This window comes from Mycobacterium ahvazicum, from assembly GCF_900176255.2.
In the GTDB taxonomy this organism is placed as follows: domain Bacteria; phylum Actinomycetota; class Actinomycetes; order Mycobacteriales; family Mycobacteriaceae; genus Mycobacterium; species Mycobacterium ahvazicum.
On record NZ_FXEG02000002.1, the window covers coordinates 1,524,591 to 1,579,541 of the forward strand.

The 54,951-nt window shown below is 67.4% G+C and carries 58 protein-coding genes and 1 riboswitch (2 of these 59 running past the window's edge); of the genes, 31 read left to right on the plus strand and 27 right to left on the minus strand.

Annotated elements, in window-relative coordinates; genetic code table 11:
- Positions 1 to 149 carry the 3' portion of a DUF3046 domain-containing protein gene (locus MAAFP003_RS09400; RefSeq protein WP_423790868.1) on the plus strand. The gene continues 46 nt to the left of window position 1, outside the view, so 149 of the gene's 195 nt are visible here — the last part of the coding sequence; its start codon lies off the left edge, out of view; it ends in the stop codon at positions 147 to 149.
- A gap of 78 nt (positions 150 to 227) precedes the next feature.
- Here MAAFP003_RS09400 and MAAFP003_RS09405 read toward each other — a convergent pair whose 3' ends face one another.
- On the minus strand, positions 228 to 902 hold the full coding sequence (locus MAAFP003_RS09405) for a (2Fe-2S)-binding protein (RefSeq protein WP_096286346.1): 675 nt from the start codon (positions 900 to 902) through the stop codon (positions 228 to 230).
- 43 nt (positions 903 to 945) lie between these two features.
- A riboswitch (cobalamin riboswitch) is annotated at positions 946 to 1,081 on the minus strand.
- Positions 1,082 to 1,236: 155 nt separating this feature from the next.
- Here MAAFP003_RS09405 and recA point away from each other — a divergent pair.
- The 4 genes from recA to MAAFP003_RS09425 are packed head-to-tail and all read left to right on the plus strand — an operon-like array spanning position 1,237 to position 4,925.
- The gene (gene recA, locus MAAFP003_RS09410) at positions 1,237 to 2,277 is read left to right on the plus strand and encodes a recombinase RecA (RefSeq protein ID WP_096286348.1); all 1,041 of its coding nucleotides are present in this window, start codon (positions 1,237 to 1,239) and stop codon (positions 2,275 to 2,277) included.
- Positions 2,243 to 2,764, plus strand: a complete 522-nt coding sequence (gene recX / locus MAAFP003_RS09415) for a recombination regulator RecX (protein ID WP_096286350.1) — start codon at positions 2,243 to 2,245, stop codon at positions 2,762 to 2,764. Before recA ends, recX begins: the two co-directional genes overlap by 35 nt.
- Positions 2,765 to 2,808: 44 nt before the next feature.
- Positions 2,809 to 4,308 carry a tRNA (N6-isopentenyl adenosine(37)-C2)-methylthiotransferase MiaB gene (miaB, locus tag MAAFP003_RS09420; protein WP_096286352.1) on the plus strand — a complete coding sequence of 500 codons (1,500 nt, stop codon included), beginning with the start codon at positions 2,809 to 2,811 and terminating at the stop codon, positions 4,306 to 4,308.
- A complete protein-coding gene (locus tag MAAFP003_RS09425) occupies positions 4,305 to 4,925 on the plus strand; it encodes an Rv2732c family membrane protein (protein WP_423790869.1) in 621 nt (206 codons plus the stop codon). Before miaB ends, MAAFP003_RS09425 begins: the two co-directional genes overlap by 4 nt.
- On the opposite strand, the gene MAAFP003_RS09430 is transcribed toward MAAFP003_RS09425, so the two are convergent.
- The gene (locus MAAFP003_RS09430) at positions 4,922 to 6,256 is read right to left on the minus strand and encodes a DUF349 domain-containing protein (protein ID WP_096286356.1); all 1,335 of its coding nucleotides are present in this window, start codon (positions 6,254 to 6,256) and stop codon (positions 4,922 to 4,924) included. The genes MAAFP003_RS09425 and MAAFP003_RS09430 overlap by 4 nt on opposite strands.
- Positions 6,257 to 7,025: 769 nt before the next feature.
- On the opposite strand from MAAFP003_RS09430, the gene MAAFP003_RS09435 reads away from it, so the two are divergent.
- The 7 genes from MAAFP003_RS09435 (at position 7,026) to MAAFP003_RS09465 (ending at position 16,274) form a co-directional block, all read left to right on the plus strand.
- Positions 7,026 to 7,964: a DMT family transporter gene (locus tag MAAFP003_RS09435; protein ID WP_165796339.1), complete on the plus strand. Its 939-nt coding sequence runs from the start codon at positions 7,026 to 7,028 to the stop codon at positions 7,962 to 7,964.
- A gap of 35 nt (positions 7,965 to 7,999) precedes the next feature.
- The gene (locus MAAFP003_RS09440; RefSeq protein ID WP_096286358.1) at positions 8,000 to 8,695 is read left to right on the plus strand and encodes a class III extradiol ring-cleavage dioxygenase family protein; all 696 of its coding nucleotides are present in this window, start codon (positions 8,000 to 8,002) and stop codon (positions 8,693 to 8,695) included.
- Between the two features lie 76 nt (positions 8,696 to 8,771).
- The gene (gene miaA / locus MAAFP003_RS09445; protein ID WP_096286360.1) at positions 8,772 to 9,713 is read left to right on the plus strand and encodes a tRNA (adenosine(37)-N6)-dimethylallyltransferase MiaA; all 942 of its coding nucleotides are present in this window, start codon (positions 8,772 to 8,774) and stop codon (positions 9,711 to 9,713) included.
- A gap of 4 nt (positions 9,714 to 9,717) precedes the next feature.
- Positions 9,718 to 10,596 carry a diaminopimelate epimerase gene (gene dapF / locus MAAFP003_RS09450; RefSeq protein WP_096286362.1) on the plus strand — a complete coding sequence of 293 codons (879 nt, stop codon included), beginning with the start codon at positions 9,718 to 9,720 and terminating at the stop codon, positions 10,594 to 10,596.
- A gap of 46 nt (positions 10,597 to 10,642) precedes the next feature.
- Positions 10,643 to 12,103, plus strand: a complete 1,461-nt coding sequence (gene hflX / locus MAAFP003_RS09455) for a GTPase HflX (protein WP_096286364.1) — start codon at positions 10,643 to 10,645, stop codon at positions 12,101 to 12,103.
- Positions 12,104 to 12,178: 75 nt separating this feature from the next.
- Positions 12,179 to 13,339 (plus strand): acyl-CoA dehydrogenase family protein, encoded by a 1,161-nt coding sequence (locus tag MAAFP003_RS09460; protein ID WP_096286366.1) that lies wholly within the window; start codon positions 12,179 to 12,181, stop codon positions 13,337 to 13,339.
- A gap of 526 nt (positions 13,340 to 13,865) precedes the next feature.
- Positions 13,866 to 16,274, plus strand: coding sequence for a sunset domain-containing protein (locus tag MAAFP003_RS09465; protein ID WP_431732433.1), 2,409 nt, complete (start codon positions 13,866 to 13,868; stop codon positions 16,272 to 16,274).
- Positions 16,275 to 16,291: 17 nt separating this feature from the next.
- Here the strand turns inward: MAAFP003_RS09465 and lexA are convergent, their stop codons facing one another.
- Positions 16,292 to 16,993 carry a transcriptional repressor LexA gene (gene lexA / locus MAAFP003_RS09470; protein WP_096286370.1) on the minus strand — a complete coding sequence of 234 codons (702 nt, stop codon included), beginning with the start codon at positions 16,991 to 16,993 and terminating at the stop codon, positions 16,292 to 16,294.
- 292 nt (positions 16,994 to 17,285) lie between these two features.
- On the opposite strand from lexA, the gene MAAFP003_RS09475 reads away from it, so the two are divergent.
- The 3 genes from MAAFP003_RS09475 to MAAFP003_RS09485 all read left to right on the plus strand — a co-directional run bounded on the left by MAAFP003_RS09475 (position 17,286) and on the right by MAAFP003_RS09485 (position 18,907).
- Entirely contained in the window at positions 17,286 to 17,795 is a 510-nt protein-coding gene (locus MAAFP003_RS09475) for a LysM peptidoglycan-binding domain-containing protein (protein ID WP_096286372.1), read from the plus strand.
- A 156-nt stretch (positions 17,796 to 17,951) separates the two neighbouring features.
- Entirely contained in the window at positions 17,952 to 18,416 is a 465-nt protein-coding gene (gene nrdR, locus MAAFP003_RS09480; RefSeq protein WP_096286374.1) for a transcriptional regulator NrdR, read from the plus strand.
- Positions 18,417 to 18,421: 5 nt separating this feature from the next.
- Positions 18,422 to 18,907, plus strand: coding sequence for a peroxynitrite isomerase (locus MAAFP003_RS09485; RefSeq protein WP_096286376.1), 486 nt, complete (start codon positions 18,422 to 18,424; stop codon positions 18,905 to 18,907).
- A gap of 3 nt (positions 18,908 to 18,910) precedes the next feature.
- Here MAAFP003_RS09485 and MAAFP003_RS09490 read toward each other — a convergent pair whose 3' ends face one another.
- The 3 genes from MAAFP003_RS09490 to MAAFP003_RS09500 are packed head-to-tail and all read right to left on the minus strand — an operon-like array spanning position 18,911 to position 21,673.
- The gene (locus MAAFP003_RS09490; RefSeq protein WP_096286378.1) at positions 18,911 to 19,597 is read right to left on the minus strand and encodes a PhzF family phenazine biosynthesis protein; all 687 of its coding nucleotides are present in this window, start codon (positions 19,595 to 19,597) and stop codon (positions 18,911 to 18,913) included.
- Positions 19,598 to 19,631: 34 nt separating this feature from the next.
- On the minus strand, positions 19,632 to 20,663 hold the full coding sequence (locus MAAFP003_RS09495; RefSeq protein WP_096291011.1) for an alpha/beta fold hydrolase: 1,032 nt from the start codon (positions 20,661 to 20,663) through the stop codon (positions 19,632 to 19,634).
- Between the two features lie 35 nt (positions 20,664 to 20,698).
- Entirely contained in the window at positions 20,699 to 21,673 is a 975-nt protein-coding gene (locus tag MAAFP003_RS09500) for a proteasome assembly chaperone family protein (protein WP_096286380.1), read from the minus strand.
- A gap of 205 nt (positions 21,674 to 21,878) precedes the next feature.
- On the opposite strand from MAAFP003_RS09500, the gene MAAFP003_RS09505 reads away from it, so the two are divergent.
- Positions 21,879 to 22,700: a trypsin-like serine peptidase gene (locus MAAFP003_RS09505; protein ID WP_096286382.1), complete on the plus strand. Its 822-nt coding sequence runs from the start codon at positions 21,879 to 21,881 to the stop codon at positions 22,698 to 22,700.
- Here MAAFP003_RS09505 and sthA read toward each other — a convergent pair whose 3' ends face one another.
- Positions 22,701 to 24,107: a Si-specific NAD(P)(+) transhydrogenase gene (sthA, locus tag MAAFP003_RS09510; protein WP_096291012.1), complete on the minus strand. Its 1,407-nt coding sequence runs from the start codon at positions 24,105 to 24,107 to the stop codon at positions 22,701 to 22,703.
- 113 nt (positions 24,108 to 24,220) lie between these two features.
- Between sthA and MAAFP003_RS09515 the strand changes: the two genes are divergently transcribed.
- On the plus strand, positions 24,221 to 25,279 hold the full coding sequence (locus MAAFP003_RS09515; protein WP_096286384.1) for a DUF4192 domain-containing protein: 1,059 nt from the start codon (positions 24,221 to 24,223) through the stop codon (positions 25,277 to 25,279).
- A 7-nt stretch (positions 25,280 to 25,286) separates the two neighbouring features.
- Here the strand turns inward: MAAFP003_RS09515 and MAAFP003_RS09520 are convergent, their stop codons facing one another.
- From MAAFP003_RS09520 to MAAFP003_RS09530, 3 genes are all read right to left on the minus strand, one after another.
- Positions 25,287 to 25,976, minus strand: coding sequence for an iron-dependent transcriptional repressor DtxR (locus tag MAAFP003_RS09520; protein ID WP_096286386.1), 690 nt, complete (start codon positions 25,974 to 25,976; stop codon positions 25,287 to 25,289).
- 137 nt (positions 25,977 to 26,113) lie between these two features.
- A complete protein-coding gene (sigB, locus tag MAAFP003_RS09525) occupies positions 26,114 to 27,076 on the minus strand; it encodes a sigma-70 family RNA polymerase sigma factor SigB (RefSeq protein WP_090601317.1) in 963 nt (320 codons plus the stop codon).
- A gap of 149 nt (positions 27,077 to 27,225) precedes the next feature.
- Entirely contained in the window at positions 27,226 to 27,687 is a 462-nt protein-coding gene (locus MAAFP003_RS09530; RefSeq protein ID WP_096286388.1) for a DUF3099 domain-containing protein, read from the minus strand.
- A gap of 45 nt (positions 27,688 to 27,732) precedes the next feature.
- Here MAAFP003_RS09530 and MAAFP003_RS09535 point away from each other — a divergent pair, with 45 nt between their 5' ends.
- Positions 27,733 to 27,972, plus strand: a complete 240-nt coding sequence (locus tag MAAFP003_RS09535; RefSeq protein ID WP_096286390.1) for a DUF3039 domain-containing protein — start codon at positions 27,733 to 27,735, stop codon at positions 27,970 to 27,972.
- On the opposite strand, the gene MAAFP003_RS09540 is transcribed toward MAAFP003_RS09535, so the two are convergent.
- Together MAAFP003_RS09540 and MAAFP003_RS09545 are read right to left on the minus strand one after the other, a co-directional pair.
- The gene (locus MAAFP003_RS09540; protein WP_096286392.1) at positions 27,973 to 28,977 is read right to left on the minus strand and encodes a YihY/virulence factor BrkB family protein; all 1,005 of its coding nucleotides are present in this window, start codon (positions 28,975 to 28,977) and stop codon (positions 27,973 to 27,975) included.
- A 65-nt stretch (positions 28,978 to 29,042) separates the two neighbouring features.
- Complete coding sequence (locus MAAFP003_RS09545) at positions 29,043 to 29,231, minus strand: DUF7455 domain-containing protein (protein WP_090608725.1); 189 nt, start codon at positions 29,229 to 29,231, stop codon at positions 29,043 to 29,045.
- Positions 29,232 to 29,365: 134 nt separating this feature from the next.
- Between MAAFP003_RS09545 and MAAFP003_RS09550 the strand changes: the two genes are divergently transcribed.
- Positions 29,366 to 29,752 (plus strand): DUF952 domain-containing protein, encoded by a 387-nt coding sequence (locus tag MAAFP003_RS09550; protein ID WP_096286394.1) that lies wholly within the window; start codon positions 29,366 to 29,368, stop codon positions 29,750 to 29,752.
- On the opposite strand, the gene MAAFP003_RS09555 is transcribed toward MAAFP003_RS09550, so the two are convergent.
- From MAAFP003_RS09555 to ppgK, 4 genes are all read right to left on the minus strand, one after another.
- A complete protein-coding gene (locus MAAFP003_RS09555) occupies positions 29,725 to 30,114 on the minus strand; it encodes a RidA family protein (RefSeq protein WP_096286396.1) in 390 nt (129 codons plus the stop codon). The genes MAAFP003_RS09550 and MAAFP003_RS09555 overlap by 28 nt on opposite strands.
- 69 nt (positions 30,115 to 30,183) lie before the next feature.
- Entirely contained in the window at positions 30,184 to 31,044 is an 861-nt protein-coding gene (locus MAAFP003_RS09560; protein ID WP_165796340.1) for a DUF4436 family protein, read from the minus strand.
- Between the two features lie 69 nt (positions 31,045 to 31,113).
- A complete protein-coding gene (locus tag MAAFP003_RS09565) occupies positions 31,114 to 32,640 on the minus strand; it encodes an RNA polymerase sigma factor (RefSeq protein WP_096291013.1) in 1,527 nt (508 codons plus the stop codon).
- 177 nt (positions 32,641 to 32,817) lie between these two features.
- Positions 32,818 to 33,627 (minus strand): polyphosphate--glucose phosphotransferase, encoded by an 810-nt coding sequence (ppgK, locus tag MAAFP003_RS09570; RefSeq protein ID WP_096286400.1) that lies wholly within the window; start codon positions 33,625 to 33,627, stop codon positions 32,818 to 32,820.
- 126 nt (positions 33,628 to 33,753) lie between these two features.
- Here ppgK and MAAFP003_RS09575 point away from each other — a divergent pair, with 126 nt between their 5' ends.
- Complete coding sequence (locus MAAFP003_RS09575; protein WP_096286402.1) at positions 33,754 to 34,623, plus strand: inositol monophosphatase family protein; 870 nt, start codon at positions 33,754 to 33,756, stop codon at positions 34,621 to 34,623.
- Between the two features lies 1 nt (position 34,624).
- On the opposite strand, the gene cei is transcribed toward MAAFP003_RS09575, so the two are convergent.
- The gene (cei, locus tag MAAFP003_RS09580) at positions 34,625 to 35,278 is read right to left on the minus strand and encodes an envelope integrity protein Cei (protein ID WP_096286404.1); all 654 of its coding nucleotides are present in this window, start codon (positions 35,276 to 35,278) and stop codon (positions 34,625 to 34,627) included.
- Positions 35,279 to 35,460: 182 nt separating this feature from the next.
- Here cei and MAAFP003_RS09585 point away from each other — a divergent pair, with 182 nt between their 5' ends.
- Positions 35,461 to 35,763: a DUF4193 domain-containing protein gene (locus tag MAAFP003_RS09585; protein ID WP_007774871.1), complete on the plus strand. Its 303-nt coding sequence runs from the start codon at positions 35,461 to 35,463 to the stop codon at positions 35,761 to 35,763.
- Positions 35,764 to 35,772: 9 nt separating this feature from the next.
- On the opposite strand, the gene MAAFP003_RS09590 is transcribed toward MAAFP003_RS09585, so the two are convergent.
- Entirely contained in the window at positions 35,773 to 36,252 is a 480-nt protein-coding gene (locus MAAFP003_RS09590; protein ID WP_096286406.1) for a DUF3093 domain-containing protein, read from the minus strand.
- 48 nt (positions 36,253 to 36,300) lie between these two features.
- Here MAAFP003_RS09590 and dut point away from each other — a divergent pair, with 48 nt between their 5' ends.
- Together dut and MAAFP003_RS09600 are read left to right on the plus strand one after the other, a co-directional pair.
- Entirely contained in the window at positions 36,301 to 36,753 is a 453-nt protein-coding gene (gene dut, locus MAAFP003_RS09595) for a dUTP diphosphatase (protein ID WP_096286408.1), read from the plus strand.
- Positions 36,754 to 36,824: 71 nt separating this feature from the next.
- Complete coding sequence (locus MAAFP003_RS09600) at positions 36,825 to 37,583, plus strand: DUF3710 domain-containing protein (protein ID WP_096286410.1); 759 nt, start codon at positions 36,825 to 36,827, stop codon at positions 37,581 to 37,583.
- Positions 37,584 to 37,636: 53 nt separating this feature from the next.
- Here MAAFP003_RS09600 and MAAFP003_RS09605 read toward each other — a convergent pair whose 3' ends face one another.
- Entirely contained in the window at positions 37,637 to 38,335 is a 699-nt protein-coding gene (locus tag MAAFP003_RS09605; RefSeq protein WP_096286412.1) for a hypothetical protein, read from the minus strand.
- A gap of 138 nt (positions 38,336 to 38,473) precedes the next feature.
- Here MAAFP003_RS09605 and MAAFP003_RS09610 point away from each other — a divergent pair, with 138 nt between their 5' ends.
- Together MAAFP003_RS09610 and MAAFP003_RS09615 are read left to right on the plus strand one after the other, a co-directional pair.
- Entirely contained in the window at positions 38,474 to 38,842 is a 369-nt protein-coding gene (locus MAAFP003_RS09610) for an OB-fold nucleic acid binding domain-containing protein (protein WP_036468284.1), read from the plus strand.
- The gene (locus MAAFP003_RS09615) at positions 38,839 to 39,513 is read left to right on the plus strand and encodes a DUF3159 domain-containing protein (RefSeq protein WP_243393842.1); all 675 of its coding nucleotides are present in this window, start codon (positions 38,839 to 38,841) and stop codon (positions 39,511 to 39,513) included. The genes MAAFP003_RS09610 and MAAFP003_RS09615 overlap by 4 nt, the downstream gene beginning before the upstream one ends.
- Here MAAFP003_RS09615 and MAAFP003_RS09620 read toward each other — a convergent pair.
- Positions 39,510 to 40,187, minus strand: coding sequence for a potassium channel family protein (locus tag MAAFP003_RS09620; RefSeq protein WP_096286414.1), 678 nt, complete (start codon positions 40,185 to 40,187; stop codon positions 39,510 to 39,512). The two genes, MAAFP003_RS09615 and MAAFP003_RS09620, sit on opposite strands and share 4 nt — an antisense overlap.
- A gap of 38 nt (positions 40,188 to 40,225) precedes the next feature.
- On the minus strand, positions 40,226 to 40,909 hold the full coding sequence (locus MAAFP003_RS09625; protein ID WP_096286416.1) for a potassium channel family protein: 684 nt from the start codon (positions 40,907 to 40,909) through the stop codon (positions 40,226 to 40,228).
- Between the two features lie 122 nt (positions 40,910 to 41,031).
- Here MAAFP003_RS09625 and MAAFP003_RS09630 point away from each other — a divergent pair, with 122 nt between their 5' ends.
- The 5 genes from MAAFP003_RS09630 to MAAFP003_RS09650 all read left to right on the plus strand — a co-directional run bounded on the left by MAAFP003_RS09630 (position 41,032) and on the right by MAAFP003_RS09650 (position 48,428).
- Positions 41,032 to 43,026, plus strand: coding sequence for an APC family permease (locus MAAFP003_RS09630; protein ID WP_096291015.1), 1,995 nt, complete (start codon positions 41,032 to 41,034; stop codon positions 43,024 to 43,026).
- 40 nt (positions 43,027 to 43,066) lie between these two features.
- Positions 43,067 to 44,263 carry a class I SAM-dependent RNA methyltransferase gene (locus MAAFP003_RS09635; protein WP_096291016.1) on the plus strand — a complete coding sequence of 399 codons (1,197 nt, stop codon included), beginning with the start codon at positions 43,067 to 43,069 and terminating at the stop codon, positions 44,261 to 44,263.
- Between the two features lie 292 nt (positions 44,264 to 44,555).
- On the plus strand, positions 44,556 to 46,019 hold the full coding sequence (locus tag MAAFP003_RS09640; protein ID WP_096286418.1) for a cation:proton antiporter domain-containing protein: 1,464 nt from the start codon (positions 44,556 to 44,558) through the stop codon (positions 46,017 to 46,019).
- A 37-nt stretch (positions 46,020 to 46,056) separates the two neighbouring features.
- Positions 46,057 to 47,970, plus strand: coding sequence for a 1-deoxy-D-xylulose-5-phosphate synthase (gene dxs, locus MAAFP003_RS09645; protein WP_096286420.1), 1,914 nt, complete (start codon positions 46,057 to 46,059; stop codon positions 47,968 to 47,970).
- 110 nt (positions 47,971 to 48,080) lie between these two features.
- Entirely contained in the window at positions 48,081 to 48,428 is a 348-nt protein-coding gene (locus tag MAAFP003_RS09650) for a YbaB/EbfC family nucleoid-associated protein (RefSeq protein ID WP_096286422.1), read from the plus strand.
- Positions 48,429 to 48,507: 79 nt separating this feature from the next.
- Here MAAFP003_RS09650 and MAAFP003_RS09655 read toward each other — a convergent pair whose 3' ends face one another.
- From MAAFP003_RS09655 to MAAFP003_RS09680, 6 genes are all read right to left on the minus strand, one after another.
- Entirely contained in the window at positions 48,508 to 49,098 is a 591-nt protein-coding gene (locus MAAFP003_RS09655) for a DUF2694 domain-containing protein (protein ID WP_096286424.1), read from the minus strand.
- 61 nt (positions 49,099 to 49,159) lie between these two features.
- Complete coding sequence (locus MAAFP003_RS09660; RefSeq protein WP_096286426.1) at positions 49,160 to 49,477, minus strand: ESX-1 secretion-associated protein; 318 nt, start codon at positions 49,475 to 49,477, stop codon at positions 49,160 to 49,162.
- A 17-nt stretch (positions 49,478 to 49,494) separates the two neighbouring features.
- Positions 49,495 to 50,739 carry an EspA/EspE family type VII secretion system effector gene (locus MAAFP003_RS09665; protein ID WP_133160836.1) on the minus strand — a complete coding sequence of 415 codons (1,245 nt, stop codon included), beginning with the start codon at positions 50,737 to 50,739 and terminating at the stop codon, positions 49,495 to 49,497.
- 233 nt (positions 50,740 to 50,972) lie between these two features.
- Positions 50,973 to 52,268 (minus strand): HRDC domain-containing protein, encoded by a 1,296-nt coding sequence (locus tag MAAFP003_RS09670; protein ID WP_096286430.1) that lies wholly within the window; start codon positions 52,266 to 52,268, stop codon positions 50,973 to 50,975.
- A gap of 1 nt (position 52,269) precedes the next feature.
- Positions 52,270 to 52,929 (minus strand): DUF3000 domain-containing protein, encoded by a 660-nt coding sequence (locus tag MAAFP003_RS09675; RefSeq protein ID WP_165796341.1) that lies wholly within the window; start codon positions 52,927 to 52,929, stop codon positions 52,270 to 52,272.
- A 131-nt stretch (positions 52,930 to 53,060) separates the two neighbouring features.
- Positions 53,061 to 53,855, minus strand: coding sequence for an enoyl-CoA hydratase/isomerase family protein (locus tag MAAFP003_RS09680; protein WP_096291018.1), 795 nt, complete (start codon positions 53,853 to 53,855; stop codon positions 53,061 to 53,063).
- A 99-nt stretch (positions 53,856 to 53,954) separates the two neighbouring features.
- On the opposite strand from MAAFP003_RS09680, the gene hemE reads away from it, so the two are divergent.
- On the plus strand, positions 53,955 to 54,951 hold the 5' portion of the coding sequence (hemE, locus tag MAAFP003_RS09685) for a uroporphyrinogen decarboxylase (protein WP_096286432.1). Its footprint extends 53 nt past the window's final position; 997 of the gene's 1,050 nt are visible here — the first part of the coding sequence; it begins with the start codon at positions 53,955 to 53,957; the stop codon falls past the right edge of the window.

Consider the following 54,951-nt stretch of genomic DNA (forward strand, 5'->3'; position numbering starts at 1 on the left):
CTGCCTACGGCGCATCGGTTCTGGTAGATCACGTGCTGCCGGGTTTCGACGGCCGGACCGCCGCCCAGGCGATCGAGGACGGCATCGAACCCCGCGACGTCTGGCGGGCATTGTGCGCCGACTTCGACGTGCCCCGCGAGCAATGGTGAGCTTTTCGCTCGCCGGGCCTCCCGTCGAGTGTGCGGCTACGGCGCCCTGTGCGCACACTGGCCGTCGCCAGCGCACACTCAACGCCGGGTCGAGCGCGGCGCCTGGCGAAACACGCAGTCGCCGCAGACCGATCGCCCGGGCAGGCGATAGAACAGGCAGCAGCTGTCGCGCCTGAAGCCCAGGTGTGAGCCGGTGATGGTGCCGGATCCGGACAGCACGCCGGTGTCGAGCAGGGACGCGGTGATCTCGACGATCCGTGCCCGCAGGTCCGGTCGGGCCGCGAGCAGCGCCCGCGATGCGCCGACGAGTGCGGACGCGATGTTGCCCGCCAGCAGGGCGGGCGCCAGTTTTACCCGCAGGCCGGCCGCGAACGGCTGCATATGGTGTTGCACCACAAGGCGATACAACTCGGCCGCGCTGTCCTCGACCGGCTCTCCGATGGGCTCGGGCAGGCGCAGCTGGGCCCCGTCGTCGGCACGTTCCAGGTGCTGCAGGTCCGGGACGACGCCGTGGGCCAACGCGCAGGCCAGCGCCGGTGACCACAGCCGGGTGGCGTGGCCGAGGTGGACCAGGGAGGCGCCGATCCGCGGGTCTGTCGTGTGGTATCGCTGGGCGGTGGTGTCGATCAAACCCGCAAAGCCGTCGGCGTAGTCCTGGCGGACCGGGTGCCATCCTGCGGCGCCGCCGCCCACGGTCAATGCGAAAAACCCTTTATAGGAAGATATTTCGGCAAGCTCACCGGAGATATCCATGCGTGCGCAACCAGCCTCTCTGGGGAGATCCGCCCCAGCGTCTCGTGAGGAAGCGCCGGCGGTGAGTATCTGGCTCTCGGGTCGCAATGTGCCCGATCACAGTGGCGGGACCGCACCGGATTCGCACCGGTTTCCTCGTCATGCAGGCCCGTCGGCGCACTGTCGGTAGCCGATATTGCCACACGCGGCCGCCACGGCGTGTCGAACTTGAATCGAACAGGTGTTCGTCTACTGTGGGGATCACTCGAAGAAGACGACTTGTCGGTGGCCATCTCTAGTGTCACGGCCAACCGACCGATACCGGTCAGAAGAACACCGACTATAGGAGAGCACCATGGCGCAAGCGCCCGACCGTGAGAAGGCTCTCGAACTGGCGATGGCCCAGATCGAGAAGAGCTACGGCAAAGGCTCGGTGATGCGTCTCGGCGACGAGCAGCGTCAGCCGATCTCGGTCATTCCGACCGGATCCATCGCATTGGACGTGGCCCTGGGCATCGGCGGCCTGCCACGCGGCCGGGTCGTGGAGATCTACGGCCCGGAATCTTCGGGTAAGACGACCGTCGCCCTGCACGCGGTGGCCAATGCCCAGGCCGCCGGGGGTGTCGCGGCGTTCATCGACGCCGAGCACGCCCTGGACCCGGATTACGCCAGGAAACTCGGCGTCGACACTGATTCCTTGCTGGTCAGCCAGCCTGACACCGGTGAGCAGGCCCTCGAGATCGCCGACATGCTGATCCGCTCCGGCGCCCTGGACATTCTGGTCATCGACTCGGTGGCCGCATTGGTGCCGCGCGCGGAACTCGAGGGCGAGATGGGTGACAGCCACGTCGGGCTGCAGGCCCGGCTGATGAGCCAGGCGCTGCGGAAAATGACTGGCGCACTGAACAATTCGGGGACCACCGCGATCTTCATCAACCAGCTCCGCGAGAAGATCGGGGTGATGTTCGGCAGCCCCGAAACCACCACGGGTGGAAAGGCTTTGAAGTTCTACGCGTCGGTGCGCCTGGATGTGCGCCGGATCGAGACACTCAAGGACGGCACCGATGCGGTCGGTAACCGCACCCGGGTCAAGGTCGTCAAGAACAAGGTGTCGCCCCCGTTCAAGCAGGCCGAGTTCGACATCCTTTACGGCCGCGGCATCAGCAGGGAGGGGTCGCTGATCGACATGGGTGTGGATCAGGGCTTCATCCGCAAGTCCGGTTCCTGGTTCACCTATGAGGGCGAGCAGCTCGGCCAGGGCAAGGAGAACGTCCGCAACTTCCTGGTGGAGAACGGCGATATCGCCAACGAGATCGAGAAGAAGATCAAGGAAAAATTGGGCATTGGCGCGGTGCTGACCGATGACGACGTCCTCCCCGCCCCCGTCGATTTCTGAGCCGGCCCGCGAGGAGCAGGCGCGGGCGCTGTGCCTGCGCCTGCTCACCGCGAGGTCGCGCACCCGGGCCGAATTGTCCGGCCAGCTAGCCAAACGGGGATATCCCGGTGACGTCAGTGCGCGGGTGCTCGACCGGCTCGCCGCCGTCGGGCTGGTGGACGACCGGGACTTCGCCGAGCAATGGGTGCGGTCCCGGCACGCTCACGCGGGGAAAAGCAGGCGCGCGTTGGCCGCCGAGCTGCACACCAAGGGCGTCGACAAAGAGGTCATCAACACCGCACTGGCCGGGATCGACGCCGGTGCCGAGCGAAGCCGGGCCGAAGAACTGGTGCGGGCCAAGCTGCGGCGGGAAACGCTGAGCGGGGACGACGCGCGGATCACCCGCCGGCTGGTGGGCATGCTGGCTCGCCGCGGCTATGGCCAGAACCTGGCCTGCGAAGTTGTCCTCGCCGAGTTGAACGCCGAGCGGGAACGCCGCCGCGTCTAGCTGGGGGTTCATGGCATAGGGCCCGGTCGCCGTACCATGGCCCCGTGACTTCGACCGTGGCCCGAGATGTCTCGGGGGCGCGCACCTACCAGGTGCGCACCTACGGCTGCCAGATGAACGTCCATGACTCCGAGCGGTTGGCGGGTCTGCTCGAGGCCGCCGGTTACCAGCGTGCCGACGAGGGCGCCGACGCCGATGTGGTGGTCTTCAACACCTGCGCGGTGCGCGAAAACGCCGACAACAAGCTGTACGGCAACATCAGCCACCTCGCCCCGCGCAAACGCGACAACCCCGACTTCCAGATCGCCGTCGGTGGCTGCCTGGCCCAGAAAGACCGAGACTCACTGCTGCGCAAGGCGCCCTGGGTCGATGTGGTCTTCGGCACGCACAACATCGGGTCGCTGCCCACCCTGTTGGAGCGGGCCCGGCATAACAAGGTCGCCCAGGTGGAGATCGTCGAGGCGCTGCAGGAATTTCCATCGTCGCTGCCGAGCGCCCGCGAATCCGCCTATGCTGCTTGGGTTTCCATCTCCGTCGGCTGCAACAACAGCTGCACGTTCTGCATCGTCCCGTCGCTGCGCGGCAAGGAGGTGGACCGCAGCCCGGCCGACATTCTCGCCGAAGTGCGATCGTTGGTGGCCGATGGCGTGCTGGAAGTCACGCTGCTCGGGCAGAACGTCAACGCATACGGTGTCTCGTTCGCCGATGCCGCTGTGCCCCGCAACCGCGGCGCCTTCGCCGAGCTGCTGCGGGCCTGCGGGGACATCGACGGACTGGAACGCGTACGGTTCACCTCCCCGCACCCGGCCGAGTTCACCGACGACGTCATCGATGCAATGGCCCAGACGCCCAACGTGTGCCCGGCACTGCACATGCCGTTGCAGTCGGGGTCGGACCGGATGCTGCGGGCGATGCGGCGCTCGTATCGCGCCGAGCGCTACCTCGGCATCATCGACCGCGTGCGGACGGCGATGCCACACGCGGCCATCACCACCGACCTGATCGTCGGATTCCCCGGCGAAACCGAGGAGGACTTCGCGGCCACTCTCGACGTCGTGCGCCAGGCCCGGTTCGCGGCCGCGTTCACCTTCCAGTACTCAAAACGGCCCGGAACACCCGCCGCCGAATTTCGGCAGCTGCCGAAAGACGTTGTGCAGGAACGCTATATGCGGCTGATCGAACTACAGGAGCAAATATCACTGGAGGGCAACCGCGAACTGATCGGCCAGCAGGTCGAATTGCTGGTCGCGACCGGCGAAGGCCGCAAGGATGCGCGCACCGCCCGCATGACCGGGCGCGCGCGCGACGGCCGGCTGGTGCACTTCACTGCCGACACCCCGGTGCGCCCCGGAGACATCATCACCACGGCGGTCACCGAGGCCGCGCCGCACCACCTGATCGCCGACGCCGGCATCCTGACCCACCGCCGCACCCGGGCCGGTGACGCGCACGCCGCCGGACGGCGCCCGAGCGGCGTCGGTTTGGGCATGCCCGGCATGGGGCCGGCAATGCAAACAGTCGAAACTCAGGGATGTGCCCGATGACGAAAGAACACACGGACTTTGATGCGCTGCGCGCCGAGATCGAGGCCGCAGAACGCCGAGTTGCACGCGAAATCGACCCCGGCCCAAGGGCATTGATCGTCGCCATCCTGGTGTTCGTGCTGCTCGGGTCGTTCATCTTGCCGCATACCGGCCAGGTCCGCGGCTGGGATGTACTGTTCAGCAGCCACGGCGCCGGTGCGGCCGCATTGTCGCTGCCGTCCAAGGTATTCCTCTGGTTCACATTGGTTTTCGGTGTCGGGTTCTCGATGCTGGCATTGCTGACCCGCCGCTGGGCGCTGGCCTGGATCGCACTGGCGGGCTCGTCGATAGCCAGCGCGACCGGGCTGTTGGCGGTGTGGTCGCGCCAGACCGCGGCCGCCGGTCATCCCGGTCCGGGGATCGGGCTGTGGGTCGCGTGGATCACGGTGATCCTGTTGACGTTCCACTGGGCCCGCGTGGTGTGGTCGCGCACGGTCGTGCAGCTCACGGCCGAGGAGCAGCGGCGCCGGATCAGCGCCGAGCAACAGTCCAGGACGCTGCTGGAGAGCCTGGGCGACCCGGACGTCCCCGACGGTCCCGACGTCCAGGCACCGCCGGACCAGGCGGCCGGGCGCTAGGACCTGCGGGTCAGCGCCTCGGCGGCCGCTTGCGCCCACTGCCGCCATTGTTCGGCGTTTGCTTGTGCCTCTTCGGCTTCCTTGGTCCGGCCGGCCGCGGCCGCCTTGCGGGCCTGCTGCTCGTAATGCTCGGCGCGGGTGGCGAACTGCTCGGCGCGTGCCTGCGCTTCGGGGTCAGACCGATTCGATTCGCCGGCGTCGCGGACCTTCTTCTCGACGGCACGCAGCCGCCGCTCCAGGTCGGCTGACCGTTCCCGGGGCACCTTGCCGATCGCGTCCCACTTGTCGGCGATCGACCGCAATGCCGCCCGGGCCGCTTCGTGGTTGCTGGTGTCGATCTTCTCGGCCTCGGCCAGCAGCGCCTCCTTGGCGGTGGCGTTGGCACGGAACTCCTGATCCTTCTCCGCTGTCACGGCATTGCGGGCGGAGAAGAAGGCATCCTGGGCAGCCTTGAAGCGCTTCCACAGTGCGTCGTCGATCTCACGGGTCGCGCGTCCCGCCGATTTCCACTCGGTCAGCAGCTTGCGGAATTCGGCGCTCGTCGCGGCCCAGTCCGTCGAATCGGACAGCTCCTCGGCTCGCTCGCACAGCCGCTCCTTGGATTGCCGCACGCCCGCACGCTCGCGGTCCAACTCGGCGAAGTGCGAGCCCCGCCTCCGGTTGAACGCTTCGCGCGCGGCCGAATAGCGCTTCCACAGCGCGTCGTCGACCTTGCGATCCAGTCCGGTGATCGTCTTCCACTCATCGAGAATCTCGCGCATCCGGTCCCCGGCGACCTTCCAGTGCGTCGAGTTGGCGGCCAGATCCTCGGCCTCGGCGGCCAGCGCCTCCTTGCGGGCGGTCTGCGCGGCTCGATGCTCGTCGCGGCGGGAGCGTTCGGCGGCGACCGACGCCTCGGCGTTCTCCACCAGAATGGTCAGCCGGCCGGCGAGCGCGTCGATGTCGCCCAGCACCGAGGCCGTCGGCAACGTCTCGGCCAGCGCGGCCGCGTTGGCCTTGATCTTGCGGGCATCGCCGCTTCCGGAGGCCAGCCGTTCCTCCATCAGCGTGACCTCGGTGCTCAGGTCCTCGAATCGCCTGCCGAAGTGGGCGAATGCGGCCTCACGGTCGCCGGCCTGCCAGGAGCCGATGATGCGTTCGCCGGCCGAGCTGACCAGCCAGACCGTCCCGTCGTCGTCGACGCGTCCGTACTGATGCGGATTGCCGGCCGGTGGCAACACGACCGGGTGGGCGCTGGGTCGCGGTGTCGGCCCCGGGCGGGGACCCGGTCGCGGTCCAGGACGTGGTGCCGGTTTGGGCGCGTCGCTGGAGCGGGGCTCGTCATCGGTCATGCGCTCGTCACCATCTCTTGCACCCTTTCGCGCGCTCGCTGTCCCGCGCACCTGCCGCGCGTAGCGGCACCTTTACGGTCGGGAGACGTGCTGCGCTCGACAGCTGCTCCGTCACCGATTCCACCAGTATTCAAGCAGCTTGGCGGACCGTATGCCGCAACCTGATCGTCACCGCCTTGACAGCCTCTGTGAAACAGCCGGTGCACCCAGCATTTTTCCGGTGAACGGCGCTCGACTTCGGAGAGAAACCGCACCTGGCCAAGGTGGACATCGCCGCGTTGCCCCCGCTGAGTTCGGCGCGGTGCGTCGCGACCAGCAAACGGGTAACGGTTCGATTCCACCGTTGCCGGGGCCGTAGGGCGGGCAAGCGGCACCCGGTACCGTGGTAGTGACAATTGGTGTTGTTGGTACTTGTGGGGCTGGAGGGGGCGCGTCAAGATAGCCAGGGGTGGGGTCCCCGCGGCGGCGGATTTCGCCTGCGGTTGCGCGACCGGGATCGTCATCCCCGCGCAAGCCGGGGCGGGGGGCGATCGCCGGGCTGTGACACCATGGGGGCCGGTTCGTCGGTCCTGTCGGGCGTCACCAGCCGGCCACAGCCTTGCCACAGGCTCTACATAGGTTCGTGAACTACTTATTGCGCAGGGCCGTTTCTTCCGCAGTGGCGCGGGCAATCTGAACGCTCACACGACGGAAACGGCTCCGAAACGGGTAGTGAATACCCGTCGCGAATGATGGCCCACGTGGCCGGGTGCCGGGGAGGAGGTCGCAGATGGAGAAGACGGATATCGCGGTTCTTCTCGCCCTGCTCGCCGCGTTCGCGTCAGCACTGGGCAATGTCGTCCGTCAGCGTTCAGCACAGGAGATCACCGACAAGCCGGTGGGCCACCTCGAGCTCTTCCGGATGTCGGTGCGCGACGGCAAGTGGTGGCTGGGGGCCGGCGGAGCCATCGCGAACTACGCCCTGCAGGCCGCCGCCCTGACACTGGGCTCCGTCATGCTGGTCACGTCGCTGCAGGTGACGGCCCTGCTGTTCGCGCTGCCGATCTACGCGCGCATGACCCGGCGTGCGGTCACCCGCTGGGAATGGACCTGGGCGCTGCTGCTGGCCGCCGCGTTGGCGGTGGTGGTCGTCGTCGGCGATCCGGACCCCGGCGCCTCGCGCGGTTCGGTGCAAACCTGGCTGGTGGTGGCCCTGGTGATGGGCCCCGCGCTGGTGTTCTGCGTGTGGGGTGCGCGCAAGTGGCCCGGCTCGGTCGCCGCCGTACTGCTGGCCATCGTCGCCGGGTCGTCGCTGGCGCTGTTCGCGGTCCTGACGAAGGCCGTGGTGGTGATCGTCGGAGACGGTGTCGGTGCGCTGTTGACCGCGCCCGAGTTCTACGCGTGGATAGCGGCTGCCCTCGCGGGGATGATCTTCCAGCAGTCGTCCTTCCGCGCCGGCTCGCTGACCGCCTCGCTGCCGACGTCCGTGGTGGCCAAGCCGGTCGTCGGGTCGATCCTCGGCATGGCCGTGCTCGGTGAATACCTCGACTGCAACGGGACCGCGAAGGTGGTGCTCGCCGTCGGCGTCGTGGTGGTGGTGGTCGCGACCGTGGCCCTGGCCCGCGGTGAGGCGGCGACCATGTCGAGCAGCTTCGCGGAGAAGCTGGCGAAAAAAGCGCTGCGCCGATCGGGCGAGGTGCGCCTCGCCGAGGCGGAGTGCCGCAGCTGACGGTCGGTGTACTGGGCGTCGATTAGTTTGATGTCGTGCTGAGCGCCATTGCGATCGTTCCCGCCACGCCGCTGCTTGTTCCCGAGCTCGCCGGCGCGGCGGCCGCCGAACTGGCCGACCTGGCGACGGCGGTGCTGGCGGGGGCAGCGCTGTTGCCGCCGCGGTGGGTCGTGATCGGCACGGCCGACACCGACGATGTGGTGGGACCCGACGGGATCGGCAGTTTTGGCGGCTACGGCGCCGATGTGCGCGTCCGCCTGTCGGCGCGGGCCGCCGGGCCGACCGATGCGGTGGCCGACTTCCCGCTCTGTGCGCTGATTGCCGGCTGGCTGCGTGGCCAGGTCCGTCCCGAGGCCGACGCGCAGGTTCGCGTCTATCGCGGCGATCACGACGCCGACACCGCGCTGAAGATGGGTCGGCGGTTGCGGGCCGAGATCGACCGGGCGTCCGATCCGCTCGGCGTGCTGGTCGTCGCCGATGGCGCGAACACCCTGACCGCGGGTGCGCCGGGCGCCTTCGACCCCGCGAGCCCCGATGCCCAGCGGGCCCTGGACGACGCGTTGGCCAGCGGTGACATCGCCGCGCTGGCCGGGCTGCCGGAACAGATCCTGGGGCGGGTCGCATTCCAGGTGCTGGCCGGGCTGACCGAGCCGGGGCCACGTTCGGCCAAGGAGCTGTACCGGGGAGCGCCCTACGGTGTGGGGTACTTCGCCGGAGCCTGGCAGCCGTGAGGCCCGCGGCGATCGCAAGCTCGGCGGCCCGCCGGGCGCGTGGGGGCACCTCCCGCTTGCGGGGGAGGGTCGACGCATGAGACCACTGGCGATCATCGGGCCCACCGGGACCGGCAAGTCGCAGCTGGCCCTCGACGTCGTCGAGCAACTCAGCGGCGAGGTGAGCGCCGAGATCGTCAACGCCGATGCCATGCAGTTCTACCGCGGCATGGACATCGGGACCGCCAAGCTGCCCGTCGACGAACGTCGCGGCATCCCGCATCACCAGCTCGACGTCCTGAACGTCACCCAGACCGCGACCGTCGCCCGCTATCAGCGAGCCGCCGCCGCGGATATCGAGGCGATCGCGGCCCGCGGCGCGGTGCCGGTCATCGTCGGCGGTTCGATGCTCTACGTCCAGTCGCTGCTGGACGACTGGACGTTTCCGGCCACCGATCCCGCGGTGCGGGCCCGCTGGGAACAACGGCTCGCCGAGGTCGGCGTGGGCGCGCTGCACGCCGAGCTGGGCCGCCGCGACCCGGCCGCCGCCGCGGCGATCCTGCCCACCGATAGCCGCCGCACGGTGCGCGCTCTCGAGGTTGTCGAGCTCACCGGCCGGCCGTTCGCGGCGTCCGCGCCCCGCATCGGCGCTCCTCGCTGGGGCAGCATTATCGTCGGATTAGATTGTGACACAACGATTCTCGACGAGAGATTAGCCCGACGCACCGACACCATGTTCGCCGAGGGTCTGGTCGACGAGGTGCGTGCGCTGCTCCTCGAGGGCCTGCGCGACGGCGTCACCGCGTCACGCGCGCTGGGTTACGCGCAGGTCCTTGCCGCGCTCGATACCGACGACCCCGCGGCGCTGCGCGACGCGCAGGAGCTGACGTTCGTGGGCACCCGCCGCTACGTGCGACGGCAACGGTCGTGGTTTCGCCGTGATCACCGCGTGCACTGGGTCGACGTGGGCGCCGCGACCGGGTCCGACCGCGCCCGGGTCGTCGCCGACACCTTGCGGGCGTGGCGGCACGTACCCTGAACAGGTGATCTTCGCCAAGGGCCACGGCACCCAGAACGACTTCGTGCTGCTGCCCGACCTCGACGCCGAGCTGTCGCTCACCCTGGCCGGGGTGGCCGCGCTGTGCGACCGCCGCCGCGGGCTGGGCGCCGACGGCGTGCTGCGGATCACCACCGCGGGTGCGGCCGTGGAAGTCGGCGTGCTCAATCGGCTGCCCGACGGTGTCGGCGCGGACGACTGGTACATGGACTATCGCAACGCCGACGGGTCGACCGCGCAGATGTGCGGCAACGGCGTGCGGGTGTTCGCCCACTACCTGCGTGCCAGCGGCCTGGAGACCCGCGACGAGTTCGTCGTCGGATCGCTGGCGGGGCCGCGGATGGTCACCATGCACCACGTCGACGCCACCAGCGCCGACGTCACCGTCGACATGGGTAAGGCCAACCGGATGGGCAGCGGGGGACCGGCCTTTGAAGCCGTAGTCGGCGGCCGGCGCTTGAGCGGGTTGGCGATCGACGTGGGCAATCCGCACCTGGCGTGCGTCGACCCGCAGCTGAGTAGCGACGCGCTCGCCGCGCTGGATGTCGCCGCGCCGGTGCAGTTCGACCGGGCGCAGTTCCCCGAAGGCGTCAACGTCGAAGTACTCACCGCGGCTGTCGAGGGCGTGGTGCGGATGCGGGTCCATGAGCGCGGGGTCGGCGAAACCCGTTCGTGCGGAACCGGAACCGTCGCGGCCGCGGTGGCCGCGCTCGCGGACGCCGGGTCCGACACCGGCACCCTGACCGTCCGGGTACCCGGGGGCGACGTCGTCGTCACCATCACCGACGCCACCAGCTTCCTGCGCGGGCCGTCGGTGCTGCTGGCCCGTGGCCTAGTGAGCGAGGACTGGTGGAACGCCCAATAATTCGGATGCACGCCGCGGAATTGGCGTGCACTATTGCTAATTGCCTATGACACATCCCGAACTGCCGTACCCCGATCCGCCGGCCGACCATCCCGCGTCCGAGCCCAGCGTCGGTGAACTCGCCCTCGAAGACCGCTCGGCCCTGCGCCGCGTCGCCGGGCTGTCGACCGAACTCGCCGACATCTCCGAGGTCGAATACCGACAGCTGCGGCTGGAACGCGTCGTGCTGGTGGGGGTGTGGACCGAGGGCAGCGCGGCCGACAACCAGGCGAGCCTGGCCGAGCTGGCGGCGCTGGCCGAAACCGCCGGCTCGCAGGTGCTCGAGGGGCTGATCCAGCGCCGCGACAAGCCCGACCCGTCGACCTACATCGGCTCGGGCAAGGCCCAGGAGTTGCGCGACGTGGTCGTGGCCACCGGCGCCGACACCGTGATCTGCGACGGTGAACTATCCCCGGCGCAGCTGACCGCCCTGGAAAAGGCCGTCAAGGTCAAGGTCATCGATCGCACCGCGCTGATTCTCGACATCTTCGCTCAGCACGCCACCAGCCGCGAAGGCAAGGCGCAGGTGTCGCTGGCGCAGATGGAGTACATGCTGCCGCGGCTGCGCGGCTGGGGTGAGTCGATGTCCCGGCAGGCCGGTGGTCGCGCCGGCGGCAGCGGCGGCGGGGTGGGGCTGCGTGGTCCCGGAGAGACCAAGATCGAGACCGACCGGCGCCGCATCCGCGAGCGAATGTCCAAGCTGCGCCGCGAGATCAAGGACATGAAGCAGGCCCGCGACACCCAACGCAGTCGCCGCGTGCACAGCGATATGCCGTCCGTCGCGATCGTCGGGTACACCAACGCCGGCAAGTCCAGCCTCCTCAACGCGCTCACCGGGGCCGGCGTGCTGGTGCAGGACGCGTTGTTCGCCACCCTGGAGCCCACCACCCGGCGTGCCGAGTTCCCCGACGGCCGTCCGCTCGTGCTCACCGACACCGTCGGGTTCGTGCGGCACCTGCCCACCCAGCTGGTCGAGGCATTCCGTTCGACGCTCGAGGAGGTCGTCGACGCCGATCTGTTGGTGCACGTCGTGGACGGTTCCGACGTCAACCCGGTCGCCCAGATCAACGCGGTGCGCCAGGTGATCTCCGAAGTGGTCTCCGACCACCAGGGGGAGCCGCCGCCGGAGTTGTTGGTGGTGAACAAGATCGACGCCGCGAGCGACCTGATGCTGGCCAAGCTGCGGCACGGGCTGCCGGGTGCGGTGTTCGTCTCCGCGCGCACCGGCGAGGGCATCGACGAGCTGCGCCGGCGGATGGCCGAACTGGCCGCCCCCATCGACGCCGCCGTCGACGTGGTGATTCCCTACGACCGCGGCGATCTGGTGGCCCGGGTGCACGCCGACGGCCGCATCGAGGAAGAGGAGCACGACTCCTTTGGCACGCGGATCAAGGCCCGGGTTCCGGTGGCGCTGGCCGCGAGCCTGCGTCAATTCGCCACGGCCAACGGTTCGACTCCCCAGGGTTAGACCTGGGCGGCTGCCTACCAACCGTCTGGTTGGTATATGTTGGGCGGCAGAGTTCCCGGCGGCCGGAGGTTATCCATGGGCAGTGCAATCAAGTACCAGCGCACACTGTTTGAACCCGAACACGATCTGTTCCGCGAGTCCTACCGGGCCTTCCTCGAGCGCCATGTGGCGCCGTACCACGACGAGTGGGAGAAGGCGAAAATCGTCGACCGCGGCGTCTGGCTCGAGGCCGGCAAGCAGGGATTCCTGGGCATGGCGGTGCCCGAAGAGTACGGCGGCGGCGGCAATGCCGACTTCCGGTACAACACGATCATCACCGAGGAAACGACCGCCGGGCGATACAGCGGAATTGGCTTCGGACTGCACAACGACATCATCGCGCCGTATTTGCTGGAGCTGACCAACGACGAGCAGAAGCAACGCTGGTTGCCGAAGTTCTGCACCGGCGAAATGATCACCGCAATCGCGATGACCGAACCGGGCACGGGCAGCGACCTGCAGGGCATCAAGACCCGCGCGGTCAAACAGGGCGATCACTACGTGCTCAACGGCGCAAAGACGTTCATCACCAACGGAATCAACTCCGACCTGGTGATCGTCGTCGCGCAGACTGATCCGGACAAGGGCTCACAAGGCTTTTCGCTGCTCGCCGTCGAACGCGGCATGGAAGGCTTTGAGCGCGGCCGCCATCTGGACAAGATCGGCCTCGACGCCCAGGACACGGCGGAGCTGTCGTTCACCGACGTCAAGGTTCCCGTCGAAAACCTGCTCGGTGAGGAGGGTAAGGGCTTCATCTACTTGATGCAGAACCTGCCGCAGGAGCGGATCAACATCGCGGTCATGGCCGCCGCGGCGATGGAGCAGGTGCTCGAACAGACGCTGCAATACACCAAGGAGCGCAAGGCCTTTGGCAAGCCGATCGGCAGTTTCCAGAACAGCCGTTTCGTGCTGGCCGAGCTGGCGACCGAGGCAACCGTGGTGCGCATCATGGTCGACGAGTTCCTGCGGCTGCACCTGGACAAGAAGCTGACGGCAGAGCAGGCCGCGATGGCCAAGTGGTACTCCACCGAAAAGCAGGTGCATCTGATCGACCGGTGTCTGCAGCTGCACGGAGGCTATGGCTACATGCGCGAATACTCGGTTGCTCGTTCCTATCTCGATGCCCGGGTGCAGACGATCTACGGCGGCACAACCGAGATCATGAAGGAGATCGTCGGGCGCAGCCTCGGGGTCTAGCCGCGTGATCATGACGCATATCGGCTAACGTCGGCGTTGGTGGACCAATCTTGCTGTCACGCAACAACGAATCGTCGGCAGACGCGCGGTACCCGTGCGGATGGTGACACGAACCACGCACAAATAGTCGGCTTACGCTGTCATTGCTTGGGTTTACGGCAAAATAGTCGATGCCCATGAATAGCTCCTTTGCTCGAGTGGATAGCCGGCGCCTCGCGTACGGTCGGCGCATGTCCATCGGGTGCTCGGAGCGCGTAATCACCCGCCCCCGGCGTGTCTTGAGGCAGGATCGGTCGCGACATGATCGTCGTCCCGCATCATTTCGACATCGGAGTGGTCTCCGTTTTCGTAATATTCGCGAATTGCCTTCGTATTTCTTGTTCGCTGGAGCAAAGTTATGCGAGCCCGGCGATAATACGAACTCGGTGGGGTTCGTAACCCGCGTTTGGGGCACCAACCGCGCGCAGGGGCCGCAGGGTACGGGCATGGCCATACAAAAGGGCATATCCGTCGGCTGGGAGGCTTGGTGAACGGGAAGAGAGGTCACGTGCGCAGGCTCGCTGGTCGGGCGCTCATCAGCGTGGCGACCACAGCGTTGGCCATCGTGCTGTTGGCACCTACCGTTTCGGCGTCTCCGATCGGTGACGCCGAAGCCGCCATCATGGCCGAGTGGACCAAGGCCGGCGGCGACACCTCTCCGCTGGGTCCCCGCAAGGGCGACGTCTACCCGGTTGCCGACGGCTTCGCGTGTGACTTCGACGGCGGCAAGTTCTTCTTCACCACGGCCACCGGGGCGAAATTCATCTACGGGCCGATCCTGGAAAAATACGACATGCTCGGCGGTGCGGCCGGCGGCGATCTGGGCTTTCCGACCATCAACGAGGTGCCCGGTCTGGCGGGCCCGGACAGTCGGGTGGCGACGTTCTCGGCCAGCGACAAGCCGGTGATCTATTGGACGCCCGATCACGGCGCGTTCGTCGTGCGCGGCGCCCTCAACGCCGCCTGGGACAAGCTGGGCAGCTCCGGTGGCGTCCTGGGCGCCCCGGTCTCCGATGAGACCTACGACGGCGAAGTGTCCTCGCAGAAGTTCAGCGGCGGCCAGATCTCCTGGAACCGCAAAACCAAGGAATTCACCACTGAGCCAGCGAATTTGGCCGAGCAGCTCAAGGGCCTGCAGGTAGCGATCGATCCCACCGCGGCCATCAACATGGCCTGGCGCGCGGCCGGCGGTGCCAACGGTCCGCTGGGCGCCAAGCAGGGCGGTCCGAACCCCATCGGCGGTGACGGCATCGTCCAGAACTTCGCCGGCGGCAAGGTGTTCTTCAGCCCGGCGACCGGTGCGAGCGCGCTGGAAAGCGACATCCTGGCGAAGTACGAGTCGGTCGGTGGTCCGGTCAGCAGTGACCTGGGTTTCCCGACCGCTAATGAATCCGACGGCGGCATCAGCCCCAACAGCCGGATCGCCACCTTCTCCGGGGCCGACAAGCCGGTCATCTTCTGGACCTCCGACCACGGCGCCTTCGTGGTGCGCGGCGCCATGAAGGCCGCCTGGGACAAGCTGCGTGGTCCCACCGGAAAGCTGGGCGCGCCGGTCGGCGATCAGACCGTCGACGGCGACGTGATCTCGCAGAAGTTCACCGGCGGCAAAATCTCGTGGAACCGCGCGAAGAACACCTTCTCCACGGACCCGGCCAACCTGGCTCCGCTGCTATCGGGTCTGCAGGTGTCGGGGCAGAACCAGCCGAGCGGTTCGGCGATGCCCGCGCACGCCAAGAAGTGGTTCAGCTGGAGCTGGTGGTATCTGTTCGCCCTGGTTCCGCTGCTGATTCTGGTGCTGCTGGCGGTGTTCGTGGCGTTGCGCTGGCGCCGGCATCGTGCCGGTCGCAACAGCGCACCCTACGACCTGGAGCGCGACGCCGTCGGCGGCTACGGGGACACGGGTGAGCCGCGCTGGGGTCCCGACTACGCCGAGCACATGTCGTTCACCGACACCCACGAACAGGATCTCCGGGACGCCGAGCACGCGCCGCTGGCCAGGTGGCCGCACGCACCCGAAACGGCCGAAATCGACGAGGACGGCGGGTATGACGAGCCGTCGCATCCCGTCACCGAGGAAGAATGGGATGAGCTGGCGGTCGACGAGCGGGATCCCGACTCGGTCGACACCGATTCCATCCCAGTCGTGTCGGCCGACGATCTGTCCGACGCCGGTTACGGCGATGAGCTGCCGGAAGTCGGCTATTCGGCTAGTCCCGACGTACCGGAGAGCGCGTATCCCGACGTCGTCGCCGAGGACGAATACGCCGCTGCCGCGGGCCCGGAAGGCGCTTATTCACCCGAAGGCGCCTATCCGGAGGCCGGCTATCCCGAACTCCTCGACGAGGACGCCGCTTACCCGGAGGCGGGCTACCCGGGCGCCGCTTACCCGTCCGCCGCTTACCCGGAGGCGGGCTTCCCGGGCGCCGAGGAGGACGAGGCCGCCTACCCCGCCGAGGAGCAGGAGACCGCGTACCCCGATGTCGCCGTGCCGCACACGCCTCCTGATCTGGCCGGCGCCGGTGGCGCGTCCGGTGCTGCCGGCGGGGCCGCTGGAGCCGCCGCGGGTGGTGCCGCAGCCAGCCTGGCGGCGGCGCTGGGCGCCGCGGCCGGCGTCGCACCCAGAGCGGCGGGGCGGCATGCAGCCGCGGATGCCGACGACGAGGCGGACGTAGTACCGGTGGCGGCGATCGGGGCATTAGGCCCCGCCGGGCGCCCGACGATCCACCTGCCGTTGGAGGACCCGTATCAGATGCCCGACGGCTACCCGATCAAGGCGAGTGCTCGCTTCGGCCTTTATTACACGCCGGGCAGCGACCTCTACCACGACACGCTCGCCGAGATCTGGCTTTCCAGCGAGGAAGCCGCGCTGGTCAACGGCTTCGTGAAAGCCGACTGACGCCGTAGCGCACGGCGCTATACCTTGCGGATCACCGTCACGACCTTGCCGAGCACGGTCGCGTCATTACCGGGGATGGGATCGAACGCCGGGTTGTGCGGCATCAGCCACACCTGACCGCCCGCGCGCTTGAACGTCTTGACGGTGGCCTCACCGTCGAGCATGGCGGCGACGATGTCGCCGTTGTCGGCGACATTCTGCTGCCGCACCACCACCCAGTCGCCGTCGCAGATCGCGGCTTCGACCATCGAGTCGCCGACCACCTTGAGCAAGAACAGCGTGCCCTCGCCGACCAGCTCGCGGGGGAGTGGGAAGACGTCCTCGACGGCTTCCTCGGCCAGGATCGGTCCACCGGCCGCGATGCGCCCGAGCACGGGGACGAACGTGGGTTCCGGTAACGCGTCCGACCCGGCGACCTCGGTGGCCGGCGCGGCCGCCACCGCGTCGTCGGCGCCGCGGACGTCGACGGCCCGGGGGCGGTTCGGGTCCCGGCGCAGATATCCCTTGCGTTCGAGGGTGCGCAGCTGGTGGGCCACCGAAGAGGTCGATGTCAGGCCGACGGCGTCGCCGATCTCCCTGATGCTCGGCGGGTAACCACGGGTGGTCACCGACTCCCGGATGACATTCAAGATGGTGCGTTGCCGCTGGGTAAGCGATGAATCCACGGAACGCGTGCGGCCGTCCGGGCCGGTTGCCGAGGTGTCGTTGCTGTCGCTCATGGCACTGAATGTAGCCTCCCTGACCCGAAGAATCAAACATGTGTTCGACTGGCGTGTCATGGCAAGCACATGGTGGCTAAAGACCCTAGAACGGCCGAATCACACGTGTGTAACTTTTGCGTAGACCGGGTACCTGTGCTGCATGGAAGGGACGGCGACCGGCAGAAGTTGTCGGTGGCGGGGTCTAGCGTTTGGCCCGTGCGACACGCTTCGCTCAAATGTTCGGATTTCGAACACACGAGCGATAGTGTCGAACACACGAGCGAGGATTCGACGACCGGAGGAACGCACCATGACGCTCATGCATACAGTCTCGCCGCGGACCAGCACCATGCGGCGCCCCAGCGATGGGCTCGTCGCGCGGCCTCGCTATGACGTCGCACGGCCCCGCTACGAGCAGGAGCGCGTGCTGCGGTCGCGCCGGTCGGTGCAGGCCCGGCCGGCGGGAGCGCCGATGCGCTACCGCGGTACCGGTGTCGCGGTGTCGCAAGCACCGCATCGCCGCCGCCCGGTCACGCTGGGGACGACGGTGGGTCTGGCCCTGATGGCCGGCGTCATCACGCTGTGGTTGGGCCTGGTCGCGAATCTCGGTCAGATCGCCAACGGCGACTCCGCGGCTGCTCCTGTTCCGGACCGGCTGTCGGTCGTGCAGGTCGAGCCGGGCGAATCGCTTCAGGATGTAGCGCACCGGGTCGCGCCGGAAGCGCCGGCCCGCCAGGTCGCCGACCGCATCCGCGAACTCAACAACCTGAGCTCCCCGGCGCTGGCTGCCGGCCAGACCCTGATCGCGCCGGTCGGCTGACCGTAGCCGCGTATCGCGAAAACCGCTCTACGCCAAGGCTCCTCGGTCCTGCCGTCAGTGACGGCGCATGCGTCGTGGCTACATTGGCCCGCCCGGGGAGCGCACGGGTACGCTCGGAGTGTTCTTCCGAGATGCCGGCACAGCGAAGGAGCGGTCATGCACTGCCCGTTCTGTCGCCATCCCGACTCCCGGGTGATCGACTCCCGGGAAACCGATGAAGGCCAAGCCATTCGGCGCCGCCGATCCTGCCCGGAGTGCGGACGCCGGTTCACCACCGTGGAAACCGCGATCCTGGCCGTCGTCAAACGCAGCGGTGTCACCGAGCCGTTCAGCCGCGAAAAGGTCATCAAAGGTGTGCGGCGCGCCTGCCAGGGCCGCCAGGTCGACGAGGACGCGCTGAATCTACTGGCTCAGCAGGTGGAAGACACCGTCCGCGCCGCCGGATCGCCGGAGGTTCCCAGCCACGAGGTCGGCTTGGCGATCCTCGGCCCGTTGCGTGACCTGGATGAGGTGGCCTATCTGCGGTTCGCCTCGGTATACCGGTCCTTTTCGTCGGCCGACGATTTCGAGCGCGAGATCGCCGCGCTCCGCAAGCACCGCCAAGTATCGACACCGAGTTGACCGCGATGCCCCCGGACCTGCATCCGGATCTCGAGGCGCTCGCGCCGCTGCTCGGCACCTGGGCCGGCCGCGGTTCCGGCGAATACCCGACCATCCAGCCCTTCGACTATCTCGAGGAAATCGTGTTTTCCCATGTGGGGAAACCGTTTCTGGCATACGGGCAAAAGACCAAAGGGGCCGACGACGGCAAGCCGATGCATGCCGAGACCGGCTACCTTCGGGTGCCGCGGCCCGGCCACGTCGAGATGGTGCTGGCCCACCCCAGCGGCGTGACCGAAATCGAGGTCGGGTCCTACCGGGTGACCGGCGGCGTCATCGAAATCGAGTTGGCCACCACGTCGGTCGGATTGACCCCGACCGCCAAAGAGGTTTCCGCGTTAGGCCGAACCGTGCGAATCGACGGCGACCAGCTCTCCTACTCGGTGCGGATGGGTGCGGTCGGGCAGCCCCTGCAGCATCATCTGTCCGCGGAGCTGCACCGCAAGTCCTGAATCTCAGTCGAGTTGCGTCACACCGTCGTTGACGACGCGGCCGGCAACGCGGGCCCAGCCCTCGGGGTTCCACGACGTTTCCAGCATCGATCCCTTGCCCTGGATGATGCTCAGGTCGCGGCAGAGATGGCCGGTGATCCGCATGGCCGCCGAGCCGGTCGCTTCGTCTTCTGGCACACCGAGATTCGCGACGAACATCCGGGAACGCACAACCCCGGCGGACTGATCGATCCAGGCCCACAGGTAATGCGCGGAGTCGTCGGGAAATTCGCTGGTGTCGGCAGCGAGGACCTGGTCAACGGACTCGAATTCGTGGAAGCCCACCTCCGGGCCCCATTCCGGGCGGGCGCGCACACCCACCACGTCGTCCTCGTAGTGCACCCCCACGATGCCGGCCGGCACCGCAAGCGTGTTGACCGGCGTACCGTTCGCGCGCAGCCACCATGCCGCCCCGACGGTCGGGTGCCCGGCGAACGGAATCTCGGTGCGCGGCGTGTAGATCGTGGTACGGGCGGTGGTGGCTCCGGCCGGCGGTAGATCGACGAATACCGTTTCGCTGTAACCCAATTGGGTGGCCAGCTGCTGGCGACCGGCGGGCGCGACCTGACCGGCGTCGACAACGCCCAACGGATTACCGAAGTTGCCGTCTCGGTCGGTGAAGACGCGCAACACCGTCACGTCGATGCCCATGGCCCGACTGTACGGGCCCGGTCAAACGAATTGTCTACGTCGCGCTGCGCTCGTCGGAACCCATCGCGTTGAGCACAGCGACGCGGGTGTCGGCCGGGCCGGTGACCGTGCGCTCACCGCTGCCGGTGCGCAGCAGCTCGCGCAGCGCGGTTTGGTCGTATTCGGCGGGTGCGGTGGTGTCGATGAAGCGCTGGACGACGTCGATGAAACGGGCCGGGTCTTCGTGGAACGGGAAGTGGCCGGAACCCTGGAAGATCTCCAGGCGCGAGCCGGGCATTGCGGCGTGTGCCATCCAGGCATGGCGGACGGGAACCACCACATCCTTAGTGCCCCAGACGATCTGCACCGGGATGGCCTCGGTCAAATAACATCGGTCCAGGAACGTGACGATCTGCCCGCGCCAGTCGACCACGGCCCGCAGAGTCCGGCTGAAGGCCGATGAGGCCGTCGGCTCGGGCAAGTCGTCCAGGATGCGCAACACGTTCGGAAGATCGCGGCCCAAGCCGGTCGATCCGATCGCCAGGCCCGCCAGCCGCCCCGCCAGCTGGACTGCCGGCAACACCAGGGGCAGCCGCAGCAGTGCCAACGCCTCCGTCCCGATCGGCAGCGAAGCCAACCGGAAGGCGACGTTGACGTCCTTGGTGACACCGCCCGCGGCAACCAGGATGAGCCGCTCGACCAAATGTGGGAACTGGTAAGCGAATTGCATCGCCACCCCGCCGCCGAGGGAGTGACCGACGATGGTCACGCGCTCGATATCGAGCACGGACAGCAAGTCGCGCATTCCGTTGGCGTAGCCGGCCACCGAGTAGTCCGCGCGAGGTTTGTCGGACCGTCCGTGCCCCAGCAGGTCGGGGGCGATCACCGTGAACCGCTGAGCGAGCTTGGCCTGCACGGTGTTCCACGTCGTGGAGTTGTCACCGATGCCGTGAATCAACAGAATCGCCGGCCCGGAGCCGGCGATACGAAAGGCACGTTTGTATCCGTGGATGGTGCGGAACTCGAGCCTGGGAGTCGTCACTTCGCGCACTGGACGAAGATTGCTCTTGCGCTTCCGCTCAGTCATCTCGCCCACCCTTGTTGTCGCGCCCCGCAGGGCGGTTAAGCCGGGTTGTCGTCGTCGCGCTTCTTCTCCGCCTGTTGGGCTAGGAATCGCTCGAACTCGGCACCAAGTTCGTCGCCGCTAGGAAGGTCCTCGTCGCGCGTTAGTAACGACCTGTTTTCCTGAGCGTCGATGAAGGCATCGTACTGGCGCTCGAGTGCGGCCACCACTTGAGCGACCTCGGCGCTCGCCTCGACCTGCTCGTCGATCTTGCCCCGGATCTCGGCGGCCGCCTCGGTCAGCGCCGACAGCGGCAGCTCCAGCGACCCGGTCTTGGCGACCTGCTCGAGCAGCGCCTGCGCGGCGGCGGGATAGTCGGTCTGCGTCAGGTAATGCGGAACGTGAACCGTGAATCCGACCACCTCGTGCCCGTGCTGTGCCAATCGGTATTCCAGCAGGTTCGACGCACTGCCCGGGACCTGGATCTCGGAGATCCACGGCTGGAAATCGGTGATCAACTCGCGGTTGTTGGAGTGCGCGGTCATCGTGATGGGCCGCGTGTGTGGGACCGCCATCGGGACGGTGCCCAGGCCGATGGTTTGGCGCACGCCCAGCCGTTCGGCCAGCAGACGCACCGCGGTGATGAAGCGCTCCCATTTGAGATCCGGTTCCATCCCGGCGAGCAGCAGAAACGGGGTGCCGACGCTGTCGCGCAGTGCGAACAGGCTCAGCTCCGGGTCGTCGTAGTTGGTGAAATGGTCGGTCTTGAAGGTCATCAGCGGCCGTCGCGACCGGTAGTCCAGCAGTTCGTCGATCGCGAAAGACGCGACCAGCTCGGTGTCCAGGGTTTCCTTCAGGTGGGTGGCGGCCAGCCGTATCGCGTGGCCGGCGTCCGAGAACCCCTCCAAAGCGTGCACCAGCACCGGGCCGCGGCCGTCCGAGGTCACCAACTGCGGCGCCGGGAACTCCAGCTCGTACATGCCGGGTTGCCCTGGCTGGTAGTAGAGATCGTCGTCGTTGCGCTCGTTGGACATCGTTGCCTCCTCCCGGGGGTTTCTCCAGGGTGCCCTACCCAGTGTCTCCCGAATCAACAGGCACTGTTACTCGAAACGGGATGACGCGTGAACGTAATCCGGATGGAACAATGCCGCCCGATCGGTTTAGTCCAGCAAATCTACAACCGCGGCGCCAAGCGTGGAATTCCGCTTCCACCGCTGTGGTCGGGCATGATGGGGATCGATGCGCGTCCGGATGTTGCTGCTATGCCCACTGGTCGGCCTGGCGACGTTACTGGCGTCGTGCGGGCGTCCGGTGCTGCATGTGTCGTTGCCCACTACCACGCAGGCACCGAAAACGAGTAAGACCGTCCAGCGTCTCAGCCAGCCCGAGCCGGGCGCGGTTGCGGCCCCGGTGGATCCGGACCGGCGGGTGGGAGCAATCTTCCTGGACGGCAGCACCCAGCATGTGTGCACGGGTTCGGTACTGCATTCCGCGACCGGCAACCTGGTGCTGACCGCCGCGCACTGCCTGGCCGGAGCTGCCCAGATCACCTTCGTGCCCGGTTTGTCCGGCGATGGGGTGCCACCCGATCTCTGGACGGCCGACAACGTCTACCTGGATCCGCGCTGGGTTGCTAGCAAAGACCCGCACGCCGACTACGCGATCGCGCGGGTCAACAGCGACCATGGCGGATCGGTGGAGGCGCGGGCCGGCTTGGCGCTGACCCTGGGCACCGCACCACCGCCCAGCAGCCGCGTCACCGTGGTGGGCTATCCCTCCGGCGTCGGCGGCTCGCCGATCGGCTGTCAGGGCAGCACAGCGGTGACCGACACCGGATATCCCTCGTTGGTATGCCAGGGGCTCGTCGGCGGTACCAGCGGGGCCCCCTGGGTCAGCGGCACGACGGTCGTCGGGCTGATCGGTGGACTCGAACGCGGGGGATGCGCCGAGAACGTGTCCTACTCCGCGCCGTTCGACGACCACATCGCCCAGTTGCTGACCCGCGCGGAAGCCGGCGGCCCGGGCGATCCGATACCCGTGGACTTGGACGACACCTGCTAGTCAGCGGCGGAATTGGTTGAGCGCGCGCACCTTGTTCATCACGTCCAGTGCCGCCACCTTGTACGCCTCGGAGAATGTCGGGTAGTTGAACACCGCGTCGACCAGGTATTCGACGGTGCCCCCGCACCCCATCACGGCCTGCCCGATGTGCACCATCTCAGTCGCACTGGTGCCGAAGATGTGCACCCCGAGCAGCTTGAGGTCTTCGGTGGACACCAGCAGCTTGAGCATGCCGTAGGAGTCGCCGGCGATCTGGCCGCGGGCCAGCTCGCGATAGCGGGCCATGCCCACCTCGTAGGGGATCGAGGCCTTGGTCAGTTCCACCTCGGTGGCCCCGACGTAGGAGACCTCGGGAATGGAGTAGATGCCGATCGGCTGCAGCTCGGTGATGCCTTCGGTCGGCTCCCCGAATGCGTGGTAGGCGGCTAGGCGCCCCTGCTCCATCGAGGTCGCGGCCAGGGCCGGGAAGCCGATGACGTCGCCGACGGCGTAGATGTGGGGCACCTTGGTCTGGAAGAAGTCGTCGACGAAGATGCGGCCGCGGTTGTCGGCCTCCAGCTCCGCGTTGTGCAGATCGAGGTGGTCGGTCTGCCCTTGGCGCCCGGCGGAATACATCACCGTCTCGGCCGGAATCTGCTTGCCGCTGGCCAAGGTGGTGATGGTGCCGGCCGAGCCGACGTCGACCGCGGTCACTTCCTCGCCGAACCGGAACGTCACCGCGAGGTCGCGCAGGTGGAACTTCAGCGCCTCGATGACCTCGGGGTCGCAGAAGTCCAACATGTCGCTGCGCTTTTCGACGACGGTGACCTTGGTGCCCAGTGCGGCGAACATCGACGCGTACTCGATACCGATCACCCCGGCGCCGACGACCACCATCGAGGTGGGCAACGTCTTGAGATCCAGGATCCCGTCGGAGTCGAGCACGCGGTCTTCGTCGAACTCGACTCCGGACGGTCGTGCCGGCCTGGTGCCGGTGGCGATCACGACGTATTTGCCACTGATGGTGAGCTTTTCGCGCCGGGACGGGTCTTCGACCTCGATGGTGTGCGGGTCGATGAAGCGTCCGTGCCCGATCAGTAGGTCGATCCGGTTGCGCATCAGTTGGTTACGTACGACGTCGACTTCCTTGCCGATCACGTGCTGGGTGCGAGCCAGCAGGTCGGCGGGGGTGATCTTTTCCTTGACGCGATAGCTCGCACCGTAGAGTTCGCGCTGGCTCATGCCGGTGAGGTAGAGCACCGCTTCGCGCAACGTCTTTGACGGGATCGTGCCGGTCTGCACGCACACGCCGCCCAGCATCTGGCCGCGTTCGATGATCGCCACCGATTTGCCGAGCTTGGCCGAGGCGATGGCGGCCTTCTGGCCGCCCGGCCCCGAGCCGATCACGACCATGTCGTATTCCTGCATCGATCCCATGAGATAGACGATAGAGCCCACAGTCGAGACTTTCTCCACAGACGGATCGCTCGATCGCGTTGCGCGAGCGCCGTCTGACGGTGGCGGCCAGCAGCGTTGGCCTCATGTCACCGCTCACACCCGATTTTGAACTGAACCGTCCCGGCGCACTGATTGCGGCGCTACCGGCCGTTCTCGGCTTCGTTCCGGAGAATTCATTGGTCTTGGTGTCGTTGGATCGCGGCGAGCTCGGCGCCGTGCTGCGCGTCGATCTCTCCGGCGAGCTCGCCGGCCGGACCGGGCATCTGGCCGAGGTTGCCGCCGCGGCGGCGCCCGAGGCCGCGATCGCCGTGATCGTCAACGACGAGGGCGCCCATTGCCCGCAGTGCAACGACGAATACCGGCAGCTCTGCGCAATGCTCGCAGAAGTGTTGTTGGAGAACAACATTGAGCTTTTGGCGGCGCATGTGGTGGATCGGGTGGCCCGTGGCGGCCATTGGCATTGCGTCGACGAGTGCGGCGCGGGCGGCGCGGTGGACGATCCGTCCGCGTCGCCCCTGGCCGCCGCGGCGGTGCTGGAAGGCCGACGGTTGTATGCGCGTCGCGCCGACCTGCAGGCCGTCATCGCCGTCGACGATCCGGACCGCAGCGCCGCGCTGGCCGGACGGCTGCAACGCCAGTCCGCACGGCGTGCGGCGGCCCATCGAAAGGATCCCGCCGGATGCGCCCGCCGAGACGTCAAACGGGCGATCGCCGCGGCGTCTCGCGTCTGCGGCGGTCAATCGCTGTCCGACACCGAGCTGGCCGCGCTGGGCTGCGCGCTGGACGACGCCCAGGTGCGCGACACGTTGTACGCCCTCGCGGTGGGCGAGAAGGCCGGGGAAGCCGAGACGTTGTGGGCATCGCTGGCCCGCGCCCTGCCCGCGCCGTGGCGGGTCGAAGCGCTGGTGTTGCTCGCGTTCAGTGCCTACGTCCGCGGGGATGGCCCGCTGGCCGGGGTGTCGCTGGAGGCCGCGCTGCGCTGCGATCCGGAACATCGAATGGCGGGCATGCTCGATACGGCGTTGCAGTCGGGGCTGCGGCCGGAACAGATCCGCGAACTCGCGGCGAGCGGCTACCGGCTGGCCAAGCGGCTCGGGGTACGGCTACCGCCGCGACGGGCATCTGGGCGCTGTGCCGGATAGCGGCGAGTCAGACCTTTTCGACCTTGACGGCGTGCGCCATCTCGTGGGGCAGGGTGACGTTCTCATGGCCGGGTATCAGGATGGTGACCCCGGCGGGCCCGGTTTCCACGGTGACGCGCGCATTCGGCACGACACCGGCGTCCTTGAGCCGTGCGATCAGATCGATGTCGCCCTGGACATGTTCGGTGAGCTGACGGACGACGACCGCGACCGGCGATCCCGCCGGCAACTCGGTCAGCCGGACCAGATTGACGTCGTCGGCGCCGGAATCGGGGCCGACGCCCAGGTCCAGCAAACCGGGAATCGGGTTGCCGAACGGGGAGGTGGTGGGATTGTTGAGCACCTTGACCAGCCGGCGCTCGACGTCCTCGCTCATCACGTGCTCCCACCGGCACGCCTCGGCGTGCACTTCTTCCCATGGCAGACCGATGACGTCGACGAGCAGTCGTTCGGCGAGCCGGTGCTTGCGCATCACGGAAATGGCCAGGGCCCGGCCTTTGTCGGTGAGTTCCAGGTGCCGATCACCGGCCACGTGGAGCAGTCCGTCGCGCTCCATCCGGGAGACGGTCTGGCTGACGGTCGGCCCACTCTGGTCGAGCCGTTCGGCGATCCTGGCGCGCAGCGGCGTTACGCCCTCTTCCTCGAGGTCGTAGATGGTCCGCAGGTACATCTCGGTGGTATCAACCAGGTCGTTCATTCAGCACCCTCCATTGACGCCGAGTCTACTTGGCCAGCTGCCGAAATGGGTTCAACGCTTCCCCTCGGCAAGCAAGTATGCCCGCCGCGATTTCGCGGCGGGCATACTGTCGGCGCTAGCTGGCGAAGTGGGGTACCTCAGCTCGCGTATGAGCGCAGCCGATCGGCGCGCTCTCCGTTGCGCAGCTTGGCCATCACGTCGCGCTCGATCTGGCGGACCCGCTCACGGGACAGACCGAACAGCTTGCCGATCTGGTCCAGCGTCCGCGGCTGGCCGTCGTCGAGACCGAAACGCAGCCGGATCACCTGGTGCTCGCGCTCGTCGAGAGTCGCCAGCACACTGCGGATGTCGGTGTGCAGCAGCTCGGCGATCACCGCGTTCTCCGCGGACATCGCCTCGGCGTCCTCGATGAAATCGCCCAGCGGCGCTTCTTCTTCGGAACCGACGGGCATGTCCAGGCTTACCGGGTCGCGGCTGTGCTCGAGCAGATCGTTGATCTTCTCGACCGGGATTCCGGACTCGGTGGCCAGTTCCTCGTCGGTCGCCTCGCGTCCGAGGTTCTGGTGCATCTCCCGCTTGATCCGGGCCAGCTTGTTGACCTGTTCGACGAGGTGAACGGGCAGCCGGATGGTGCGGCTCTGGTCGGCCATCCCGCGGGTAATGGCCTGGCGGATCCACCACGTGGCATACGTCGAGAACTTGAATCCCTTTGTGTAGTCGAACTTTTCCATCGCGCGGATGAGTCCGAGGTTGCCCTCCTGGATTAGGTCGAGCAACGGCATCCCCCGGCCGGTGTAGCGCTTGGCCAGTGAGACCACCAGGCGCAGGTTCGCTTCCAGCAGGTGACGACGCGCCGCCTGGCCATCACGTACGACGACGGCAAGATCGCGTTTGCGGTTCTCGCCGAGGCGCTTCCGCGTCGCGAGCAGATGCTCGGCATACAGTCCGGCCTCGATGCGCTTCGCCAGTTCGACTTCGTCCGCGGCGGTCAACAACGCCGTCTTCCCGATGCCGTTCAGATATACGCGCACGAGGTCCGCTGCAGGGCTCTGAGCATCAAGATCGCTGGTGTCGATCCTGCCTGTGATGGCATTCGCCATGGCGGCCTCCCGATTGGCTTGTAGCTGTCATGGTGTTAAACGACAGATCAGCCCTGAGAGTTCCCGCGCCGCCGTCATCTCACACGCTTTGACGTGCACAAATGTGCCGCCGACCTGAGAATGTCCTGAGAAGAGTGCTCAGAACCCGGTTACCCGGAACCGGCGCCGTATCCGTGCCCGGGGTGGTACCCGCGGCCCGGGTTGTATTCCGCCCCCGGGGAACCGGGTTGCGGCGGCGCGGGCCGCCGCGCCTCGAGCGCGGGCCGCTCGGCCGTCGGGAACAACGGAGTGCGCCGCGCGGCATCGTCGAACCGCCGAGGCTCGTCCTTGGCGCGCGGCGGCCGATCGTTGGCGATCAGCACCGCCATCCAGGGCAGCGGGATGGACGCGGCCACGATCGCCAGCGAGATCAGTCCGTTGTGCCACGCGCCGTAGGCGAAAGCGGCCAGCAGCAGCGCGGGAATCCGGAAAGCCATCAGCGTCAGATACTTACGCACCCGGGCGCGATGCTGTTGTTCATACGAAGGCTCGGCGGCGGTAATCAGCACCGGCCGACCGTCGTCATCGAACCCCAAATCCGGGCCGCGCTTCATTCCTCCACTGTCCCACATCCCGCCGATTCCGGTCAGGGCGCATCGGCAGGCACAATGTGAGGTATGCAGACCCAGACGATCGAGCGCACCGACACCGACGAACGCGTCGACGACGGGACCGGCAGCGACACCCCCAAGTACTTCCACTACGTCAAGAAGGACAAGATCGCCGAGAGTGCGGTCATGGGTAACCACGTGGTCGCGTTGTGCGGTGAGGTTTTCCCCGTCACGCGGGCGGCCAAGCCGGGTTCACCGGTCTGCCCGGATTGCAAGAAAATCTACGAGCAGCTCAAGAAGGGCTGATCAGGTCGGACGTTTGGACGGCTCGCCGGCGCGGTCCTGGGTCGCCGGATTGGTCGTCACCGGATTCGACAGCGCCTCCGCCGTCCGCTTCAAAGCGGGCGAACGCGACAACAACCAGTTGCGCAGCCGGTGGGCGTGCGTGCGCGGCGCGGGGAATTCCTCCTGGATCGCGGCATTGAGCTCGGCGCCGAGCATGATCGCGAAGCCGCCGAAGAAGGCGAACAACAGGAACGCGATCGGCGTGGACAGCGCGCCGTAGGTGTAGCCGGTGCTGGTGATCCAGCCCAGGTAGATCCGCAGGCCCAGCGTCGCGATCACGAACACGGCGGTGGCCAGGACGGCGCCGTAGAGCAGGCGGTGCGTCGGCAGGGGTTCCGGCAGTGAGACCCGGTACAAGACGACGACACCCAGGATCAGCCCGAGGATCAGCGCGGGGTAGTAGCCGTAGCGCAGCACGTTGGCCAGGGCGTCCGGGATGTGTTCGGACACCGTGCGCGGGCCGACCACGAGGACCGGCGCGGCCAGCACGGCGCACACCAGCCCGACCACGTAGAGGAACAGCGCGAACAGCCGCTGGCGCACCGGGTGGCGCAGCGGTGTCTGGTCGTGCGCCTCGACGACGGAATCGACGAACGCCGAGATCGCCGACGACCCCGCCCACAATGACAGCAAGAAGCCGAGCGAGACCACCTCACCGCGAGCGTGCGCGGTGATGTCCCGAACGGTGGGCTCGATGATCTCGTTGACGACGCTGGACGAGAACAGATTGTGTGCCGCCGAGATGGCGCTCTTCTCGATGCTGGGCAGCGCGTCCGGCCCGAACAGCGGAGCCACGTAGGCCAAGCTGCCCAGCATTCCCAGCAGTAGCGGAGGCGTCGAGAGCGCCGACCAGAAGCCCGCTTGCGCGGACTCGGCAAAGATGGAATCGTCCCAGCTTTTTCCGAGGGTCCTCAACGTGATTCGCCAAATGTGATGGCGCGACGGTCTTACGGTCTGATCGCTCATATCGGTCCAGCATTACCGATCAGGTCGCCCACACCTCACATTGTGAATGGGCGAGTTCGCTGGACCTAGCTACCGCTAACCTCCAGCACGGCGGCGAGCTCGACAAGCTTCGCCTCGTGCTCGTTGGCGTGGTGCTGGCAGAAGAGAAGCTCGGCTCCCGACGGCAGCTTGGCGCGTACGCGAGCTGCGGCACCGCAGCGGTCGCAGCGGTCAGCTCTAGTCAGCTCGGCGGTTGTCGTCAGAGTTGCGTTCATTGGCTTCTCCTTCTCGTTCCTTCACTGTCTCAGACGTTCGGCGTTTTTGCGTTGTTCCCCGATCGTTATCGGGTGTGTCGTTTCTCACGGGCTGTAAACGTTTGGTTTCGTGGGTTCTTCTAGGGTTAACGACTGTGACGTTCGGTCCTGACCTGCTTGTACACCTGTGCGGAGCCGATGAGTGGTCCGACGCGCGGAGCCGGGGGGAAATCCGCCCCGACACCGCCGCCGGCGCCGAATTCATCCACCTGTCGGCGCCCGCGCAGGTCCACCTGCCCGCCAATCGGCTCTTCCGCGGACGCCAGGATTTGGTGCTGCTGCACATCGACCCCGCTTTGCTGGATGCGCCCGTGCGGTGGGAGCCAGGTGTGCCAACGGATCCGGAGGCGATGCTGTTCCCGCACCTGTACGGACCGCTGCCCATTGCCGCAGTGACAAGCGTCACCGCTTACTCGCCCGGGGACGACGGCATATTCCCGCCGATCGCGGGACCTCAGGACCCGTCTGAAGGTTCCAGGTAGGCGTCGGCCTCGATCTCCACCAGCAGCCCGGGTGCGATCAGCGCGGAGACTTCGACCATGGTCGCCACCGGCCGAATCTCGGAGAACACCCGCGCATGCACCGCGGCAACCTCGCGCCACCGGGAAATGTCGGTGACATAGATCCGGGTGCGGACCACATCGGTCAGCGACGCGCCGGCTTCGTGCAGTGCAATCTCGATGCGGCGCAAGGCGTCTTGGGCTTGGGCGCCGATGTCGTTTGCGGGTCCGGCGCCGGTGGTGCCGGCGACCGTCACGCAGGGACCTACTCGTACCGCACGCGAATAACCCACCGTCGCTTCGAATTCGGATCCGGACGAGACGAGCTTGCGGGTGGCTGTCATGAGGTCACCGTAAGCCCGCGCGCGAGCTCGTGCTGGTCCGATCGCGAAAATAGCTGCAGCACAAGCGATTCAGTCGCGGCGGATGCGGACAACGAGCATCGCGACCACGCAGAGTCCGAGTACCAATTCACACCAGAAGAAGGACAGGTAATCGGTGAGTGCGCCAACGGCCGGTGCGTTGGGCATCGAGTTGCGCACTGCCGAAAACGAAAACAGCAGAACGCCCAGGAATGAGATAAGTGTGCCGTCGATCGGTCGATCGCTGCGAATCTGGTTGGCTACGAGCAGCATTGCCAGGATCGTCAACGTCCACATCAGCAAGATGATGAATACCGCGAAAATCCATGTCGAAGGCGCGCGCGTCACGCTGATCGTCAGGTCGTTGCCCTCGTTCGGTTCCCGCGGCGGGTTGCCGATGCTGATGCTGTAGCCGTGCACCGACCCGCCGGCGAGCAGCACGGTCGGGACCGGGGTGCCATCGCTGGTCAGGATGCGAACGCTGAATAGCGAGGTATAGCGGTCGAACGGGTACTGGCTGACGTCGCCGGTTTCCAGCGCGACGGGCAGTGTTTGCGCCGTCATCAGCCCGCCTGCGGCGAACGATTCGTCAACCAGGCCCGCGCCCCCGACCGCGACGACCCGCACATTACTGGCCAAGAACACGCCGTCCTGCGCGAAGCGTCCTCTCGGCTCGAATTGCAGGCCGACCACCAACTGATTGTCGGTGGGGCTGATCTTTTGGATGTCGGCATGTATGCGGATGCCGTCGCTCAGGTTCCTGTCGCCGTTGACCCCCGTCGCGTGGCCGGCCTTCTCGTAGGACACCGCGGTGATGGTCAGGACAGCCAGGAACGCGGCTATGGCGAGCAGTAAGAGCGGACGCCGGTTGTGCACTGCCGGAACATTTTTGAAGTCCGTGCCCGCCGCCACGCCCACACCGTAAACGAGCGGACCCGACCGGGCGGGTCGACGGTTGAACGCCGGCTGAACAGCTGGGGGCTAGTCGAGGTAGTCGCGCAGGACCTGGGAACGGCTGGGGTGGCGCAACTTCGACATGGTCTTGGATTCGATCTGGCGGATGCGCTCGCGGGTCACGCCGTAGACCTGACCGATCTCGTCCAGGGTGCGAGGCTGGCCGTCGGTGAGCCCGAAGCGCAGTCGTACTACGCCGGCTTCGCGCTCCGAGAGCGTCTCGAGCACCGACTGCAACTGGTCCTGCAGCAACGTGAACGACACCGCGTCGACGGCCACGACCGCTTCGCTGTCCTCGATGAAGTCGCCGAGCTGGCTGTCGCCCTCGTCGCCGATCGTCTGGTCCAGCGAGATGGGTTCACGCGCGTACTGCTGGATCTCCAGCACCTTCTCCGGCGTGATGTCCATTTCCTTGGCCAGCTCCTCAGGCGTGGGCTCGCGGCCCAGATCCTGCAGCAGCTCGCGCTGAATGCGGCCCAGCTTGTTGATCACCTCGACCATGTGCACCGGGATGCGGATGGTGCGGGCCTGGTCGGCCATCGCCCGGGTGATCGCCTGGCGAATCCACCACGTGGCGTACGTGGAGAACTTGTAACCCTTGGTGTAGTCGAACTTCTCGACCGCGCGGATCAGGCCCAGGTTTCCTTCCTGGATCAGGTCGAGGAAGGCCATGCCGCGGCCCGTGTAGCGCTTGGCCAGCGAGACCACCAGTCGCAGGTTGGCTTCCAGCAGATGGTTTTTCGCACGATCGCCGTCGCGGCAGATCCACATCATGTCGCGGCGCTGGGCGGCGGGCAGCTTGTCGCCGCGCTCGACCAGCTCGGCCATCAGCTGCGTGGCGTACAGACCGGCTTCGATCCGCTTGGCGAGCTCGACCTCTTCCTCGGCGTTGAGCAGTGCCACCTTGCCGATTTGCTTGAGGTAGGCGCGAACCGAGTCCGCGGAGGCGGTGAGCTCGGCGTCCTTGCGGGCCTGCCGCAACGCCTCGGATTCGTCTTCGTCCCAGACGAAATCACCGGACGCCTTGTCCTTTTCGGACGGCTCGGCGATCTCCTCGTCCTCGTCGGCCGGCTTCTTGGCCGCCGCCGGCTTCACGACTGTGACAACCTCTTCGGCTTCGTCCCCCTCGCCGTCGGCGGTGTCGTCGTCCGCCTCGGCCTCGTCGCCGGCGACGTCATCCTCGAGGTCGTCGAGGCTGAGGTCACCCTCGAGGTCGAGGTCCTCGCCTTCGAGGTCGGGCTCGCCGTCGAGCTCCTCGGCGGTCTCGTCGACGCTCTCCACGTTCTCGTCGTCGCCGGCGTCTTTGGCCGCGGCCTTGGTGCCGCGTCCGGCCGGCGCCTTGCCCGTGGCGGGCTTGACGGGGGTGCGGGGTTTCTTCTCGATGGTCGCCTCAGTGTCGTCGGCGGGTTTGGTGGCCCGAGGTGCGGTCTTTGTCGCGCGTTTTGCCGGTGCGGAGCCGTTGGCGGCCTTTGCCGCGGGCCGCTTGGCGGGAGTCTTCGTGGCGGTGCGCTTCACCGGCTCATCGGTTTCCGCGCTGGTCTTGGTCGCTGCCACGTACACCCCTTCGGTTGGACTCACTTTCGGTGGGTTTGGGCATGGTCAACCGAAAGTGTCTGCTATGTCGAATGTCGGCGTTGGTATGAGCGTGACTGCTCGCACGCTTTCTGTCGGGCGGTCGCCGTGGACCATTGTAACGACAGTGCGCGCTCGTACCGCCCTAGCGGGGAAAATTCAGTGCGTTACGTCCGCGGTGGAGGCCATCGCGGCGCCCACAATTCCGGCGGTATTGAGCAATGCCGCGGCCACCACCGGGGTCCGGTTTTTGAGCAGCGGCACCCACTCGTCGGCCTTTCGGCTGATCCCACCGCCGGCGATGATCAGGTCGGGCCAGATCGCGTTCTCGATCGCGATCAGCACCCTGGTCACCTCTTTGGTCCAGCGCGGGTAGCTCCACTTGTTCTTGTCTTTTACCGACGACGCCGCGCGTTTCTCGGCCTCTTTGCCGCCCACTTCGAGATGGCCGAATTCGGTGTTGGGAATCAGCTTTCCGTTGTGGATCAGGGCCGATCCGATCCCCGTTCCAAAGGTGAGCAACACGACCAGTCCGGACTTGCCCTTGCCGGCCCCGTAGCGCTCCTCGGCGAGCCCGGCGGCGTCGGCATCGTTGAGCACCGTGACGTCCTGGCCGTCCAGCTTGGAGCTGATCACGTCGCGCGCGTTGGTCCCGATCCAGGCGCGGTCCACGTTCGCGGCGGTCTGGACGATGCCATTGGTGACGACGCCCGGGTAGGTCACCCCGAGCGGACCCGTCCAGCCGAATTCGTTGACGACCTTGGCGATGGTCTTGGCGACGGCCGCCGGGGTGGCGGGTTGCGGTGTCAGCAGTTTGACCCGGTCGCCGATCAGCAGTCCCGTGCCCAGGTCGACGATTCCGCCTTTGATTCCGCTGCCGCCGACGTCGATGCCGAATCCACGGCGCTGCGGCGTGCCGGAGGCTGCCTCGGTGCCCGGTACATCCGTGGCCGAGTCGGTGCTGGTCATCGAATCTCCTTGGCGAGATTTGGGATCGTTCACACCTTAGCTGGCCACGCCGCGGTTGCGGTCGGGCAATCCGATCGGGGTGCCGTCGGTCTGCGGCGCGGTGGCCGACTGTGTTGCGATGGACCCGTGACGCGATCCGAGCCCGCGCAGCTGCGCGCAGTAGCCGAAACGCTGGCCGCCGAAGCCGCCGAGTTCGTCAGGTCTCGCCGCGCCGAGGTGTTCGGCGCCCACGCCGGCGGGACCGACAGCGGCGCGGTGCGGTCCAAGAGCACACCGACCGATCCGGTCACGGTGGTCGACACCGAGACCGAACGACTGCTGCGCGACCGGTTGGCCGAATTACGGCCTGGCGACCCGATTCTCGGGGAAGAGGGCGGCGGGCCGACCGAACAGGAAGCGGCGTCCGACGATGCGGTCACCTGGGTGCTCGACCCGATCGACGGCACGGTGAATTTCGTCTACGGCATCCCGGCCTACGCGGTGTCGGTCGGCGCGCAGATCAACGGCGTGTCGGTGGCCGGCGCGGTCGCCGACGTCGTGGCCGGCCGGGTCTATTCCGCGGCACAAGGCCTTGGTGCGTACGTCATTGACGCGCAGGGGACGCATCCGCTGCGGTGCGCCGACGTCGACGATCTGTCGATGGCCTTGTTGGGCACGGGGTTTGGGTATTCGATCGGGCGCCGCACCACTCAGGCCGCGCTGTTGGCCAAGATGCTGCCGTTGGTGCGCGATGTGCGCCGCGTCGGATCCGCCGCCCTGGATCTGTGCATGGTCGCGGCGGGACGGCTGGACGCCTACTACGAGCACGGACTGCAGGTGTGGGATCGCGCCGCGGGTGGGCTGATCGCGGCCGAGGCCGGGGCGCGGGTGTTGGTGCCGCCGCACGCGCCGCCTGGATCGGCGGCGGGGCTGGTGGTGGCGGCCGCCCCGGGAATCGCCGACGCGCTGCTGGCGGCGCTCGACAGGTTCGACGGGTTAGCGCCGATCGCCGATTGAGTCAGCAGCTGCTGGCGTGAATCTTGGACAACAGCGAGGGATCTGACGATCCGGTCGCACCGGGACGCAGGCTGGCCAGTACCGAGTCGATGTCGTCGTTGTGCGCCAGCGCGGTGAATTCCGTGCCGATCGCGAGGTCGACGGAATCGTCGGCGCGGTTGTCGTTCAACAGCTCGCTGCAGGGGGCGACCAGCCACACCGCGGCGGCCGTGGACCCGCCGGCCGTGCCGAACCGGATCTGGCTCTGGCAGTTCAGCCGGGCGCCGGCGTAGATCGGGTCGTTGGCCGCGGTCGGCTGCGCGAACCCCAGATCTTTCATCGCGCCGGCGACATCGGCGGCCTGGCCGCCGCGGCCGCTGGCGTTGAGCACGCGAACCTTGGTGTCGGCGAGTTTGGCGGGCGGCACGTCGGCCATCGCACTGCGCGACATTTGCTCGCCGAGTTGGGCCGGCGCCGATCCGTTGGCCGGCGCCGGGGGCGGGTTGCACACCTCGGCTTCGCGAACCTTGGCCGGTCGCGTCAGCGCCACCGTCCACGCGACCCCGGTCACCAACACCAGGAAAACCAGCACGACAATCGCGGGTCGGGGATTGCGTCGCCGAAAGGGCCTACCGTGCTTGTCGAAGGCTGTACCCTCGGTGATTTGTGCGACCACAGCTGCACTCTAGCCGCACACCAAATCCACTGTTTAACGGCGAATATGAGGGTTAATTCGGGGGTGTGAGGTAAATCACAACCCATCCGACCGCGTTGCGGGCACGAATCGTTTGGTGGATGCGTTCGACGCTGGTACAAAGCGTTGCTTGAGGTAACGCAGGCATGTGAGGGGATTGGACGATGCCTACCGACTATGACGCTCCACGGCGTACCGAAACCGACGACGTTTCGGAGGACTCGCTGGAGGAGCTCAAGGCACGGCGGAACGAGGCCGCGTCGGCTGTTGTCGACGTGGACGAATCCGAGACCGCCGAGAATTTCGAACTGCCTGGCGCTGACTTGTCTGGCGAGGAGCTGTCGGTTCGGGTCATTCCGAAACAAGCCGACGAGTTCACCTGCTCGAGCTGCTTTCTGGTGCAGCACCGCAGTCGACTTGCCAGCGAGAAGAACGGCGTGATGATCTGCACCGACTGCGCAGCCTGATCGCTGCACCTAGCGTGTCAGTGCCGACAGCACCCGTTCCGGGTGACGGCAGCTCACCATCCAGTACGGCGTCGGGTCGTCTGGATCGTCGAGGACGAGCAAAATCATCGGTCCGACCCATGCGCGATGCACGACATACGCCGCGGGGTCGAGCTGACGTCCCAGGGCCGCCGACTTCGCCGTCGGCGCTATCTCCGCGGATCGGGCGATCACGGTGACCGGGAGGTGGGCTTCCCCGGCCCATAGCTGCGCCACACCGTCTGGGCCGGCGGTGACCCGGATTTCGACGCGGCCCAGCCACAGCAGCGCGCCGATGGCCACGATGTACAACACCACGAACGGCAACCAGTCAGGGAGCGCTTTGACACCCAGATTGACCTCGACGGCGATCAGCGTCGCCAGCGCGAAGGCCGGTGGCCACCACCACCACGGGACCCACAGCCTTTCGCGATATCGCACGCTGTGCGGCGCGACGCGCGTACTCGACACGCGGTCAAGGGTAGTCTGTGGCCCCGTGTCGACCAGTCTGGCGTTGAAATGAAAGTTGTCCGCCTCGACCCCGAACTCCCGCTGCCCAGTCGTGCCCACGACGGCGACGCGGGGGTTGATCTGTTCAGCGCAGAAGACGTCACGCTGGGCCCGGGGCAACGCGCCCTGGTCCGTACCGGCGTGGCGGTCGCTATCCCGTTCGGGATGGTCGGCCTGGTGCACCCCCGCTCGGGATTGGCTGCGCGGGTTGGACTTTCGATCGTCAACAGTCCGGGAACGATCGATGCCGGCTATCGCGGAGAGGTCAAGATCTCGCTGATCAATCTCGACCCGGCCGAGCCGATCGTGGTGCACCGCGGCGACCGCATCGCCCAGTTGCTGGTGCAGCGGGTCGAGTTAGTCGAGCTGGTCGAGGTCGCGTCGTTCGACGAGGCCGGGCTGGCCGAAACATCCCGTGGCGATGGTGGTCACGGTTCCTCCGGCGGACATGCGAGTTTGTGATGCGCTGGCGACGATGCAGCGGGGGTACCTCCCGCTCGCGGGGGACGAAGCGATGAGGAGGAGCGGCGCCGATGGCTGCACTTGGTAGATCAGGTAAGGACGACAGCGACGAGTCGGGGGCCGAGGCCACCGCCGCCGACCCGGTCGACGACGAGTTCGAGGACGAGCTGGATGGTCCGTTCGACATCGACGACTTCGACGACCCGTCGGTCGCGGAGCTGGCCCGGCTCGATCTGGGCTCGGTGCTCATCCCGATGCCCGAAGCCGGCCAGCTGCAGGTCGAGCTGACCGAGACCGGCGTCCCGAGCGCGGTGTGGGTCGTCACGCCCAACGGCCGGTTCACGATCGCCGCTTACGCCGCGCCCAAGACCGGCGGCTTGTGGCGCGAGGTGGCCGGCGAGCTCGCCGACTCGCTGCGCAAGGACTCGGCCCAAGTCAGCATCAAGGACGGCCCGTGGGGCCGCGAGGTGGTCGGTACCGCGTCGGGGGTGGTGCGCTTCATCGGCGTCGACGGCTACCGCTGGATGATCCGCTGCGTCATCAACGGCCCGCACGAAACCATCGAGGCACTCGAGCAGGAGGCACGTTCGGCGTTGGCGGACACCGTGGTTCGCCGCGGCGACACCCCGCTGCCGGTGCGCACGCCGCTGGCCGTCAACCTTCCCGAACCGATGGCCGAGCAACTGCGTCAGGCCGCCCTGCAGCAGGCCGAGGCGGCGCAGCAGGCCGCCGAACAAACCGGTGCGCAAGCGCCGCCCAACGATCCGTCCGCGCGCCGCAGCGCGGACGGCTCGGCCATGCAGCAGCTGCGCACCACCACCGGCGGCTAACCGGCCCGAAACGGCCATCCTTGCCTCGCGTGCGAATCCACTCGGCCCGACCCTTACGCGTCGGCCAGCGCCGCCAAGCAGGCCGCCCCGAGCGCGGCGCTGTCCGCGCCGATCTGATCGAGGGTCACCGTCCGCAACGCGGCGTGGGGCGCGGCGGCGGCCCAGTCGGCACCGGCCTGCAGCGGATGAATCGGATCGTCGACCGCGGCCGCCACGCCGAGCGGCGCCGCGAGCGTGTTGAGTTCGTCACAGCTGGGCGCGACGTAGGCGGCCGCTTCGTCCATGGCGTCGGGCAGCAGTGGCCACTGGGCAAGCCAGGACCGGGTCAGTTCATCGGCCAGCCAGGCCGGGCTCGACGCTCGCATCTGTGCGGTGGCCGCGACCAGACCCTCGGTGCGTAGCTGGAACGCCGAATACCGCGCGGCGAGCGCGGCCGGCGCCGACCCCGGTGGTCCCGACCAGGCGGGCAGCGCGGCCAGCACGGCGACCGTTTGGCCTGGGTGTGCCAGTGCCCAGGCGGCCGCTACGGCAGCACCGATCGAGATTCCGCCGACGGCGATCGGGCCCTCGCGCGCGGCCTCGTCCAAGGCGGACAGGTAGCCGTCGACCAAACTTTCCGGCCGCGGCGGCGGGCAAACGAGCCGTGCGCCGGCATTGCGCAGCGGTCCGGAAAAAGCCCGATTGACGTAGACGTCGTCGGATCCGGTTCCGGGCAATAGCACCGCCGTCACACCGCGCAGATCGACACCCACGCCCCGATACTGCCCGGCGCGGCGAACGTTCCAAAATCACAGTTTGATTCGGTTGGCGCAGGGGAACCAACAGGTCTACGGTGTCCGTTGGCATAGATGAAAGCACCGCAGCTTTTTCTCCAATTGTCAGGAGTGGCCATGGGGGCCCAGGGTTATTTGCGCCGCCTCACCCGTCGGTTGACGGAGGACCCGGAGCAACGCGATTCCGAGGAATTGTCCGACGAAGTCGCGAGCACTGGCGCACAGCGCGCGATCGATTGCGAGCGTGGCCAAGAGGTCACCATGGTGGGCACGCTGCGCAGCGTGGAATGTAACGGCAAGGGCTGCGCCGGCGGTGTGAAGGCCGAACTGTTCGACGGCAGCGACACTGTGACCCTGGTCTGGTTGGGCCAGCGCCGGATCCCCGGCATCGACTCTGGACGCACTTTGCGGGTGAGCGGCCGGATGGGCAAGCTGGAGAACGGAACCAAGGCCATCTACAACCCGCATTACGAAATTCAGCGTTGACTCTGCCCGGCAACACGTCTAACCGCATCAACCCAGAACGCCTGCTGAGCCAGCTGGGCGGGGTGAGCGGTCTCATCTACTCGTCGCTGCCCGTCGTCACCTTCGTGGCGGCGTCCAGCCTGCTCGGCCTGGTGCCCGCGATCGGGGCCGCGATGGGGCTGGCCGCACTCGTCCTGGTGTGGCGGCTGATTCGGCGCGAATCCACGCAGCCGGCGTTCTCCGGATTCTTCGGGGTCGCGGTCTGCGCGCTGATCGCCTACATCGTCGGGGCTTCCAAGGGGTACTTCCTGCTCGGCATCTGGGTCTCGCTGGTGTGGGCCGTGGTCTTCGCGGTGTCCGTCGTGATCCGCCGGCCGCTGGTCGGCTACGCCTGGAGCTGGGCTACCGGGCGGGACCGCGCGTGGCGCGACGTGTCGCGGGCCGTCTACGCGTTCGACATCGCCACGCTGTGCTGGACGCTGGTCTTCGCCGCGCGGTTCGTGGTGCAGCGACTGCTCTACGACGCCGACCAGACCGGCTGGCTGGCAGCCGCGCGCATCGGGATGGGCTGGCCGCTGACCGCGGCCGCCGCGCTGGTCACCTATGGGGCGATCAGGGCGGCGCAGCGCGCGATGGGCGGCGCCGGCGATGCGGTCGATCCGCAGATCGAACCCGAGACCGTCGTCGACTAGGTGGCGGGCGGCGCCACCGCCGGCAGCACCAGCTTGCGCAGATCCTCTTCGACCTCGGTGACCGCGACGAAGAGCAACTCGTCGCCGCCTTCCAGCGGCTCGTCGGCTTCCGGGACGATCACGCGCGGCCCGCGCAGGATGGTCACCAGGGCGGCATCGCGGGGCAGCTCGAGCCGGCGAACCGGCTTGCCGCCCCAGGGCGTGTCGTCGGGCAGCGTGATCTCGACCAGGTTGGCCTGACCCCGCCGGAATTCCATCAGGCGCACCAAATCGCCCACGGCGACGGCTTCTTCGATCAGCGACGCCAGCATGCGCGGAGTGGACACCGCCACGTCGACACCCCAGGCGTCGGTGAACAGCCACTCGTTGCGCGGATCGTTGACCCTGGCCACCACCCGGGGCACCGCGAACTCGGTCTTGGCCAGCAGGGACAGCACGACGTTGGCTTTGTCGTCCCCGGTCGCGGCGACCACCACGTCGAAATCCTCGAGGTGGACCGATTCCAGCAGGCTCAGTTCGCAGGCGTCGCCGAGTCGCCAGTGCGCGGCCGGGATCGCGTCGACGTCGACGTGGTCGGGGTTGCGTTCGATCAGGGTGATGTCGTGGTTGTTCTCGAGCAGTTCGCGGGCGACCGAGCGGCCGACCGCTCCCGCCCCGGCGATAGCTACCTTCATGTGCGGCGCTCCTTAAGTCGCGGTCCGGCGGCTCGGGTTCAATGTCCCGTCCCCGAATCGATGTCGTCGGCGGGAGGCAGGGCGGCGATGGCTACCGCCTCGGCCGCGCGGCCGGAGATCGCGGCGATGTAGACCTGATCGCCGGCCTGGATGACCGTCTTGGGCTCGGGCAGGATGCCGGTGCCGAACCGGATCAGAAACGCCACGCGCGCACCGGTGGCCTGCTCGAGATCGGTGGCGCGGCGGCCCGCCCAGTCCTCGTGCAGGACGACCTCGGCGACCGCGACCGTACCGGTGGGGTCGCGCCACTTGGCGGTCTCGGTGTCGCGGGTCAGCAGGCCGAGCAGCCGGTCGGTGGTCCACGGCACGGTGGCGATCGTGGGAATGCCGAGGCGTTCGTAGACCTCGGCGCGCTTGGCGTCGTAGATCCGGGCCACCACCCGGTTAACGCCGAACGTCTCGCGGGCCAACCGGGCCGAAATGATGTTGGAGTTGTCTCCGGAGGACACCGCGGCGAACGCGTCGGTCTCCTCGATGCCGGCCTTCAGCAGCACGTCCCGGTCGAAGCCCTGGCCCAGCACCCGCTCGCCGGCGAATTCCGGGCTCAGCCGGTTGAATGCCGTGCTGTCGCGGTCGATCACGGCGACGTCGTGGCCAATTCGGGACAGTCCGTCGGCCAGCGAAGAGCCCACCCGGCCACAGCCCATTACAACCACCCGCACGTCAGGTCCTCTCGGCTGGGTCGTGTTCCATCGGCAAACTTGTGGCCAGCCGATTTCCGTCGGGAATATTCTCGCCCACGGAACGCTACCGGCATGGCCTGTTGCGCTTACTCTTGGCTCTCGTGTCCAAACTTTCAACCGCAGCGCGCCGGTTGCTCATCGGGCGACCGCAACGCAGCGACCGGCTGAGCCACACCCTGCTGCCCAAACGCATCGCCTTGCCGGTGTTCGCCTCCGACGCACTGTCGTCGGTGGCGTACGCGCCCGAGGAAGTCTTCTTGATGCTCTCGGTGGCCGGAGCGGCCGCCTACGCGCTGACGCCGTGGATCGGGCTTGCGGTGGCCGCGGTCATGTTGGTGGTGGTGGCCAGCTACCGGCAGAACGTGCACGCCTACCCCTCCGGTGGCGGTGACTACGAAGTGGTCACCACCAACCTGGGCGAGACCGCGGGCCTCGTGGTGGCCAGTGCGCTGATGGTGGATTATGTTCTCACCGTTGCTGTTTCGACATCATCCGCGATGGCGAACATCGGTTCGGCGGTCCCGCTCGTGGCGCAGAACAAGGTGTGGTTCTGTGTGGCCGCCATCCTGTTCGTGATGGCGCTGAATCTGCGCGGGATCCGCGAGTCCGGGGTGGCTTTCGCGATCCCGACGTATGCGTTCATCGTCGGGGTCGTCGTGATGATCGGCTGGGGGCTGATCCGGATTTTCGTGCTGGGCAATCCGCTGCGAGCCGAATCCGCGGCTTTTCAGATGCATGCCGAGCACGGCCAGATCGTCGGCTTCGCGTTCGCCTTCCTGCTGGCCCGCTCGTTCTCGTCCGGCTGCGCGGCGCTGACCGGTGTCGAGGCGATCAGCAACGGCGTCCCGGCGTTCCAGAAACCCAAGTCCCGCAACGCCGCAACGACGCTGCTGATGCTCGGCGTGATCGCGGTGACGCTGCTGATGGGCATCATCGTGCTGGCCCAGCAGATCCATGTGCAGCTGGTCGACGACCCGGCCACTCAGCTGACGGGTGCGCCGGCCGGCTACATGCAGAAGACACTGGTCACCCAGCTGGCCGAGACGGTGTTCGGCAGCTTCCGAATCGGGTTTCTGCTCATCGCCACCGTGACGGCCCTGATCTTGGTGCTGGCGGCCAACACCGCGTTCAACGGCTTCCCGGTGCTCGGCTCGGTGCTCGCACAGCACAGCTATCTGCCGCGCCAGTTGCACACCCGCGGTGACCGCCTGGCCTTCTCGAACGGGATCCTGTTTCTGTCGGCGGCGGCGCTGGCATTCGTCATCGCGTTCCGCGGTGAGGTCACCGCGCTGATCCAGCTCTACATCGTCGGCGTGTTCATATCGTTCACGCTGAGCCAAATCGGCATGGTCCGGCACTGGACTCGCCTGTTGCGCACCGAGACCGACCCGAAGATGCGGGCCAAGATGAAGCGCTCGCGGGTGATCAACACGGTCGGTCTGCTGTCCACCGGCGCGGTTCTGCTGGTGGTGCTGGTCACCAAATTCTTTGCCGGAGCCTGGATCGCGATCGTCGCGATGGGCGCGCTGTTCGTCATCATGAAGATGATCCGCAGGCACTACGCCACCGTCTCCCGGGAATTGGAGGAGCAGGCGGCCGCCCAGCACGACGTGGTGCTGCCCAGCCGCAACCACGCCCTGGTACTGGTCTCGAAGCTGCATCTACCGACCCTGCGCGCGCTGGCCTACGCGCGCGCGACCCGTCCCGATGTGCTCGAGGCCGTCACGGTCAGCGTGGACGACGTGGAAACCCGTGAGCTGGTGCATGATTGGGAACACAGCGAGATCAGCGTGCCGCTGAAGGTCATCGCCTCTCCCTACCGCGACATCACCCGTCCGGTGCTCGACTACGTCAAGCGAGTCAGCAAGGACTCGCCGCGCACCGTGGTGACGGTGTTCATTCCGGAATACGTCGTCGGCCACTGGTGGGAGCAGGTGCTGCACAACCAAAGCGCGCTGCGACTCAAGGGCCGGCTGCTGTTCATGCCCAACGTGATGGTGACTTCGGTTCCCTGGCAATTGAATTCGTCGGAGCGACTCAAGACCCTGCAGCCGCACGCCGCTCCCGGTGACGCCCGCCGCGGGATCTTCGACTAACCGGCTCGACGAGGACAACATCGTGAGTGCCGACTCCTCGCTGTCGCCCGGGGAGCTGACGCTGGTGGCCGGTGCTGCCGCCAACGGCGGTAGCTGCGTGGCACACCACGAGGGCCGGGTGGTGTTCGTCCGCTACGCCCTGCCCGGCGAGCGGGTGCGGGTGCGGGTCACCGCGGACCGGGGATCCTATTGGCACGCAGAGGTTGTCGAAGTGCTCGACGCGTCGGCGGACCGGACCGATTCGTTGTGCCCGATCGCGGGTGTCGAGGGAGCCGGGTGTTGCGATCTGGCATTTGCCGCCCCGGAAGCGGTCCGGACGCTCAAGGGTCAGGTCGTGGCCAATCAGCTGGAACGGCTGGGCGGGCATCACTGGAGCGGTGAGGCACAACCACTTTCGGATCGCGGCCCCACCGGCTGGCGCACCCGGGTGCGTCTCGAGGTCGGCGCCGACGCCCGCCCCGGGTTTCACCGCTACCACAGCGACGAGCTGGTGACCGACCTGCGGTGTGCGCAATTGCCGCCGGGCATGCTGGACGGACTGGCCCAGGCGTGTTCTCCGGCCGACCTGTCTGCGAGCGCACAGCTGCACGTCGCCGTCGATGACGACGGACGTCGCCATGTGGTGCGCACCCTGCGTCAGGGCGGGCGAACGGCGACCAACGTGGTGCAGGGCAACTACGAGGCAACCCAACGCGTCGGGCGGCGCAGCTGGGAGGTGCCGGTGACCGCGTTCTGGCAGGCGCATCGGGATGCGGCGCGGGTGTACAGCGCTCTGATCACCGACTGGGCGCAACCCGGGGCCGGCATGCGCGTGTGGGACCTCTACGGCGGCGTCGGCGTTTTCGCCGCTGCCCTGGGCGACGCGGTGGGGGAGTCGGGGCGGGTGCTCTGTGTCGACACCTCGCGTGCGTCGACGCGGGCCGCGCGGGCCGCCCTGGCTGATCTTCCTCAGGTGGACATCGTCACCGATTCGGTGCGTCGCGCGGTGTCGGCGCAGAAAGCCGGCGCCGACATCGCGGTGCTGGACCCGCCGCGGTCGGGTGCCGGGCGTGACGTCATCGACCTCCTCGCCGCCGCCGGCGTTCCGCGGGTAGTGCACATCGGTTGCGAGGCAGCGTCTTTCGCTCGCGACATCGGCCTGTACCTCCGGCATGGTTACGCCGTCGGGCAGATCACGGTGTTCGACGCGTTCCCGCTGACTCATCACACCGAATGCATCGCGCTGCTCACCCGCTAACGTACGCTCGCCGAGTCTGCGGTCAGGGCGTGATCTGGGGTGCAGGGTGCGCCCTCTGGGCAGCCTCGGCGCCACCATCGCAGGCTCGAACCAACTTTGACTATGCTTCCGGTCACGCGCGTCGATCGCGCCACCGGCAGGTGATTTGTCGCACGGCGGGCTAGACTCCGTCGCGGGTGTGCCGGGAAGTCTGGTCGGCGATTTCGTTGTCGATCGATCGAGAGGCTCGTGTGGCTGCCGCCGAACAACGCCCCGCGACCGTCCGGCTCATGCGCACCCACCGGTCGGCGACGTGAACGAGACGCTCCGGTACGCATTGCTGGTCTTGTTCGCCAGTGCCGTCGGTCTGAGCGCGGTGTTGGCGAATCGCCTGACCGAGCGCGTCAAAATCCCGGTGCCCCTGCTGGTTCTGGTCGGAGCCGCGGTCGCCGCGCATACCGTGCCGGCGGTGCAGTCACCTTCGGAGCCGACCGTCGAGCGGGTGATCACCATCGCGCTGGTGCTGGTGTTGTTCGACGGCGGCATGCACATCGGGCCTGCGCGCTTCCGCGCGGCCGCCGCCCCGGTCCTGTCGGTCGGCGTCATCGGCACCGCGCTCACCGCCGCCGGCGCCGCGGTGATCCTGCATTACCTGAGCGGAATCGATTGGTTCCCTGCGGTGCTCGTGGCCACCGCCGTGGCTCCCACCGACCCGGCCGTGGTCTTCTCGGTGCTGGGCAAACGTGAGATCGCCGGTCGCAGCAGCACCATCCTGGAAGGCGAGTCCGGCGCCAACGACCCGGTCGGAATCGCGTTGATGACCAGCCTGATCGCCGCCGGCGGCCTGACGGCGGCCGGATTCGCCAGGGTGGGAACCGAATTCGCGCTGCAGATGGCGATCGGCCTGGCCGTCGGGGTCATCGGCGGCCGCGCTCTGCTCGTGTTCATGCGCCGCGTGGCACTGCCGAGCGAAAGCCTCTACTCGCTGCGGACGCTGGCATCCAGCCTGATGCTGTACGGCATCGCGACGCTGGCGCACGGCTCGGGATTTCTGGCGGTGTTCGTCGCGGGCATCGTGATCGGCGACGCGCGCGCGCCCTACAAGCCGGATATCAAGCGATTCCACGCCGCGTTGGCGGGTCTGGCCGAAATCGTCGCGTTCGCCGTTCTGGGGTTGACCGTCGATCTCAACGTCCTTGCCCACCCCGACGTATGGATTCCCGGGCTCGTCCTCGGCGTGGCCCTGACGGTGGTGATTCGGCCGTTGGCGGTGGGCTCCTGTCTGCTTCCGGTCCGACTGCAGCGAAACGAACGCCTCTTCATCCTCTTCGCCGGCCTCAAGGGTGCAGTGCCGATCCTGCTGGGCGAGTTCCTGCGGGCCGCGCACGTCGCCGATGCGGAACGTCTGTACGGGATCGTGGTCGTCGTCGTGATCTTCTCGGTGCTGGTGCAGGGCAGCTCGGTGCCCGGTGTCGCCCAGCTGCTGCGGCTGCCCATGCGTACCGTCGAGACGCAGCCGTGGGAGATCGGTATCCGGCTGCAGGACGAACCCGAGGGGATCCATCGCCTGCGGGTTGCCCCGGGGTCAGCCGCCCAGGGCTGCACGATCGAGGGTCTCGGCGACCGTGCCGGGGACATCTGGGTGAGCATGGTGGTGCGCGCCACCGGCCTGGTGCCGGTGCGGGGCGACACCGAACTGGAGGCCGGTGACGAGGTCGTCGTCCTGGCCGATCCCGAACTGCACGACAGCCTGGCCGAACTGTTCGGCACCTCGTAGCGAGCTACATTCGGCATCGGCTGCGTAGACTGACGTGATGTTGGAACAGATCCGCGGCCCGGCCGATCTGCAGCACCTTTCCCAACAGCAGCTCCGTGATCTGGCCCAGGAGATCCGCGAGTTCCTGATCCACAAGGTGGCTGCCACCGGGGGACACCTCGGGCCGAACCTCGGCGTCGTCGAGCTGACGCTGGCGCTGCACCGGGTGTTCGACTCGCCGCACGATCCGATCATCTTCGACACCGGTCACCAGGCCTACGTGCACAAGATGCTGACCGGACGCGCGCAGGACTTCGAGACGCTGCGCAAAAAGGGCGGCCTGTCGGGGTATCCGTCGCGCGCCGAGAGCGAGCACGACTGGGTGGAGTCCAGCCACGCCAGTGCCGCCCTGTCCTACGCCGACGGCCTGGCCAAGGCGTTCGAGCTGACCGGACACCGCAATCGGCATGTGGTCGCCGTCGTCGGGGATGGCGCGCTGACCGGCGGCATGTGCTGGGAGGCGCTGAACAACATCGCGGCCTCAGGCCGTCCCGTGGTCATCGTCGTCAACGACAACGGCCGCAGCTACGCACCCACGATCGGCGGTGTCGCCGACCACCTGGCCATGCTGCGGTTGCAGCCGGCCTACGAGCAGGTGCTGGAAAAGGGTCGTGACGTGGTGCGCGCGGTGCCGCTGATCGGCGAGATCTGCTACCACTTCATGCACAGCGTCAAGGCGGGCGTCAAGGACTCGTTGGCGCCGCAGCTGCTGTTCACCGACCTCGGGCTGAAGTATGTCGGCCCGGTCGACGGTCACGACGAACGCGCCGTGGAGGCCGCGCTGCGCCGGGCCCGCGGATTCGGCGCCCCGGTGATCGTCCACGTCGCCACCCGCAAGGGCATGGGATACGCCCCGGCCGAGGCCGACGAGGCCGAACAGATGCACTCCACCGCGCCGATCGACCCGGCTACCGGCCAGGCCACCAAGATCCCGGGCCCGGGCTGGACCGCGACCTTCTCCGACGCGCTGATCGAATATGCCCGAAAGCGCCGCGACATCGTGGCGATCACGGCGGCGATGCCGGGCCCCACCGGGCTCTCGGCGTTCGGGCAACGATTCCCGGACCGGCTGTTCGACGTCGGCATCGCCGAACAGCACGCGCTGACGTCGGCCGCCGGGTTGGCGATGGGTGGGATGCACCCGGTGGTGGCCATCTACTCGACGTTCCTCAACCGGGCGTTCGACCAGATCATGATGGACGTGGCGCTGCACAAACTGCCCGTCACCATCGTGCTCGACCGTGCCGGCGTCACCGGTTCCGACGGCGCCAGCCACAACGGCATGTGGGACCTGTCGATGCTGAACATCGTGCCCGGCATGCGGGTGGCCGCCCCGCGCGACGGCACCCGGCTGCGCGAAGAACTCGGCGAGGCGCTGCAGGTCGACGACGGACCCACGGCGCTGCGGTTCCCCAAAGGTGATGTGGGCGAAGACATTCCGGCGCTGGAACAACGGTCGGGAGTGGATGTGCTGGCGGTGCCCGCCGACGGGCTCAACCACGATGTGCTGTTGGTGGCGGTCGGCGCGTTCGCCCCGATGGCGCTCGAGGTGGCAAAGCGGCTGCACAACCAGGGGATCGGTGTGACCGTGATCGACCCGCGGTGGGTGCTGCCGGTCTCCGACGGTGTACTCGAATTGGCGGTCCAGCACAAGCTGCTCGTCACGTGCGAGGACAACGGCGTCAATGGTGGTGTGGGGTCGGCGGTTTCGGCCGCGCTGCGCCGAGCCGACATCGACGTGCCGTGCCGCGACGTCGGCCTGGATCAGAGGTTCTACGAGCACGCCTCACGCGGTGAGGTGCTCGCCGACCTCGGACTGACCGACCAGGATGTGGCCCGCCGGATCACCGGTTGGGTTGCCGCCCTGGTCAGTAGCGAATCGGAAGCGGAGATTCGCGAGCACCTGGACTAGAACTGGTGCGATGAGGGCCCTGGTCAAAGCAATACAATGGAAATTGTGGACCAAGGACACAATCGGTGCTGGCCCACGCGACGGCCGCCCCGACGAGAAGGACCTGGTCAATGAGCACAGATCGCCACCCACAGCTGGCCCAGGCGCTGGAGTACGGACAACAATTGCAGTCGGCCCTCGAGGACGAGCTGTACCGCACGCACACCGAGACGTTCACGGCCACCGACGAGACTAAGACCGTCGAAGTAACGGTGAACGGGCGCCGCAACGTCACTGACCTCCGTATCGAAGATGGCCTGCTGCGCCTGGGTGCCGAAACGGTCGAGCGGCGCGTCAACGAGGCCTTGCGCAACGCGGCGGCCGTCGTGAAGGTGGCCAACGAAGCCCAGCAGCAACGGCTGGTCGAGTCTCTGGCCGGCATTGCCGGGTCGATGACGGACACATTGGGCTTGACCTAACGGCGCCTGACGGCGCTTAACGGCGCTTAGCGGCGCTTAACGGTGAAAGCCCAGTCGGCGTCGTCGCCGTGGTGGGCGATCAGCCATTGTTGTAGCGGGTCGCGAACATTCGGGCCTGTGTCTGCGCGGCGCGCTGCGGCGATGCCAATTCCATTCCCTTCTCCAGCAGGTCGCTGAGCGCATCGGGATCGCCCGCGCCCAGCTCGCACATGGTCTCGAACAGGAACTCATGCTGGGCGGCTTGCCCCTTTTGGGCAGCCAGGTGCGCCATGACGAGGATCTCCTCGGCCAGCTGCGATTCAGTAAGGCGCGTCACGTCTGCGGACAGGTCCACCCGATCGATCGCACCGTCCCCGAGTGCCGAAACCGACACCGTCCCAGGAGGATTGGTCGCGGTGAATAGCGCAACGACATCTTCGGTTTCCTCGGGAGCGTGTGTCACCGCATCGATGGCATCCAGCACTGTCGCGGTCTCCTCGGGCGCGGCCGGTGCATATACGGGTGAGATGTCGACGGCTTCGCCGGCCGGGCTTTCCCCGTCGTCTGCGGTGGCGGAGAAGTCAAGGGCGGCCGACGCATCGGTGCTGTTGCCGGCGGGTTCACCGGTGGCGGAGAAGTCCATCACGGCAAAGAGGTCGTCGTCGCCGTCTTTGCTCGGATCCTGGGGCATGGCTTCCTACTCTCGAAAGTTGCGAATGTCGGTGGAATGGCTGCCTTTTCGCGGTGCCAGCTCAGCCGGGGCGCAGCTGTGTGTCGAGATCTTGAGCGGCCTTGTGGTCGGTGCCCTCGTACGCTTTGGCGGCCGCACGCAGTTTCGTGGCGAGGTCGTCGGCAACCTTGATCATCAGACGAATTGCCTCGGCGCGGCGAGCCTCGACCTCGACCACCGCATCGTTGCCGGGTCCGCAGGCCACACCATGGCTGACCCACGCGTTGACACCGACTCGCTCGACCGCCGTCGCCGATTTCTTGAAATCCTCGGTGGTTCGCTGATGCGCCGCCGCGAGTACGTCGACGAGATATTTTGATGTGACGCTCAGATTTGTCATCGGGTTCTCCTCGATGTCTAGTTCGCCGTCAACGGACCGTGCGCCTGCTCGGTTCCAGGTGCCGTGAGTTCGACGGGCGGACGTTCGGTCGCCTCGGCTCCTGCGGCCGCACCCGCGACTTCGATGTCCTCACTCACGGTGGCTTCCTCGGGGGCGCCGCTCGCGGGTGCGCTCTGATCGCCGGCGGCCGGGGCCGCCTTGCTCCGCTGCGCGGCAGTGACCGGCGGCGGGTTGACGGCGCTCGGCAGGGGCGGGGTTTGCTGCCCCGGCAGGTCTTCGGCTTGGGTGGGTTGCTGGCTCAGCGGGCTCAGGCTGGGCATGGCGCTCACCGGTGGGGCCGGCATCTGGGTCTGCTGCCGTCGGTTGGGAAGGATCGTCGATTTGCTCGCCGCGGCGTCGCCCGCCGACGTGAACGGGTCGGGCATGACCGTCGCACCGGTCCGGCTGGAGAAATCGGCGACTTTCAAGCCTTTCGCGAGCGCCGTGCGGGCGGTCGGCGCAATGTGAGAAGCGGACAGGTAACTGTTCATCTCGGCGATGATCTTCTCGTATTCTTCGACCACTTCTTTTAGCTTCGGCTTGGTCTCGGTGCCCGAGTAAAATTCCATGTAACCGATGGCACTGACCGTTGCTGCGATCGCGGCCAGGGTGACCACTTTCTGAAACACCAACGACGAGGCTTCGCTGCCATACGCTTTGATCATTAAGGCAACGAATATGCACCCGGTAAGTCCGTCCTTGATTCCAGCGACCGCACGGCGTATTTCAGTGAGCTGAGCGACTTCAGCGGCAAGTGCATCCATCATCGCCTGATCCTGGGTTTGGGTCAGGGAAACGCGATCCAGTTGGGCTTGGTTCTGCTTGGCATACTCTTCCGACGCGGTGGACTCCCACCTGCTGTCGGGGATGGCCAACTGCAAGTCTCGCTTGGGCGAGTCGAGTTTTGAACGGGCGTTGTCGAATTCAACTCCCTTGGTTGCGTCACCAAGGCCGAGGCAGTATTCGAAGACCGTAATGGCGACGGTTCCCCATTCGATGATCGGCACCTCCGCCGCCCAGGGATTGGTTCGCTCCTGAAGGCCGCGTTCTATTTCAGCCTTAATTCTTCGCTCGGCGATGCTCTTGACGATAATTTTGGTCGTTTCCATGCCGAATGCGCCGGCGCCTATGCCCGTCGCAATCCAATCCTTCGCGGCAATATTCCTGCCTATGCCGGCGAGACTACCCACGAGGCCGCCAATTTCTGATGCTGCTACGGCCATTTCAATGTACCCTTCTCTGGGTGGCAACTCGCTTCTTATCGCAAGCTTAACGGCACTCGGAACGTGCCGGATGCACCAATTTTCCGACGATCAGGAATTTCTACAGTTATTTTTCAGGTTTACTCAGTTTGGTTTAAGGTTCGCGCCACTTATTGCACCGCGCATAACGCAGCGACGTAGAAATCGACGAGCCGCTACCGGAGTTGGCGTCTGACGACAGGCGGGCCATTCGCCTACTGTGCCGAGCCGTCTTCGGTTTTGGGTGGCGGCTGCAGCGCGCTCGCCAGCACCGGATCGACGAGCTCGCGTTGCCAGGCCCGCGCGTGGCCGGCGCACAAGAATCCTTCGACCGCCTCGACCGGGTCCGGTGCTTCGGCCCAGTCCCAGCACAGTCGCCGCACCAGGTCGGGCGAAACCAGGTTCTCGGTCGGAACCCCCACCCGCTCAGACAGTTTCGACAACCCGGCCCGGGCGGCCTCCAGCCGGGCGGCCGCCTCCGGTTTGCGCCTGCTCCACCGCGCCGGCGGCGGGGGACCGTTCGGCGGCTCGGTGTCTTCGGGCGGGTCCTGACTCCTGCGCGCCGCCTCCAGCGCGCCCAACCACGTCGCCGCGCTGCGCCGCTGGTTGCGCCCGCCGAACACCGGCAACGCGACCAGGTCTTCGACCGTCTTCGGATTGGCGAGCGCGGCCTCGATGATGGCCGAGTCCGGCAGGATGCGCCGCGGTGCGATGTCGCGGCGCGCGGCGATGTTGTCGCGGGTGGTCCACAGCTCACGCACCGCCGCCAAACCGCGGCGATCGCGCACCCGGTGGATGCCCGACGTGCGTCGCCAGCGGTCGCGCCGCGGCGTGGCCTCCCTGCTGCCCGCGCTGCGCAGGTAGTCGAATTCCTGCGCGGCCCAATCGGTTTTGCCCTGGTTAGCCAGCTCCGCAGCGATCGCGGCGCGCAGTTCGACGAGCAGTTCGACGTCGAGGGCCGCGTAGTTGAGCCACTCCGTGGGCAGCGGCCGCTTGGACCAGTCGGCCGCGCCGTGACCCTTGACCAGACCCCGGCCCAGCAGCCGCTCGGTCATCGCCGCCAGGTTCACCCGCTCGAATCCGGCCAGGCGACCGGCGAGCTCGGTGTCGTACAGCGCCGGCGGGTGCATGCCGACCTCGGCCAGACACGGCAGATCCTGGTCGGCCGCGTGCAGGATCCATTCGTCGGTGCTGAGCACCTCCGCGACGGGCCGCAGCGCCGTCAGCGGATCGTCGCCGTGGCTGACCGGGTCGATCAGCACGGTTCCGGCGCCGGCCCGCCGGATCTGGATCAGGTAGGCGCGGTTGGAGTAGCGGAAGCCCGACGCCCGCTCGGCGTCCACCGCGAACGGCCCGTGGCCGCTGTCCAGGAAGCTTGCGGCGTCCGAGATCTGGCTGCGTGTCACCGACAGGTCGGGTATGCCCTCGGCCGGGTGCAGAAGCGGGGCGGGTCCGGGCGCGCTGCTGTCGGGCACGGTGCCGTCGGGCTCAGGGTCCCCCGGCTCAGACATGTCAGGCGCGTGACCGCGAGCTCAAGTCGGTGACCCCGGCCGGCGGCAGGCCCGCGGCGTGCTCCAGCACCTCGCAAAACGCCTCGACATGCGCGCCGACGGCGGGGGTGGTCGCGGTCCAGGAGGCCCGCAGCTCGAGCTGGTGGGCCCGCGGCGGGCCGGAGATGTCGCCGTAGCGCACCGACGTGGTGGCGGTGACGGTGCCGCCCAGGGCGGTGACCTGGTCCGTCCGGGATTCCAGCGCGTCGACCAGCCAACTCCACGCGACCTCGGGCAGCAGGGGATCGACGGCCTCACTGGAGTCCAGGTCCGCCTGAATGTAGGCGACCAGGCGGGTGGTGCCGTCCCAGGCGTCGGCGCCGTCCGGGTCGTAGAGCAGGATCAGCCGGCCGAATGCATCGCCCTCCGACCGTTCGGGGACGATCTCGAGGTCGGGGTGCTTCACCTCGGCCCCCAGCGCGTAGCTGAAGGGCGCCAGGCGCTGCGGCGGCCGGATCGGGCCCAGCTCGATCTCCGGCCGGGCGTTGACGGCGTTCATGGCCGCCACCGCCTCACGGAACGGGCCTGGTTCGACTGAGGTCACTGGCGCTACTCCTCTCCCCCGCAAGCGGGTGGTGCCCCCGTGTCGCTCCTGCTCCGCATCGTCGTATGCGCGGGTCACAGCGTCCGACGCTAGACCCATCGCCAGACCCGCCGCGACAGGCGCGCCGATTTCCAAACCCGTCGCGACCAAGCTGTTACCAGGTTGTGTCACGTCGTCGTCATTCGGTGTTTAGCCTGCTCAGGGGCTATTCAGCCGTGGAACCGGGCCGGGCGCTTCTCGCGATGCGCCGCCAGCCCTTCCTGCACGTCGGGGCCGCTGAAACTCAAGAATTCCAGGCCGAGCGACGTCTCGAAGGCGGGCGCGAACATGCGATACCAGTAGTTGAGGCTGTGTTTGGTCCACCGGATCGCGTTTTGGGCCCCCTGCGCCAGATCATGGGCGATGCCGGTCGCTTTCGCGAGCACGTCGTCGTCGTCGACACAGATGGATACCAGGCCGATCCGTTCGGCCTCCTCGCCCAGCAGGGTGTCGCAGGTGAGCAGGTAGTACTTGGCCTTGGCCATGCCGACCAGCAGCGGCCAGCAGATCGCCGCGTGGTCGCCCGCGGCCACCCCGAGCTTGGTGTGCCCGTCGATGATCTTGGCGGTCCGCCCGGCCACCGAGATGTCCGAGAGCAGCGCGACGACCAGGCCGGCGCCGACGGCGGGTCCCCGGATCGCCGAGACCATCGGCTTGTCGAAGTTGATGATGTTGAGCACCAGATCGCGGGCCTCGCGCATGATGCGAAGCCTTCCCTCGTAGTCGCCGATGGTTTCGCTGATCAGGTCGAAACTGCCGCCGGACGAAAACGCCTTGCCCTCACCACGGATCAGGACGGCCCGCACGTCGGGGTCGCGATTGATGGCCGGCCAGACGTCGGCGAGGTCGCGGTGCATCTGCGGCCCCACCGAGTTCAGCCCGGGGGCGTCGAGAACCACGGTGAGGACGCCGTTCTCGCCGCGTTCGAAGCGCAGGCTGGGGAATTCGTCGTAGTTGACGGAGATCGGTGCGACTGACACCGGGTTGATGTTACGCAGCGTGGCCAGGTGCTCCAGGGGCCGCCGCCGGGCCCCCGGACCAGCACCGTGGCAGCATTGAGACCGATGAGTACGCGTCGCGACCTTCCCGAGTCGCCTTACCTGGCGGCCGTGACCGGCCGCAAACCCGGCCGGGTGCCGGTGTGGTTCATGCGGCAGGCCGGGCGTTCGCTGCCCGAATACCGCGCGCTGCGTCAGCACCACAGCATGCTGGCGGCGTGTTTGCAGCCCGAGGTGGTCTGCGAGATCACCCTGCAACCGATCCGCCGCCATGACGTCGACGCCGCGATCTTGTTCTCCGACATCGTGGTTCCGCTGCGCGCCGCGGGCATCGAGTTGGACATCGTCGCAGACGTCGGGCCGGTGATCGCACACCCGATCCGCACCGACGCCGACATCGAGGCGATGAAACCGCTTGAGCCGCAAGCGATTCAGCCGGTCTGCCAGGCGGTTTCGCTGCTGGTCGACGCGCTGGGCGCGGTGCCGCTGATCGGTTTCGCCGGTGCGCCGTTCACGCTGGCGTCCTATTTGGTCGAAGGCGGGCCGAGCCGCAACCATGCCCGCACCAAGGCGCTGATGCTGGCCGAGCCGGCCAGCTGGCACGCGCTGATGTCCAAGCTCACCGACCTCACGGTGGAATTCCTGCGCGGCCAGATCGGCGCCGGGGTGGACGCCATCCAGCTGTTCGACTCGTGGGCGGGAACGTTGTCGCTGGCCGACTACCGCCAGTACGTGCTGCCGCACAGCAGCCGGGTGTTCGCGACCCTGGCCGAATACCGCGTGCCGATGACGCATTTCGGGGTCGGGACGGCAGAACTGCTAGGCGCGATGGGCGAAGCGGGCCCGACGGTCGTCGGTGTCGATTGGCGCACCTCGCTCACCGACGCCGCCGCCCGGGTGCGGCCGGGCACGGTGTTGCAGGGCAACCTCGATCCGGTGGTGTTGCTGGCGGGCTGGCCGGTGGTGGAACGCGCGGCGCGCGCAGTCGTCGACGATGGCCGTCGTGCGGTCGACGCCGGGGCCGGTGGCCACGTCTTCAATCTCGGTCACGGAGTGCTGCCCG

What these genes read in the sequence shown, in the direction of transcription:
- MAAFP003_RS09405 (WP_096286346.1), bottom strand. Translation starts at nt 902, where the DNA reads ATGGATATCTCCGGTGAGCTTGCCGAAATATCTTCCTATAAAGGGTTT.
- recA (WP_096286348.1), top strand. Translation starts at nt 1,237, where the DNA reads ATGGCGCAAGCGCCCGACCGTGAGAAGGCTCTCGAACTGGCGATGGCC.
- recX (WP_096286350.1), top strand. Translation starts at nt 2,243, where the DNA reads ATGACGACGTCCTCCCCGCCCCCGTCGATTTCTGAGCCGGCCCGCGAG.
- MAAFP003_RS09425 (WP_423790869.1), top strand. Translation starts at nt 4,305, where the DNA reads ATGACGAAAGAACACACGGACTTTGATGCGCTGCGCGCCGAGATCGAG.
- MAAFP003_RS09430 (WP_096286356.1), bottom strand. Translation starts at nt 6,256, where the DNA reads ATGACCGATGACGAGCCCCGCTCCAGCGACGCGCCCAAACCGGCACCA.
- MAAFP003_RS09435 (WP_165796339.1), top strand. Translation starts at nt 7,026, where the DNA reads ATGGAGAAGACGGATATCGCGGTTCTTCTCGCCCTGCTCGCCGCGTTC.
- miaA (WP_096286360.1), top strand. Translation starts at nt 8,772, where the DNA reads ATGAGACCACTGGCGATCATCGGGCCCACCGGGACCGGCAAGTCGCAG.
- hflX (WP_096286364.1), top strand. Translation starts at nt 10,643, where the DNA reads ATGACACATCCCGAACTGCCGTACCCCGATCCGCCGGCCGACCATCCC.
- MAAFP003_RS09460 (WP_096286366.1), top strand. Translation starts at nt 12,179, where the DNA reads ATGGGCAGTGCAATCAAGTACCAGCGCACACTGTTTGAACCCGAACAC.
- lexA (WP_096286370.1), bottom strand. Translation starts at nt 16,993, where the DNA reads ATGAGCGACAGCAACGACACCTCGGCAACCGGCCCGGACGGCCGCACG.
- MAAFP003_RS09475 (WP_096286372.1), top strand. Translation starts at nt 17,286, where the DNA reads ATGACGCTCATGCATACAGTCTCGCCGCGGACCAGCACCATGCGGCGC.
- nrdR (WP_096286374.1), top strand. Translation starts at nt 17,952, where the DNA reads ATGCACTGCCCGTTCTGTCGCCATCCCGACTCCCGGGTGATCGACTCC.
- MAAFP003_RS09485 (WP_096286376.1), top strand. Translation starts at nt 18,422, where the DNA reads ATGCCCCCGGACCTGCATCCGGATCTCGAGGCGCTCGCGCCGCTGCTC.
- MAAFP003_RS09490 (WP_096286378.1), bottom strand. Translation starts at nt 19,597, where the DNA reads ATGGGCATCGACGTGACGGTGTTGCGCGTCTTCACCGACCGAGACGGC.
- MAAFP003_RS09495 (WP_096291011.1), bottom strand. Translation starts at nt 20,663, where the DNA reads ATGACTGAGCGGAAGCGCAAGAGCAATCTTCGTCCAGTGCGCGAAGTG.
- MAAFP003_RS09500 (WP_096286380.1), bottom strand. Translation starts at nt 21,673, where the DNA reads ATGTCCAACGAGCGCAACGACGACGATCTCTACTACCAGCCAGGGCAA.
- MAAFP003_RS09505 (WP_096286382.1), top strand. Translation starts at nt 21,879, where the DNA reads ATGCGCGTCCGGATGTTGCTGCTATGCCCACTGGTCGGCCTGGCGACG.
- sthA (WP_096291012.1), bottom strand. Translation starts at nt 24,107, where the DNA reads ATGCAGGAATACGACATGGTCGTGATCGGCTCGGGGCCGGGCGGCCAG.
- MAAFP003_RS09515 (WP_096286384.1), top strand. Translation starts at nt 24,221, where the DNA reads ATGTCACCGCTCACACCCGATTTTGAACTGAACCGTCCCGGCGCACTG.
- MAAFP003_RS09520 (WP_096286386.1), bottom strand. Translation starts at nt 25,976, where the DNA reads ATGAACGACCTGGTTGATACCACCGAGATGTACCTGCGGACCATCTAC.
- sigB (WP_090601317.1), bottom strand. Translation starts at nt 27,076, where the DNA reads ATGGCGAATGCCATCACAGGCAGGATCGACACCAGCGATCTTGATGCT.
- MAAFP003_RS09530 (WP_096286388.1), bottom strand. Translation starts at nt 27,687, where the DNA reads ATGTGGGACAGTGGAGGAATGAAGCGCGGCCCGGATTTGGGGTTCGAT.
- MAAFP003_RS09535 (WP_096286390.1), top strand. Translation starts at nt 27,733, where the DNA reads ATGCAGACCCAGACGATCGAGCGCACCGACACCGACGAACGCGTCGAC.
- MAAFP003_RS09540 (WP_096286392.1), bottom strand. Translation starts at nt 28,977, where the DNA reads ATGAGCGATCAGACCGTAAGACCGTCGCGCCATCACATTTGGCGAATC.
- MAAFP003_RS09545 (WP_090608725.1), bottom strand. Translation starts at nt 29,231, where the DNA reads ATGAACGCAACTCTGACGACAACCGCCGAGCTGACTAGAGCTGACCGC.
- MAAFP003_RS09555 (WP_096286396.1), bottom strand. Translation starts at nt 30,114, where the DNA reads ATGACAGCCACCCGCAAGCTCGTCTCGTCCGGATCCGAATTCGAAGCG.
- ppgK (WP_096286400.1), bottom strand. Translation starts at nt 33,627, where the DNA reads ATGACCAGCACCGACTCGGCCACGGATGTACCGGGCACCGAGGCAGCC.
- MAAFP003_RS09585 (WP_007774871.1), top strand. Translation starts at nt 35,461, where the DNA reads ATGCCTACCGACTATGACGCTCCACGGCGTACCGAAACCGACGACGTT.
- dut (WP_096286408.1), top strand. Translation starts at nt 36,301, where the DNA reads ATGAAAGTTGTCCGCCTCGACCCCGAACTCCCGCTGCCCAGTCGTGCC.
- MAAFP003_RS09600 (WP_096286410.1), top strand. Translation starts at nt 36,825, where the DNA reads ATGGCTGCACTTGGTAGATCAGGTAAGGACGACAGCGACGAGTCGGGG.
- MAAFP003_RS09610 (WP_036468284.1), top strand. Translation starts at nt 38,474, where the DNA reads ATGGGGGCCCAGGGTTATTTGCGCCGCCTCACCCGTCGGTTGACGGAG.
- MAAFP003_RS09620 (WP_096286414.1), bottom strand. Translation starts at nt 40,187, where the DNA reads ATGAAGGTAGCTATCGCCGGGGCGGGAGCGGTCGGCCGCTCGGTCGCC.
- dxs (WP_096286420.1), top strand. Translation starts at nt 46,057, where the DNA reads ATGTTGGAACAGATCCGCGGCCCGGCCGATCTGCAGCACCTTTCCCAA.
- MAAFP003_RS09650 (WP_096286422.1), top strand. Translation starts at nt 48,081, where the DNA reads ATGAGCACAGATCGCCACCCACAGCTGGCCCAGGCGCTGGAGTACGGA.
- MAAFP003_RS09655 (WP_096286424.1), bottom strand. Translation starts at nt 49,098, where the DNA reads ATGCCCCAGGATCCGAGCAAAGACGGCGACGACGACCTCTTTGCCGTG.
- MAAFP003_RS09660 (WP_096286426.1), bottom strand. Translation starts at nt 49,477, where the DNA reads ATGACAAATCTGAGCGTCACATCAAAATATCTCGTCGACGTACTCGCG.
- MAAFP003_RS09665 (WP_133160836.1), bottom strand. Translation starts at nt 50,739, where the DNA reads ATGGCCGTAGCAGCATCAGAAATTGGCGGCCTCGTGGGTAGTCTCGCC.
- MAAFP003_RS09670 (WP_096286430.1), bottom strand. Translation starts at nt 52,268, where the DNA reads ATGTCTGAGCCGGGGGACCCTGAGCCCGACGGCACCGTGCCCGACAGC.